Origin of the sequence: Hydrogenophaga sp. (genome assembly GCF_018780075.1) — a bacterium.
Lineage (GTDB): Bacteria > Pseudomonadota > Gammaproteobacteria > Burkholderiales > Burkholderiaceae_C > Hydrogenophaga.
The window spans coordinates 1-41,977 of sequence record NZ_JADMKB010000134.1 but is presented as its reverse complement, the minus strand read 5'-3'; the positions used below and the strand labels follow the sequence as shown (position 1 = coordinate 41,977).

The following is a 41,977-nucleotide window of genomic DNA, read 5'->3' as shown; positions in this document are numbered from 1 at the left end:
CCGGCGCTTCCAGCCCGGCCACGATCTTGAGCAGGGTGCTCTTGCCGCTGCCCGAAGCCCCCAGCAAAGCCACGGTTTCGCCCGCGGCCACGCTCAGGCTCACGCCAGCGAGCAAGAGGCGGTGGTCCCATTGTTTGGCGATGTCGCGCAGTTCAAGCATGGGGGGCATTGTCCTTGTGCGCAGGGCCTTCGATCAGCGTGAAGGCCAGCAGCGCGAGCGCCATCAACAGGCAGGCGAGCACGAGCGCAGCGTCGAGGTTGGCGGCGCCGGGGCGGCCCAGGTGCTGGTAGATCAGGGTGGTGAGCGTGGTCCACTCGGGCCGCGAGAGAAACAGCGTGACGGCGAACTCACCCAGCGCGGTCGCGGCCGCGAAAGCCATGCCCCGGCGCAGCGCGGGCGCCACCATGGGCAAGGTGACCCGCCAGAACACGCGCCACGGATTCGCACCGAGCGAAGCCGCCGCCTGCGCGCAGCTGGCAGGCAGGCCGTCGAGCGCGGCGGTGAGCGACTTCGCGACGAAGGGGTAGGCCAGCAGCGCGTAGGCCGCCAGCAGCAGCGCGAGGCTCGCGGTCAGGTCCGGGTAGAGCAGCAGCAGGCCGAAGGCCACCGTGACCGGCGACACCACGAACGGCAAAAAGGCCGCCGCGCGCCAGGCCAGCGCCATCCAGCCTCGGGCCTCGCTGGCGTGGCGCGCCATGGACGCGGCGTCGAGTGCGCGCACCGCGAGCGCGTGCATGAGGCCCAGCGCGGTGGCGAGCGCCAGCGCCAGAGCGGTGAAGCGCAGTGTGTTCCACAAGGCATCGAGCGTGTCGCCCTGCGCCAGCACGTCAGCGCCCTGCCCCGCCAGCAAGGCCATCGCGGCGCGCCACACGATGGCCAGCAGCGGCGCCGCGCAGACCACGAACAGCACGCCCAGCGCGGCCAGCACGGCCGCCCACTGCCACGGACCCACCGGGCGCTGCCGCGGAATGGGCGACACGCGCCCCGGCGCGGCCAGCCGTTTTTCCAGCCAGGCGTAGGCCAGCGCGACCGTGCCGGTGAGCCCCAGCATCCAGACCGCGAGCACGCCCGCGCGGCCCAGCTCCAGCTCGTGCGCGACCAGGGTGTAGATCTCCACCTCGGCCGTGGCGTAGCGCTGGCCGCCGAGGATCAGCGCGAGGCCGAAACCCGCGAAACAGTAGAGGAACACCAGACACAGCGCCGACGCCAGCCAGGGCAGGATGGCCGGCCATTCGACACGCCAGAACGCGCGCCAGGGCGTGGCACCCAGCGTGCGCGCGGCGGCCACGCGCGGCGCGCTCACCTGCTCCAGCGCGTCCACGCCCGCGCGCACCACGAGGCACAGGTTGAAAAACAGGTTGCCGTAGAGCAACAGCCAGGGCGTGTCCACCAGCTCGATGCCTGCCCCGGCCAGCGGCCCGCCGATCAGCCCACGCGGCCCCCAGAGCGCCAGCACGCCGAGCGCGGCCACCAGCGTGGGCACCACGAAGGGCAGCATCAGCAGGCGCAGCACCAGCGCGCGGCCGGGAAACGCCAGCCTGGCCAGCACCCAGGCCACAGGCAGACCCAGCAACAAGGCCAGCACACAGGTGATGCCCGCCTGCGCAAAAGACCAGACGATGCGCCAGCGCAGGTGATCGTCCTGCCACACATCGAGCCAGCGCACCGGTTCGGCGCCGTCCAGCCCTGCCCCGCCCAGCCCCTCGACCAGCAAGCGCCACACTGGCGCCACCAGCACCAGGGCGAGAAAGCCCAGCGGCAGCGCAGGCAGCAGCCGGCGGGCAGGCAGGCGCGGCATGGTCCTTATTTCAGGACAACCTTGGTCCAGCGCTGCAGCCAGGCCTTGCCTTTGCTGTTTATGTCGGTGGTGCTGGGGTTGTCAAACGTCGCAGGCTCGCTCGCGTGCGCCTTGATCACGTCGACGCGCGCCGCGCCCGCTTCGGCCGGGAACATCCACATCGTGGTCTGCAGCGCCTGCTGGGCGGGCGCCGCACGCAGGAATTCGATGAACTTGCCGGCGGCTTCTTTTGCTGCGGGGTTGCCGCCCTTGACCAGCGCCACGCCCTCGACCTGGCGGAACACGCCGCCCTTGAGGAACAGGTTGGCCGTGGGCGACTCGGAGATCTTTTCCTTGCTGTAGAAGACCTCGGCCGCCGGGCTGCTGGCGTAGCTGACCACGATGGGGCGCGTGCCGCCGTTGCGCGTGAACTCGGTGTAGTAGGCCTCGGTCCAGCCCTTGACCACCTTCACGCCGTTGCCGCGCATCCGGCCCCACCACTTGAAAGCGCCCTCTTCGCCCAGGCCGGCGATGGTGGCGAACACAAAGGCCTGGCCGGGGCTGGAGGTGGCCGGGTTCTGTACCACCAGCAGCTTGGCGTAGGCCGGCTGGGCCAGGTCGTCCAGCGAGGTCGGCAGCGCCAGGCCCTTCTTCGCGAACCAGGCCTTGTCGATGTTGAGCGTGACGAAACCGTAGTCCACCGGCACCACGCCGCCCTCCAGCGCCACCGCGGCAGCGCGCTGGGCAGCCGGGCCGGTGTAGGGCTCGATCACGCCGGCGGCCAGCGCGCGCGGCAGCAGCGTGTTGTCGATGCCGTAGACCACATCGGCGATGGGCCTGGCCTTGGTGAGGATGAGCTTGTTGGTCATCTCGCCGGCGTCGCCGGCCTTGACGACCTGCAGCTTGACGCCGACCTCTTTCTCGAACTGCGCCAGCAGCTCCTTGGGCAGGTCGAACGAGCTGTGCGTGAGCACGCGCAAGGGGGTCGGCGTCTGAGCCATGACCGCGGGCGAGAGCACCGCGAGGGAAACCGACACCAGAGCCGCAGAAAAAAGCCGCCGTTGCATGTGAAACCGCCTTGTCAAAAACGCCTGCGTGAAGCGCTTGACAGGGTCGGCATCACTGCAAGACAGCGGACCGGCTCATCACGCTCCCTACGCTGGCACAACCCAGATCAGGTGAGAGGGGTATTTCTCAGCCGCTGCCCGCATCGCTGCGGGTTGTGGGCACCCCCGGTGAAGTGCCGGATTGTAGTCGTCGCTCATCCCTTTTTGGAGGGAGGGGCCGTGTCCACGACCGGTGACAGGCCAAGAAGCCCCACGGGCTTTACCTATACTTCCAGTAGGCCTATCGGTGTACACAACCGGGCGGCCGTTTGGCATGACCGAAAAACATCAAGGAGGTGTGTGTGCATGAATTCCCTTTTCACCGCTGGGGCCGTGCGGCCTGCATCGTTGCCGTCTGGGGGCCACTGATGGCCTGCCAACCCACAGCCCCTGCTGCGTCACCGAGCGGCGAGCCCGCTGCAAACGCCCAGACCACGGGCGCTCAGAAGAACGACAAGTCGGAGCAGGCACATCTATTCAAGATCAACCCGTCTCCGAAACAGGTGTTCGAGGTGGAGTTCGAGATTCACGACGCGCCGGGTCCGTTGATGGCGGTACGGGGAAGCGCTGGTTACAGCGCTACGCAGGCCCCCAACTGCACCTTCGTCACCAATGCCTGGGCGGGCACCTGGGGCACACCGTTCAAAGGTTTGAGTTTGCCCGTCACATCCCTGGGCCCCAATCGCTTTGTGATGATGGTGGCGCTGGACGGCATGGTGGACGAGGATTACTACGGCAAAGGTCTGTGCCGCTGGGAGATGGGCGGCGCCGGCGCGGGTTTCGCTGCCAGCGAGGCAAAGGAGGACACGGTGTATGGCGTCAGCCTCGATGCCAAGGAGTTCGTGGACGGCGCCACCTACCGGCTGTACTTCTGGAAGGGTGGCTATCCTCGACGCCCGGATGCAGCTGGCACGAGTTCCCCTGGAGATCGAAATCCTGAAGGGTTCGGCCCCACACACCGCAACAACCTGTTCTCCATCACCGCCAAAGTGAAGGCCAAACCATGAGTGTCAGCAGTCAGCAATACGCCGACCTGGCATGGCATGTGTACAAGCCCACGCCAGCCCGGAGTTACGACAGAGATGATGAATCGGCTCCATCTATAGTCTCGGGCGGCGTTCATTTCTATGTGCGTGCCCATGTGGACAACCCCAAGACGGGCTATCAAGGCACGATCTATCAGCGCAGGGACACCGGCGAAATCATCGTCGCCCACCGTGGCACCGAGTTCGATCGGGAGGCCTACAAGGACGGTGCCCTGGCCGATGGCGGCATGGTGCTCAACCGCTCGAACCTGCAGGCCAACGACGCCATTGCCTTGACTCAACGAGCCATCGATCTGGCTGCCACAGAGGCGTCGGAGAAAGGGCAAACGCCATCTTCTGTCACCACCACCGGTCACTCCCTCGGCGGCACGCTCGCCCAGGTCAGCGCGCACCACTTCGACCTCAAGGGCGAGACCTTCAACGCCTATGGCGCCGCCAGCCTGGGGCGGCGCATTCCCGAGGGCGGGCACTCGGTGATCAACCACATGATGGCAGGTGACGCCGTGAGTGCCGCCAGCCCCCACTTCGGCGAAACCCGCATCTACGCCCGGCAGCAGGAGGTCGATACGCTGCTGGCCAAGGGTTACGACAACAAGACCCACTGGAGCGACCCGCTGCGTCCCTATTCCCCCGCGCTCTGGGCCGCGGGCATGACGCCACCGAGCACCCTCAGCGCGGCGGTGGCCATGGGCGGCAGCCACAGCATGCACCACTTCGTGGGCGTCGATGCGGCGGGCCAGGCCGACCGCTCCATCCTGGCCGATCCGCAGGCCCGCAGCCTGGCGCAGCAGCAGTCGGTGCAGATCGGCGAGTACCGCCAGGACGTGCGCCAGATGCGCGGCGTGTTGACCGCCGTGTCTCGCGGCCTGGACGGCAACGTCAAAGACGCCATCGACACGATTCGAGGGCCGCACGACCCGGGTGAGCCCTCGCAGCGCGACCGCAAGGGTGCCTCGCTCGACCCGGCGGCCCTGCCTCAGGGGTCGCGCCAGTTGCTCGACGACAGCCGCGACCATGTGCAGCGACTGGCCCAGCAACACGGACTGCCGTGGGACCAGGGCCTGGAGAACACGGTCCACGCACTGGCGCAAAAGGCCTCGGAAGCGGGTCTGAATCGCATCACCCACCTCAAGGTGGACGGCGGGCAGATCCGCTTCGCCGAGCAAGACGGTTCGACCCTGAAAGAGGCCCGGATCGACGCCCGCCAGGCGGCCAACACGCCTGTGGACGGGTCGGTGCAGCGCCTGGCCACGGCCCCGGCGCCCGATGCCCAGACGGTGGCGCACGCAGACATGTCCTCGCGCGCACCGGCCATGAGCCGGGGCTGAACACCCCCATCCGGTGGCGGCGCCGCCATGCGCTGCATGCCTTGACACCCGTGGTACCGTGGTTCGCGCCCGCCACCGCCGCGGGCCACCCGCGAGATCGCCTCCTCGGCCCCGCATGCCCGTGCCCGTGGTTTCCATGGAAGCGCTGTGCCCGTTCGATCAGAACCGTTTCACAACGCCCACGCACCATGAAGACCACACCCCATGCCCGGCTACCAGGTCAAGCACCAGACCGTCACCATCGGCGGCCTGGACTACGCCATCCGCTCCCTGCTCGACAAGCAGCAATACGCCGATCCCCAGGGGGCCGCTGAAGACGCGGGCATGGGCGCCTCGGGCTGGCCGCTGTTCGGCCAGGTCTGGCCCTCGGCGCGCGTGCTGGCGCTGCTCATGCACGGCCACGCGATCGCCGGCAAACGCATCCTGGAAATCGGGGCCGGCCTGGCGCTGGCCAGCCTGGTGATCCACCGGCGCGCGGGCGATGTGACGGTGACCGACTGGCACCCGCTCACCGGGGCCTTTCTGCAGGAGAACCTGCAGGCCAACGGCCTGGGCCCGCTGCCCTGCCGGGCCGGCAACTGGGCCCTGGACGACGCCGATGGCGCCAGCGGTCTGGGCCGCTTCGACCTGATCATCGGCAGCGACGTGCTCTACGAGCGCCAGCAACCGGCGCAGCTCGCGCGCTTCATTGACCAGCATGCCACCCCGGACGTGCAGGTGGTCATCGTGGACCCGGACCGCAGCAACCGCAGCGCCTTCTGCCACGCCATGGCCGCGCGGGGCTACCGCCTGACCATGACGCCCGCCGACACCCGGCTCGAAAGCGGCGAGGCCTACAAGGGGCGCCTGCTTCGATTCAGGCACTGAACGCCCACGGCCTCACTCAATGGGGCCTGAAAACACAAAAAGGCCCTCGCGGGCCTTTGTCGTCCGACCGCGAAGGTCGGGAAGCGGTGATCAGCCGCCCTTGTTGGGGCGCTTGCCGGGGTTCTTCTTGGAGCGGGTGGCGACACCGCGCTCCAGGCTCACGCGCTGGCCACGGCCGCCGATGGGCTGCGCCATGCCGGGCATGGGGGTGGGACGGGGGGTGGCTTTGCGGTCGGCTTCGGTGACGATTTTGTTGCCCATGACGGTTCCAGAGAGAAAAGTTGAAAACCCCTTATTAGGCCACAGGCGCGGCCCTGGCCTGGCGCCGACGGACGGGCGGAGGCGGCCCGCCCGTCGCTGACCGGCCCCGGGGAGGGTCAGAAGCCGGTGTGCCAGCCGCTGTCGGTGGACAGCGCTTCGGTGCGGTGCACCGGCATCTGCCAGCCGTTCTGCGGGCTCACCTGGGCCGAGATGTCGATGACCGGGGCCTGCGCCTGCACGCCGCCAAAGATGGTCGCGAACGAGGCGTCGGCGGCGTCGCGCCCGGTGCCGATGCGCACGAAGCCCATGGGAATGGCGGTGCCGGAGGGGTCGAACAGGTACCAGCGGTGACCGAGGTAGACCTCGACGTAGGCGTGGAAGTCGGTCGGGCCCAGGGCCGGGTCGGCGCCGAAGTCGATTGCGGTGGTGAAGCGCGCCGGGATGTTGAGCGCTCGACACATCGTGATCATGAGGTGCGCGAAATCGCGGCACACGCCCTTGTGGTCGTTCAGGGTGTCCAGCGCCGAGGTCATGGAGTTGCTGGTGTTGGACTGGAACGTGACCTGGCTCTGCACCCAGTCCTGGATCGCCTTCACGCGGCCATAGCCGTGCGGCATCTGCCCGAACAGCGAGTTGGCGAGCGCGGTCACACAGTCCGACTGGCAGTAGCGGCTGGGATAGATGTAGAGCAGCGCGTCGGTGGGCAACTGGGCCACTGGCGTCTCGAACACCGTGTCGGGCGCGGCCTCGTGGTGGCGGATGTCCAGCGTGGCGCGGTAACGCACCTGCAGCGGGCCCGGGCCGGCGCTCAGGCGCAGGGTGCGGTTGCGCGTGGCGGCGTCGGTGTGCATGACCAGCGGCACGGGCTGGCTGACCTGCAGCTCCTCCCAGACCACGGTCTGCTGCGGCGAGAGCGCCGCCTGGATGTTGAAGATGAAGTCCGCCGAGGGCGGATTGACCATGTAGTTCAGGTCGATGGCGAGGTGGATGCGGACCATGGGATCACCGTAAAAAAAAAGGGGGGCGGCGAGGGCAGCGCGGTGGTGCGCCGGCTGGGCGGTGACGTCCCGTCGAGGGAAAAAGCATCTTAAGCGCGGTGCGCCCGGACGTCGGTGCGCTGTCGAACGCACCGCGCGGCCCGGGCATTCACCGGTCGGGTCGCCAGACGGACGGATGGGCTTAAGCTCAAACCATGCGTGCGCTGCTGACCACTTTCTCCCTGCAAGAACTGCGCCATCACCCCTGGCGCAACGCCTCGGCGGTGGTCGCGGTGATGCTGGGCGTGGCGCTCGCGCTGGCGGTGCAACTGATCAACGCCTCGGCCCTGGCCGAATTCGCGGGCGCGGTGAGCGCCGTCAACGGCCAGCCCGACCTGGAACTGCGCGCCCGCCAGGGTGATCTCGACGACGCGCTGCTGGAGCGGGTAATCGCCGAACCGGGCGTGGCCCTGGCCAGCCCGGTGCTGGAGGCGACCACCTCGCTGCGTGGCGCCGGCGACCAGCGCGTGGTCGTGCGGCTGGTGGGGGTGGACGCGCTGTCGGTGGCGGGGGTGTCGCCCGCGCTGATGCCGGTGCCCACGCCCGGAGGCGATGCCTCGGGCGACCGGCGGTTCGACCTGTTTGCACCCGACGCCGTGTTCCTCAACCCGGCCGCGCGCCAGGCCCTGGCCGCCGGGGGCAGCGCGCCAGCCACCGTGGCCGTGCAAAGTGGGCTGGGGTTTCAGACCCTGCGCATCGCCGGCACGGTCCATGCACCCGGCGGGCCGCTGCTGGTGATGGACGTGGCCGCCGCGCAGCAGCTGATGGGCCGCGTCGGCGCGCTCTCGCGCATCGACCTGCGGCTGCAGCCCGGAACCACCGCCGACGGCCTGCTCCAGGCGCTGGCCCTGCCGCCCCACGTGGTCGCGCAGCGGCCCGAACAGACCGGCCAACGCGCGGACAGCCTCTCACGCGCCTACCGCGTCAACCTCACGGTGCTGGCGCTGGTGGCGCTGTTCACGGGCGGCTTCCTGGTGTTTTCGGTGCTCTCGCTGTCGGTGGCGCGGCGCCAGCAGCAGTTCGCGCTGCTGGGCGTGCTGGGCCTGTCGGCGCCGGAGCGCCTGCGCCTGGTGCTGGCCGAGTCGGCCCTGCTGGGCCTCTTTGGCAGCGTGCTGGGCGTGGCGCTGGGCACGGGGCTGGCCGCGCTGGCGCTGCGCGTGCTGGGCGGCGACCTGGGTGGCGGTTATTTCTCGGGGGTGGCGCCCGCGCTGCAATGGAGCACGGGCGCGGCCCTGCTCTACGGCGCGCTCGGCGTGGTCGCGGCGCTCGTGGGCGGCTGGTGGCCGGCGCGCGCCACCGCGCAGATGGCGCCCGCGCTCGCGCTCAAGGGGCTGGGTGGCGGTGGCGCCTCGCGCCCGGGGCACCACGCGGCGGCGCTCGCCATGGTGCTGCTGGCCGCCGCGCTGGCCTGGGCGCCACCGGTGGCTGGCATCCCGCTGGCGGCCTATGTCTCGGTCGGTCTGCTGCTGGTGGGCGGCATCGCCGCGCTGCCGCTGGCCGTCGGGGCCTTGCTTGACCGGCTGGCGCCGTCGGTCCAGCGCCGCGCGCTGCCGATGCTCGCGGTGGAGCGCTCGCGCCGGCAGCGCGACACGGCCGCCGTGGCCACCAGCGGCGTGGTCGCGAGCCTGGCGCTGTCGGTTGCGCTCACGGTGATGGTGGCGAGCTTTCGCGACTCGGTGACGCTCTGGCTCGACGGCGTGCTGCCGGCGCAGCTCTATGTGCGCAGCGGCGTCGGCGGCGTGAGCGACGGGCAGGCGCTGCCGCCCGATTTCGTGAGCGCCGTGCGCCAGCTGCCCGGCGTGCTGCGCGTCGACCCGCTGCGCACCAGCAGCGTGCTGATGGACACGGCCTTGCCGGCCGTCACCGTGCTGGCGCGGCCGCTCGCGATGTCGCCGGGCGCCGACCCGGGCCAGCGCTTGCCGCTGCTCGACCCGGCGCTGCCGCTGCCCGCCGGCGACGGCCGGGCCGTGGCGGTGTACGTGAGCGAAGCCATGCTCGACCTGCACGGCGCGAAACCCGGCGGCTGGCTCGACGCGCTGGCCCCCGCGTTTCCCAAGGCGCCCCACGGCACGCGCTTTTTCGTGGCCGGCGTCTGGCGCGACTACGCGCGGCAGCACGGCAGCGTGGTGATGGACCTGGCCGACCACGTGCGACTCTCGGGCGACAACCGCGTCAACGACCTCGCCCTGCACCTCGCACCTGGCACCGACGAAGACGCTGTGCGCGAGGGCCTGCGCGCGCTGGCCCGGCAGGCCGGCGCGCAGGACCTGATCGAGCTGGCCTCGGCCGGGCAGATCCGCGCCACCTCGCTGCGCATCTTCGACCGCAGCTTCGCCGTCACCTACTGGCTGCAGGCGGTGGCGATCGGCATCGGCCTGTTTGGCGTGGCGGCGAGCTTCAGCGCGCAGGTGCTGGCGCGGCGTCGCGAGTTCGGCCTGCTGGCCCACCTGGGCCTCACGCGCCGGCAGATCCTGGGCGTGGTCGCGCTCGAAGGCCTGGCCTGGACGGTGCTCGGCGCGCTGGCCGGCCTGGCGCTCGGCCTGGGCGTGAGCGTGGTGCTGGTGTTCGTGGTCAACCCGCAGAGCTTTCACTGGACCATGGACCTCGCCCTGCCCTGGCTGCGCCTGCTCGCGCTGTGCGTTTCGGTGGTGCTGGCCGGCACACTCACCGCCTGGCTGGCCGGGCGCGCCGCCGCCAGCCGCGACGCGGTGCAGGCCGTGAAAGAAGACTGGTGACAGACCCATGAACCACAAGCCCCTGAACCTGCCGCGCCGCGCGCTGCTGATCGGCACCGCCGCGTCCGCCCTGCCCGCCTGGTCGCTCGCCCGCGAGCCGGCGCTGGTCCTGGCGCCCCGGCCGCTGGTGTTCCCGCGCGACCACGGCAGCCACAACGACACCCGCACCGAGTGGTGGTACCTCACCGGTCAGGCGCGCGACGCGGCGGGCCGCGAGTTCGGCTTTCAGGTGACCTTCTTCCGCAGCCGCATCGACGGCACGCAGGCGCTGCAAAGCCGGCTGGCGGCGAAGCAACTGCTGTTCGCCCACGCGGCCATCACCGACGTGCGCGGCGGTCGCCTGTGGCACGAGCAGCGCATGGGCCGCTGGAACGGCGAGGCCCCGGCGCAGCGCGAGCGCGGCGTGTTCGCCAGCACGGCGGACACCGACGTGGCCCTGCGCGACTGGGGGCTGCGGCGCGGGCCCGACGGCGCCTACACCACACAGATCCAGAGCGACACCCTGCGCCTGGCGCTCCGGGCCACACCGGTTCAGCCGCCGCTGCTGCAGGGCGACCAGGGCTTTTCGCGCAAGGGGCCGAACCCCTCGCAGGCCAGCTTCTACGTCAGCCACCCGCAGCTGGCGGTGCGCGGCACGCTGGGCCTGCAAGGCGAGTCCTTCGAGGTGCAGGGCACCGCCTGGCTCGACCACGAGTGGAGCGAGGCCCTGATGCACCCCGACGCGGTCGGCTGGGACTGGATCGGCATGAACCTCGACGGCGGCCACAGCCTCACCGCCTTCCAGCTGCGCCGCCAGGACGGCAGCCAGCTCTGGGCCGGTGGTTCGTTCCGCGCGGGCGGCAGCACCGACGTGTACCGCTTCATCCCCGGCGAACTGGATTTCGTGCCCCAGCGCCACTGGACCAGCCCGCGCACCGGCGCGCGCTACCCGGTGGAGTGGCGCATCCGCACCCCCGCCGATTTCTACACCGTCAAGGCCGTGATCGACCCGCAGGAACTCGATGGCGACGCCAGCACCGGCACCGTGTACTGGGAAGGCCTGTCCGACCTGTTCGACAGCAACGGGGCTCGCGTGGGCCGGGGCTACCTGGAGATGACCGGTTACGCGAAACGCCTGGTGCTGTGACCTGCGGGCGGGGCATCGCCGCGTTGGTTCGACGGCGCACAGACCAGGGCCCCGTCCCATCCCATCATGACCTCTGGTGAGGACTTCCCCCACCGCAACCAAAGGACTCACATGAACTGGGACACCATTCAAGGCAACTGGAAACAACTCACCGGACAGGTCAAGTCGCAATGGGGCAAGCTGACGGACGACGACCTGACCGTGGTCGCGGGCCACCGCGACCAGCTCTCCGGCAAGATCCAGGAGCGCTACGGCATCGCGAAAGACGAGGCCGAACAACAGCTCAAGGACTGGGAAGCCAAGGCCGACGACGCCTGGCTGAAATGAGCGTTCGCGCCTGCGGTTGACCGCCGACCGCGGGCGCTTGCCACCACCGGCCAACACCCGCCATCGACGCTACCGAGGGCCGGTCAACTGGGCGTGGTTCTGTTTGTCGACGGCGTAGCAGCTGCAGGCCTTCGTCTCCAGCGCCGCGCGGTCGAGCACCGTCAGCTCGCCCCGGTGGTACCGGATGATGCCGCTCTGCTGGAACGCCCCTGCGGCCACGGTCACGCCCACGCGGCGCACGCCGAGCATCAGCGCCATGAATTCGTGGGTCACGTGAAAGGTGTCGGTCTTGGCCCGGTCCTGGCTCATCAGCAGCCAGCGCGCCAGGCGCGGACCGATCATGTGGAAGCGCTCGCAGGCCGATGCCCGCGCCTGCTGGTGCAGCCTCACCAGCAGGCTGGTCTGTATCACCTCGCGCAGTGCGGGGCTCCGGTCGATCTGATCGCGCAGCGCCTGTGCGTCGATGCGCAGGCTGGTCCCCTCGCCCTGCACCAGCGCCCGCCACGGCGTGGGCGCCATGCCCAGCAACAGCTCCGAGCCGATCATCGACTCGCGCCCCACCATGCCCACCTCCAGCCCGGGGGAGCTGTCCACCTCGACGACCAGCGACACAAACCCCGTCAGCGGGAAGTGGGCATGGCTCAGCGGCTTGCCTCGCGTGCTGAGCTCCGAAGACAGCGTCAATTCGAACGGTTCGCACAGGGCCAGAAAGCGCGTTCGTTCCGCCAGCGGCAGGCGCTGGATCAACAGGTTGTGGGCATGTGCCATGGGGGAGTGGGTTTCAGGGTTCGTTCAGCGGCACCCAAAGGGGTGGCGTCTGAAAGGCATGCGGCACTTCGTGCCAACGCATTCAAAAACAGTGTGAGGCACACCGCTCGCCCTCACTGTGTGCCAGCGCACAGAGCCGCGCCCTGTTGCGATTCCGCCCATGTACGACAGCGCACGGACGCGTGGTGAGCGGACTTTTACAAACGGGCCACGCACTCCGCGCAACGCGTTCAACACGCAAGAAAGCCCACCATGAAAAACCACCCTCCCTTCCGTCTGCTTGCGCTCGCCGGTCTCGGCGCCCTGCTCGCTGCGCCCGCGTTCGCCCAGGACACCAGCCACTTTTACGGCGGCGTCGGCGCCGGCATCGCGCGCTCGGCCAACGAGACCGCCCGCACCACCGGCGTGCTGCTGCCCGGGGTGGACACCGTCTCCAGCTCCAGCGACCGCAACGACAACGCCTTCAAGGTGTTTGGCGGCTACCAGATCAACCGCAACATCGCCCTTGAAGCCGGCATGTACAGCCTCGGCAAGAGCCGCTTCACCACCCAGACCTCGCCCGCTGGTTCGTTGTCGAGCGCCACCAAGGTGCGTGGCCTGAACTTCGACGTGGTCGGCACCCTGCCCTTCACCCAGCGCTTCGCCGGCCTGGCCCGGGTGGGTGCACACCACGCCTGGTCCAAGGAAGACTACAGCGGCACGGGCGCCAACGCGGGCATCGCCGCGAGCACCAAGCACAACAACACCAACTACAAGGTGGGCGTGGGCCTGCAGTACGAGCTGAGCCCGGCCATGTGGATCCGCGGCGAGGTGGAGCGCTACCGCGTGAAGGACTCCACCGGCCGCCGCAACAACATCGACATGACGTCGGTGAGCCTGGTGTTCCCGTTCGGCCGTGCCGCACCGCGCGTCGTCGCCGCGGCACCGGCTCCGGTCTATGTGGCGCCCGCACCGGCGCCCGTGGTGATCGCCCCGGCACCCGCACCCGCACCGGTGGTGATGGCCCCCGCGCCGCAGCGCGTGAGCTTCTCGGCCGACACCCTGTTCGGCTTTGACAAAGACACCGTGCGCCCCGAAGGCATGACCGCGCTCGACACCTTCAGCAAAGAGCTCCAGGGCGCCACCTACCAGTCGATCACGGTCGAAGGCCACACCGACCGCCTGGGTTCGACGGACTACAACCAGGCCCTGTCGAACGACCGCGCCTCGTCGGTCAAGGACTACCTCGTGACCCGCGGCAAGCTCGACCCGTCCAAGATCAGCGCCGTCGGCAAGGGTGAAGGTTCGCCCGTGACCCAGGCCGCCGACTGCCCGGACAAGCAGTCCCGCACCAGCCTGATCACCTGCCTGCAGCCCGACCGCCGCGTGGAGGTGGAAGTCAGCGGCACCCGCTGAACGTCCTCGCGCCCCTGCCGCGTGAGCGGCAGGGGCTGCGTCGAAGGCCCGCCCCGGTGCACCACCGGTGGCGGGCCTTGTCGCGTGGAGGCCCTGCGCCCGACGCCGCGGCGACGCACACATCCGCTGACACCTGTATCACTGTGTACGCTGACGCACAGACCCCGCTGCGTGGCCTCCACAGAATCGCCACTCCATGGCAAGGGACACACCGTGATACACAACCGCCATTCGCGGCGGGCCGCGAGGCCCCGCACCGCAGCCCGCAGGGCTGAGGGGCATCCATGAGCGCCGCGCCGGGCCGCCCCCAGCCAGCGCACCCCGCAGCCCGCAGGGCGGAAGGGCATTCATGAACACCGCGCCGGGTCTCGTGCTGACCCTGTTCCTGCTCACCTGCGCCGCGCTGCTGCTGCTGCCCTTCTACCCCGCCTGGCGGGTGTGGCCGTGGCCCACCCACCGCAAGGCCCGCGGCGGCGACCCGGCCAGCCCGCTGCGCCTGCTGCGGCAGGTGAGCACCCTGCTGGGCAGCGGCGGGCCGCCCGCCGGCGAATCGCTGGAGCAGGCCCTGGTTCGCGGGCACCGGCCGCTGGCCGCCCTCCAGCGCCGCCTGGTGCCCGTCGCCCGCACCCCGCACGCCGACCCGGGCCTGCACGGCCACAGGCCGGCGCACGCCGCCGACCTGCGGCTGCGCGAAAACAGCGACTTCCACGAGGTGCTGGCCGACGGCCACCTGGTGTTCGGCCCGCGCAGCCGGGTCCGGTCCTGGGCCCATGCCGACAAGACGCTGCTGCTGGGCGAATCCTGCGTGGCCGCGCGCCGCCTCACGTCGGACCACGGCATCGCGCTGGCCCACGACTGCTGCTTCCAGTGGGTGCAGGCGCCGGTCATCATGTTTGGCCGGCCGCGCACCCACGAACACCCCGACCAGGACCTGCGCAAACGCCGGCTCCCGGCGCACGCGCCGCTCACGGACGCACGGCCCTGGGGGAAGGATGGCTGGCAGGTCGACGGCGACTGCCTCATCCAGGGCGGCCAACACTTCACCGGCTCGCTGCTGGTCACCGGCGTGCTGTCGATCGGCGCGGGTGCGCTGCTGGACGGCGATGTGAAAGCGCACAAGGGCATCGTGATCGGTGAACACGCGCACGTCACCGGCAGCGTCGTCTCGGACCACAGCATCCGGGTGTTCAACGAGGCCGTGATCGGCGGCCCCCTGGTGGCCGAATCGATGCTGCGGCTCGGCGTCGGTGTGCGGCTGGGCAGCCTGCGCGCGCCCACGCGCATGAGCGCCCAGGTGATCCTGGCCGAGGACGGCGTGACCGCGCACGGCAGCGTTCGCGCCGCGCGGGCCGGTCTGGTCTGGGGGCTGGCATGAGCCCGGCCAACCTGCTCGTCCCGGGGCCGGCCGAGCGCGACGCCATCCGTGGCGCCAGCGCGCGGCTGGCCGACGCCCGGCGCAGCGGGGGCGAACGGGGCGCCTTCAGCCTGTGCACGACCCCGCGCGGCGCGCTGGAGCTGCTGCTCCTGGCGGTGCTGCCCAGCGCCGCCCTGCTGGCCCTCCAGCCCCAGCTGATGGCCGCCTGGCACGGCACGATGCTGTGGTGGAGCGAACGCCTGGCGCTGCCGCTGGGCCTGGTGCGACAGGGTGCCACCACCTCGCTGGAGTGGCAGGCGGGCCCCGCGGGCGCGCTGGTGCCCGACGCGCTCACCGGCGTGGTCACGGCCGCCGCCATGACCGGCCACCTGGCCACGCTGCTCAACGCGGGCTTCTGCCTGATGCTGGCCCTGCCGCTGCCGCTGCTGCTGGCGCTGGGCCGGGGCGTGCTGCGCGTGCCGCTGCACCAGAAGCTGCTCTGCCCGGTGCTCGTGATGGCGTACTTCGCGGTCATGCTGCCGCACCAGGCCCTGCTGCACGCGGTGGTGGTGCAGCACTTCCCGGCCCTCTTCATGCCCCTGCTCTACCTGTGCTTCTGCGCCGTGCTGGACCTCATGGTCCTGGTGGCGCTGTGCGCGTGGCTCGCCAGCCTGGCCCAGGCGCCGGGCGCCAGCAGCGCCCGCTGAGGCGCCGCTTCAGCGCACACCGGCCCGCGGGGTGAACCGGGGCGCGCACCCCGGCACGCCACCGTCGGCTTCAGCTTTTGATCACGTACCTTGAACGGTCCGGGGCGGGCTCCAGGTGCAGGGTCACGCGGGTGATCGGGTCGGTGGGCGTGGGCCGCGGGTGGATCGGCCCGGGCATCTGGCCCGCGGGCGGCGCGCCCTCGCTGGTCATGGCGTTTTCCTGCTGCTCCAGGGTGAGCGGCGGGGGGGTGGCGCGGTTGGCAACGGTGATCATTCAGGGCTCCGGGTCGTGGTCAGGGTGGGGTCGGGCAGATCGAACCGTGTGGGCAGGCCCTACACCGCGAGCCGCCGGGGCAGCAGCCGGTCGTACTCGGTCTTGACGACGGCGTAACACTCGCACACGCGGGCTTCGAGACCGTCGCGGTCGAGCACGGTGATGTGGCCGCGCGCGTACCGGATGAGGTCGAGCTTCTGCAGCTTGAGGGCCGCCTCGGTCACGCCTTCGCGGCGCACGCCCAGCATGTTGGCGATCAGCTCCTGCGTCATCACCAGTTCGTTGCCGCTCAGGCGGTCCAGGCTCAGCAGCAGCCAGCGGCAGAGCTGCTGGTCCAGCGAGTGGTGGCGGTTGCACACCGCGGTCTGCGCCATCTGGGTGATGAGCGCCTGGGTGTAGCGCAGCAGCAGGTGCAGCACCGGGCCGGAGCGGTTGAATTCTTCCTTGATGTCGGCCGCCCGCAGGCGGTAGCCCTGGCCCGCGCTCTGCACCACAGCGCGGCTGGGCGTGGTTTCGCCGCCCATGAAGAGCGCGATGCCCACCAGGCCTTCGTTGCCCACCACCGCGATTTCGGCCGACGCGCCGTTTTCCATCACGTACAGCAGCGAGACGATGGCGTTGATGGGGAAGTACACGTGGCTCATCTTGGCGCCCGATTCGTACAGCACCTGACCCAGCGGCAGGTCCACCGCCTCCAGCAGGGGGGCGATGCGCTGCCACTCGGCCTCGGGCATCGCGGCCAGCAACTGGTTGCTGGATTGGTCGGGTCTGATTCCCATGGGTGGTCTCGTGGTGTGGGCGTGGCTGCCTCGGGTGCCAACAAATGTGTGACTTATTCGAGTATGCGGAGCACAGTGTGCGCCGTATGTACGTCACCGCACATACCCGGATCGATTCGCTGTGTGCGTCAGTGAACAGACGCACCCCCTCCCGGGCGGCACCATGGTTCCACTGATCCCCGGTGCCGGGGCGCAGCCAAGGACCCTGCATGCCGTTTTCTCCGCTCGAACACCGCCACACCGACAGCCACGCCGACTTCGCGTGGGGCGCCGCCGCCGTGCTCGCGCTGGGGGCGTGGCTCGCCTGGCGAACGCCGGCGGGCATGGGCCTGGAGATGGGCGCGGGCGTCGCAGCGGGCCTCGTGGCCTGGAGCCCCCTCGAATACGCGCTGCACCGCTTCGTGCTGCACCGCCTGCCGCTGTTCAGGGGCTGGCACCTCGAACACCACCGCCAGCCGACCGCCCTGGTCTGTGCGCCCACCGTGGTGGGCGCCGCGCTGATCGGCCTGGTGGTGTGCCTGCCCGCGATCGCGCTGCTGGGCCCCTGGCTCGGCGGCGCCGTCACGCTGGGGGTGTTGCTCGGCTACCTGGCCTACGCCCTCACCCACCACGCCCTGCACCACGGGACGCCCGGCAGCGAATGGCTGCAGCGCCGCAAATACTGGCACGCCAAACACCACCACCTGGCCCATGGCTGTTGTTTTGGCATCACCAGCGGTTTCTGGGACCGGGTGTTTCGCACCGCCAGCCACAAGGACAGCCCCAAGGTCCCGGCCACGACGGAAAACATCCCGGTGGTGCGCCGCGGCGGCTGACCGGCGCCCCGCCGGCCCGCTCAACGGGCGGTCGGCAGGGGAACGACGAAGCAGCAGTGCTGCGGCAGCTCGGTCCAGCGCAGGCGCTCGGCCACCTGCAGCAGCTGGGCATGGGGCTCGGCGCAGGCCGCCAGCGCGGACACCGGCTCGCCACGCACCAGCACGAAACGCATGGCGCGGCCCTCGCGCTGCAACGTGAGCTCGGCGCGCGGCCAGTGCGCCGGCAGGCAGGGCGTGAACCACAGCTCGTCGGCCTTCAGGTGCAGGCCCAGCAGGGACTCCAGCGCCGCGCGGTGCAGCCAGCCCGCCGCCCCGGTGTACCAGCTCCAGCCCCCGCGCCCGGTGTAGGGCGGCGCGCTGTAGACGTCGGCCGCCATCGCATAGGGCTCCACGCCGTAGGCCGCGCCCCAGCGCGGGTGGGCCGCGCGGTGCGCCGGGCTCAGGCAGGTGAAGTAGCGGTAGGGCGTGTTGCGGGCGTGGATGTCGCCCGGTTCACCGAGCGCCACCTGGGCCGCGGCCATCAGCGCCCAGACGCCGGCGTGGGCGTACTGCCCGCCGTTCTCGCGCACGCCCGGCGGGTAGGCCTGGATGTAGCCCGCGCTGGGGCTGGCGTGTTGCAGCGGCGGCTCCAGCAGGCGGATCAGGCCCTGTTCGGCGTCCACCAGGTGCGCCTCCACCGCGTCCATCGCCAGGCGCTGGCGCTCGGGCGGGGTCTGCCCGCTCAGCACGGCCCAGGCCTGGGCGATCAGGTCGATGCGGGCCTCGGGCTGGCCGTCCGAGCCGAGCGGGCTGCCGTCGTCGAAGAAGGCGCGTTTGAACCAGGCGCCGTCCCAGGCCGCGGTGTTCAGGGCCAGGCGCCAGCCCATGAGCGCGGCGTCCCAGCGCTGCACCCGTTCGAGCTCGCCGCGCGCTTGCGCCAGCGGCAGCCAGTCGGTGACGATGCTGCACAGGAACCAGGCCAGCCAGACCGACTCGCCCCGCCCTTCGCTGCCGACGCGGTTCATGCCGTCGTTCCAGTCGCCACCGCCCATGAGCGGCAGGCCGTGGGCGCCCACGCGCAGGCTGTGGTCGATGGCGCGCGCGCCGTGTTCGTACACGCTGGCCTGCAGCGGGCTGACGGCGGGCGTGTCGTAGCGGTCTTCCGCGCCTTCGGGCACCGGCGGGCCTTCGAGGAAGGCCACCGGCTGGTTCAGCAGCGCCGTGTCGCCGGTGGCCTGCAGGTAGTGGCTGGTGGCGTAGGGCAGCCAAAGCAGGTCGTCTGAGAAGTGCGTGCGCACGCCCGCGCCGCCCGGCGCGTGCCACCAGTGCTGCACGTCGCCTTCTTCAAACTGGCGCGAGGCGCACAGCACGATCTGGTCGCGCAGCAGCGCGGGCCGCGCCCACACCAGCGCCATCGCGTCCTGCAGCTGGTCGCGGTAGCCGGTGGCGCCGCCGGCCTGGTAGAAGCCGGCCTTGGCCCACAGGCGCGAGGACACGGTCTGGTAGAGCAGCCAGCGGTTGACCATGGCGTCCAGCAGCGGGTCGGGCGTGCTCACCTGCGTGGCGCCGAGCAGGCCGTCCCAGCGCGCCTGGGTGGCGCGCTCGCGCTCGGGGGCCGTGGTCTGGCGCGCCTGGCGCATCAGGCTGCGCGCCGCGTCGGCGTCGGGCGCATAACCCAGCAGGAACACCTGTTCCAGCGTGGCGCCGGCGCGCAGCGTGACCGGCCGCGACAGCGCGGCACACGGGTCCAGCCCCTGCCCGCCGCGCTGCCCCAGGCGCTGCGGCAGCACGAGCTGACCCTGCGCGCCGAAGAAGGCCCGGCGGTCGCAGGTCCAGTCCAGGCCCTCGGGGTCGTCCACCCCTTCGCGTGACTCGCAGAAAAACGCGGTGCCGCCCCCGAAACCGCCCGCGGCCTCCGTCTGCGTGCACAGCAGGCCGATCAGGCCCGCGCCCGGCGGGCTCACGTAATACGGCTTGCAGCGCAGCGTGGCGCGGTCGCTGCGCTTCTCGCCCATCATCCACTCCATCAGCCCGATGACGCGCAGGTGTGCCTTGCCCGCGCCGAGGTTCTCCAGCCGGATGCGCACCTGCTTGACCGCGCTGTCCGCGTCGACACACCAGCTCACCGACACGGCGAGATCGCCGCGCTGGTGGCGGATGGTGGTGAGGCCCTGGGCGTGCACCACCTGGTAGCGCGTGGCGTCGGTGCCCCAGGCCGAGGGGGTGAGGCTCCAGACCTCGCGGGTGCGGCGGTCCTGCAGCAGGAACCACTCGGACGGCGGGTCCGCCACCGGGTCGTTGGCCCAGGCGGTGAGCTGGTTCAGGCGGCTGTTGAGCGCCCAGGTGTTGCCCCCGCCGCTCTCGGACACCAGGGCGCCGAAACCGGGGTTGGCCAACACGTTGGTCCAGGGCCGCGACGGGGCCAGGCCGGCCCCGACCTCGAAGGCGAAGTCGCTGCGCGGCCCGGTGAACCGGCCCTGCGACGGTGAGGCCTCGGCCTCGGCCAGCCGCAGCGGCACCGGTTCGGGCGCCACGCTCAGGCCGCTCCACAGGCGCGGCACCGGCGCCTCGTGGCGGTCGCACCAGGCGCGCACCTGGTGCGACAGGGCCTGGCCGTCGGCCTGCAGCTGCACGCGCGCCAGGGCCTGCAGCGTGTCGAGCTGCTCGGGCGACAGTTCGTCGAACCGCAGGAGGTGCAGGCCGGTCACGGCCAGCCCGGGGCGGGCCTGCAGGTCGGCGGCGTGCTGCTCGCGCAGCAGCGCCAGCTCGCGCTGCAGCGGCATCTGGTACGAGTGCGCCTCGCGGCTGATCACCACCACGTCGCAGGCCACGCCCGCGCGCGACCACTCGCGCAGCACCAGCGCCAGCACGCGCAGCAGGCCCAGGCCCTGCGGCGCCGCGGCGTGCACCAGCAGCAGCGGGCGGTCGCCCGAGATGCCGAGCCGCCACAGCATGCGCCGGTCGCTGCGGTGTGGCACGGCGGGGGCCGCGGTCGCGCTGGCGGCGGGGGCGTCGGCCCTGGGCAGGGTGAGCACCATCGCGGTGGTCAGCGCGTGCAGCGCGGGCAGGTGGTCGGTGCGCGGGCGGTGCGCGTGGGCCGGGATGCCGGCGAGCGTGGCCGAGACCACCGAGGAACGCTCCACGTAGCTGGGCTGGCGGTACTTGTCGACCACCGCGAGCAGCGTGGCCGCGTCGTCGCTGGCGGCGGTGCCGAAGGTCACGGTGGCCTGCGCGCCGGGCGCGATCCGCAGCCGCACGCCGAGCGCGGCCACCGGGTCCAGGCCGGTGTGCAGCGCGGTGGGCAGCAGCGGCACCGCGTCCATGCGGGCCAGCGGCTGGCCCGGCGTGTGCAGCCGGCCAAGCCACCGGGCGCGGTCGGTCTGGCAGCGCAGGCCCAGCACCTCGCCCTCGGCGCTGGCCACAAAATGCGCCGCCTGCAGCGTGCGCTCGGTCTGCAGCCGGGGCCGGCGCACACAGCGCAGCGCCTGCTGCGCGGGCAGCCAGTCGGTTTGCACGAACAGGTTGGAAAACGCGGGGTGGGCCTCGTCGGCCGCGTGGCTGGCCAGGGTGATGTCCAGCGCCGAGATCAGCTCCAGCTCGATGGGCTCGCTGCTGCGGTTGACCAGCACCACCTTGCGCAGCTCGATGTCGTCCTCCGGGCTGACCCAGACCGTGGTGCACACGCGCAGCTCGGGCCAGCTGGCGTCGAAACACACGCGGTCGGTCTGGAAGCGGCACTGGTAGGTGGCGTCGGGGTCGGGCGCGGGGTGCCGCGTGACCGACACCGGCGCGCCGCTGCCACCCAGGCGCAGGTAGACGAAGGCGCCACAGGCGTCGCGCAGCGCGTCGTCGCGCCAGCGGGTGATGCCGGTCTGGTCCCAGCAGCTCCAGCCCGCGCCGTTGGCGCGCAGCGTGACGCTGTAGCGGCCGTTGGACAACAGGTGCGTGGGTTCCAGCGCCTGCGCGCCGGGGTGCAGGGTGCGCACGTGGTCGGGCGTGCGGCGGGCCTGGCCCTGCTGAAGCTGGCGCTCCGGCGGTGGCAGACCGGGCAGCTCTCGCGGCGCGCGCTCGTGCAGCAGCGACCACACGGCCTCGATGCGCGGGTGCGCCATGCCCCAGCGCTGCGCCACACCGCCGCAGAGCACGTTGGCCAGCGCGACGATGCTCATGCCCTGGTGGTGCGCCATGAAGGTGTGGACCGGGGTGAAGCGTTCACCGTGGGCCTGCCGCGCCACCGTGAAATCGAGCGCCTCGATGAAGCCGTAGCGCCCGCGCGCCGCCAGCGCGCTCAGGGCGCGCAGGTTGCGGCAGGCCAGGCCGGCGTCCACCTGGGTGGCCAGCGCCGTGGCGTAGGGCGCGATCACGCGCTCGGCCACCGGGGTGCGGCGCAGCGCCAGCCGGGGCACGCCCTGGGGCGCGTACTGGTAGGCCAGGGTGTGGTCCTGCCCGGCGTAGGCGCTCTCGGAAATGCCCCAGGGCATGACGGTGCCGCGCACGAACGCCATCTGCTCCTGCAGCGCCGAGACACCGGCCTCGTGCAGCGCGCTGTCGCGCGGCTGCGCCATCACCAGCGCGGGCATCAGGTACTCGAACATCGAGCCCGACCACGAGCGCAACACCGCGCGCCGCCCGCTCGCGAAGAAGGGCCGGCCGAGCGCCGCCCAGTGGCGCACCGGGACATCGCCCTTGGCGATGGCCAGCAGGCTGGTGGTGCGCGATTCGGAGGCCAGCAGGTCGTAGAAGCTGGTGTCGAGCTGCTGCTCGTCGAGCCGGAAGCCGATGTGCAGCAGGTGGCGTTTGGGGTGGTAGAGGAAGCGGAAGTCGGCCTCCCAGGCCATGGTCTCCAGCTGCCCGGCCAGCGCCCGCAGGCGCCCGCTGGCGCGTTCGCAGCAGCCCGCGCCGTGGGCCGCCACATCGCGCTCGGCCGAACCCAGCATGGCCAGGTGGTCGGCCAGCAGCCAGCGCAGCTGGTCCTGGGGCGTGACGGCGTGGTTGACGATGGCGGGGTTGCGCGTCTGCATCAGGCCGCCCAGCTCCGCCTGGGCTTCGACCAGCAGCGTGTGGTACGCGGCGCAGGCCACCGCCTCGTGCGACGGGGGCTGCGCGGTGTCGAGCAGGCGGCCGATGGCGGTGTGCGGCAGCGGCTGGTGCAGCAGGGTCTGCAGCAGCGGCCCATGGGGCAACAGCCGCTGGCGCGAGCGCTCGATGGCCTGCTGGCCCCGGGCCACCTCGTGCGGGTCGCGCGCGAGTTCGGTGCAGGCCTGTGCCACCGCGAGCAGGTGGGCGCTGAGGTTGCCGCTGTCCACGGTGGACACGTAACGTGGCAGCAGCGGCTGCAGGGTTTCGGTGTCGTACCAGTTCAGGAAGTGGCCGCGGTGGCGCTCCATCTGCTGCAGCGTGGCGAAGGTCGCCTCCAGCCGGGTCAGCAGCTCCTGCGTGCCGATCCAGCCGAACCGGCGCGCACAGGCGGTGCTCAGCAGGTAGAGGCCGATGTTGGTGGGCGAGGTGCGGTGCGCCACGATCTCGTAGGGCGCGACCTGCAGGTTGTCGGGCGGCAGGTGGTGGTTCTGCGCGTCCACGCAGCGCTCGAACAGGCGCCAGGTGTCGCGCGCCACACCGTCGAGCAGCTCGCGGTCGGCGGCCTTCAGCGCCCGGCGCCGGCGCGGCCAGGGCGTGTTGGCGCGCCACACCAGCAGCGGGGCCAGCGCCCACAGCGCGAGCACCAGCACCGCCAGGGCGCTGGGCGGCGGTCCCATCAGCCACAGCGCGCTCAGCCACAGGCCCCCGAGCCACAGCAGCACGGCCAGCGGCTCGGCGCGGTGGCGCCGCAAGGTGGCCGGCAGACGCGTGCTCAGGCCCGCCTGGGCCGCTTCGGCGGTGGTCCATTCGAGCAGGTGCAGCCGGCTGCGGGTGAGCCGGTGCAGGGTGCGCAGCACGGCGTCGAGCGACATCAGGGCCTGCTGCTGCAGCAAGGCCAGGTGCCAGAGCCCGCCGCCGACCGCGCGCAGCAGGTCCAGCGCGGCCGTCGCCACGAAACGCTCGCCCACCCGCTGCCACTGACCGGGCACCCAGCCCGCGAGCGCGCCCATCAGCGGGCCGGCGCTGTAGGCGGCCACCGTGAGCGCCAGCGCCACGGGCAGGGACAGGCCCACGCCCAGCATCGCCAGACCGATCAGCAGCAGCAGGGCCGGCGCCACCAGCGAGCGGCGCAGGTTGTCCAGCAGCTTCCAGCGGTTGATGGCACTCAGCGGCCAGTGGCGGTGGCGCAGCAGGAAGGGCAGCAGCTGCCAGTCGCCCCGGGCCCAGCGGTGGCCGCGCGCGGCGGCGGCGTCGGCGTGGCCGGGGTCGGGCTCGATCAGGGTCACGTCGGTCACGACGGCGCAGCGCACCAGGGCGCCTTCGAGCAGGTCGTGGCTCAGCACCTGGTCGGTCGGCAGGCGGTCGGCCAGCACGGCGTGCAGCGTGGCCACGTGCAGCAGGCCCTTGCCGGTGAAGCTGCCTTCACCGAACAGGTCCTGGTAGACGTCGGAGCTCATGGCGCTGTAGGGGTCGATGCCGGCCTGGCCGTCGAACAGCCACTGCCAGGCGGTGCGCACGCCCTCCCCCGCCAGCGGGGGCACCACGCGCGGCTGCAGAATGCCGTAGCCCTGCAGCACGCGCCGACCGGTCTCGTCCAGCCGGGGCTGGTTGTGCGGGTGCTCGGCCACGCCGACCAGCGTGCGCAGGCGGCCCGGCGGCAGCTGCGTGTCGCTGTCGAGCGTGAGGATGTAGCGCGTGTGCGGCGCCATGCGCGAGAGCTCGCCCAGGTCGAAGAACGGCCCGGGGGTGCCGGTGGCGAGCGCGGCCACCAGCTGCTCCAGCTTGCCGCGCTTGCGCTCCCAGCCCAGCCACTGGCGCTGGGTGGCGCTTTGCACGCGGCCCCGGTGCAGCAGCAGGAAGCGCGGCGGCTGGCCTGGCGCCTCGGGGTAACGCGCGTTGAGCGCGGCGAGCTCGGTGATCGCGTGCTGCACCAGCTCGTCGTCACCCGGGTGGTGCTCGGTGTCGGCATCGGCCCAGTCGCTGAGCAGGGCGAACTGCGCGTGGGCCTCGGCGTTGGCCAGGTGGTGCAGCTGCAGGCGGTGCACCAGCTGCGAGATGCCCTTGCGGTGGGTCAGCATCGCCGGCACCACCACCATCACGCGGGCCGCGGGCGGGATGCCCCCGGCCAGCAGCAGGCGCGGCAGGTGCGAGGGCTTGACCGACTCGCTGATCAGGCGGTTGACCACCGCCACCACGGCCTCCGACGCGGGCAGCAGCATCAGCAGCGCCACGAACACGGTGCCGAGCTGCGTGGGCCAGCCGGCCGCAAGCCAGCCCGGCTGGTGCAGCAGCGCCGCCACGAGCAGCAGCGTGCCCACCAGCAGCGCGCCGAGGTAGGCGGGCGTGCGCGAGAGCTTGAGGGTCGAGCGCCACAGGCTGGCCGCGCCGGGCTTCAGGCCCAGCGCCTGCTCCAGCGCCGCGCGCCCTTCGCCCTGCAGCCAGTGCGAGGCGAGCGCGGTGTGGTCGGCGTGCTGGCCCATCAGGCGCAGCAGCACCTGCGCCACCGCGGCCTCGCCCTGCCCGCTCTGCGCGGCCAGCCGCTCGATGCCGTGCAGCGTGGTGTTGCGGGTGGCGTCGTCCTCGGCCTCGAACACGGGCGAGGCCAGCATCACGCGGACCACCCGGCTGGTGCGCGTGACCACGCCGGCCCAGTCGGCCGCGCCGATCAGGCGCAGCGCGGTGACGGCGTTGCCCACGCTCAGGTGGTCGGCGGCCTGGGCCGCGTGCTGCTGGGTCTGCAGCGCGGCGAGGTCGGGCACGGCCTCCTGCAGCCAGAGCCGCACCTGCGCCAGCGGTGAATCGCCCGCGGCCGGCACCACCCCGACCAGGCTCTGGGCGAGGTGCGAGAGAAACACCTGGCCCACGCCGCGATGGTCCATCAGCTCGCGCATGTCCATCACGGTGGACAGGCTCAGGGTGTGGATGCGGCTGGCGCACAGGCTGGCGAGTTCGCGCGCGGCCTTGTGGCTGGCGATGCGGTCGGCCAGGCGGCGCAGGTTCTCCACCAGCACCACGCGCAAGGTGGTGGGCAGCGCCCAGAGTTCCCCCTGGTTGAGTTCGCGGGCGTCCTGGTAGGCGTCGAGAAAATGAACCAGCAGGGTTTCGTCGAAGGCGCTGTCGGTGTGCGCGACAAAGGCCCAGGCCACGCCGTAGATGCGCGGCAGCCCCACCAGCGGAGCGTCCTGCAGCACCGGCAGGGAGCGGTAGTAACGCGGCGGCAGCCCCTCGCGGATTTCACGCAGCTGCGCTTCGATCAGGTGGAAGTTGTCGAGCAGCCACTCGGCCGCCGGGCTGATGTCGTTGCCGTCGATCGCTTCGAGCGCGATGAACTGGTGCGCCGCGCGCAGGGTGCGCACATTGCTCTGCAGGCGCGGGTAGAACGTGGCCTGGCCAAAGCGCGCGGGGCCGGCGCGGTGCGTGGCGCCCAGGCTGCGGCCGTGCTGCTCGAACCGCTCCACCCCGAACAGCTCGGCGCGGATCGGGTCCAGCGCCATGCCGCGCGCGGCGTCGAGGGTGCGTTCCAGCCGCTTCGGCACCCAGCTCCATTGCGCCGACCAGCGTGCGTCTGCCACTTACAGCATCAGCCAGGAGCCGCCGACCAGCACCGCCAACACCAGCGCCGAGGTGACCACCCGGCCGGCGAGCATGCCGCTGACTTCGTTCGCCCCGGCCTGCAGGCTCTGCATCGGGCCGCGCAGGGCACCGCACAGGCTCAGGTGATCGCTGAGCGCCGAACGCTCGGTCGAAGAGATGTCCGCCGGGAGGCCCATGGAAGCGGTGTCCCAGCGGGGTGCGAGAGGGGAGGTGTTGGACATGGTGGGCGCCTTTGGTGAAAGAGAAACGGGGAGAGGTCGGGGCTGAAAGACGGTTGTACGGCGGCCGGGTTCGCGGGTCTGTGCGCCGTCGAACAGACCCGGTCCGCCAGAGCGCCTACCGTGAGTCACCCACACACAGGAGACCCTCATGAACCACCCCCGCCAACCAGCGCTTCGCAGCCCCGCCGCCCTCGGTGTCATGGCCCTGGCCGTGCTCACCCTGGCCGGTTGCGCCGCGCCCTACCCGGTGTACGAGCAGCCGGTGTCGCAGAACCCCGTCTACAACACGCCCAGCCAGCCCCAGCAACGGCCCGACTACCGCCGCCGCGACCGGGAGCGGCTGTATGAAGCCGACGTGACCTCGGTGCGCGCGGTCATGGGCCAGCAGCGCGAACAGCGTTGCTGGATCGAGCGCGAAGCCGTGGCACCGCAGCGCCAGCAGCCCAACGTGGGCGGCGCGATCATCGGCGGCGTCATCGGCGGCGTGCTGGGCCACCAGGTCGGCGGCGGGCGGGGCAAGGACATTGCCACCGCCGGCGGCGCGGTCGCGGGCGCGATCATCGGTTCCAACGTGGCCAACGACCGCTACGGCAACCCGGTGGCCACGCGCGACGTGCAGCGCTGCGACAACAACAACGTGAGCAGCGAGCCCGCGTACTGGGACGTGAGCTACCAGTTCCGCGGCGTCACGCACCACGTGCAGATGAGCTCGCCCCCCGGCCGCACCGTCACGGTCAACGGCGACGGCGAACCCCGGGAGTAAAGGCTCCCCCCGCAGCGCTTCGCGCTACCCCCCAGGGGGCGGCACTGGCCGTCCGGCGAAGCCGGCCCGGCGGTGCCCTGGGGTGGAGGCATCTCGCTCGGTGCGGGTGGATTTACTTGTTTGAACCGACGATCTCCACGCCAAAGCCGCGGTATCCGATGAGCGTGCAGCCGGCGTCGAACATGGGGGTGCCGCTCACGCGGTATTGCCGGCTCGTGCCGTCCTTCATGGCCCGGCTGAGCACCATGTCCAGGAACGGGCTGCGCGACGCGATGCGGGCCTGCAGCGTCTGGCGCTCGGCCTCGTTCCAGCCATCGCTGGCGGGAGCCCCTTCGTCGCCTTCGCCGTTCAAGGCATCCACCCCCAGACCCAGCATCTCCAGCACCGGCCCCGACACCTTGGTGAAGCGGCCCTGGCCGTCCTGCTCCCAGTACCAGTCGGTGGACAGCTCGGTCAGGGCGCGGTAGCGCGCCTCGCTCTCGCGCAGCTCGGTGGTGCGTTCCTGCACCACCTGCTCCAGGTACTGGTTGTGCCGCGCCAGTTGCCGGTGCAGCAGGCGCACCTCGATCAGGTTGTGGATGCGCGTCTGCACCTCGATCAGGTCGAAGGGTTTGCTCACAAAGTCCTTGGCCCCGGCCTGCAGGGCGCGCAGCTTGTGGTCGGGCTGCGCGGTGACCACCAGCACCGAGAGGTAGTCGCCCTCGGTGGCGCCGGCCTTCAGCACCTCCATCACCTGAAAACCGTCCATGCCGGGCATCTGCAGGTCGAGAAGGATCAGGTCGAACGGGGTTTTTCGGTGCATCGACGCCACGGCCCTCGGGTCCTGGGTGCTGGTCACCTGGGTGTAGCCGACGCGGTGCAGCAGGTCCTCCAGCAGGGCCACGTTGGCGGACTGGTCGTCCACGATCAGGATGCGCGCGTTGAGCATGTCTTGCGAGGTGAGGGTCATGCCGGTTCCTGCTGGATGGCGGGACCGCTGGTGTGCTGCGCGAACGCCAGGGCCGCGTCGAGTGCGTCCATGAGCTGGCTGACCTTGATGGGTTTGGTGAGGTAGTTGAAGAAGCCCGCGTCCAGACCCTTCTGGATGTCGCGCGGCACGGCGTTGGCGCTCAGCGCAATGACGGGGATGTGGGCGGTGGCCGGATCGGCGCGCAGGATCTTCATGGCCTCGATGCCGCTGATGCCGGGCAGGTTGATGTCCATCAGGATCACCTCGGGCTGGTACACGCGGGCGAACTCGATGCCCAGGCTGGCGTCGGCCGCGCCCAGCAGGCGCAGGTCGGTGCGCCGGCCGATGATCAGCTCGACCAGCTCCAGGTTCGCCGGGTTGTCTTCCACGTACAGCAGGGTGTGCAGCGGCGCGCCCGCTGGCGCGTCGGGGCGCGGTGCGTCGGTGGGCCCGGGCTCATGGCCGGCGAAGGCCGGCGTGGCGGTGAGCGTCATGTGAACCCAGAACACGCTGCCCACGCCGGGCGTGCTGTCCACGCCAATCTGGCCACCCATCAGGTGCACCAGGCGCTGCGTCACCACCAGGCCGATGCCCGTGCCCTCTTCGCCCCCGCTTTCCTGCCCCAGCCGGTTGAACGGCTGGAACAGCTGGGCCAGTTGCTCGGGGGTGAGCCCGGGGCCGGTGTCGCGCACGCTGATGCGGATCGCGTCGGGCGGGCTGAGCGAGCACTCCACCGTGACGTGCCCGCCCGGCTGGTTGTATTTGATGGCGTTGAACAGCAGGTTGATCAGCACCTGCTTGAGCCGCGTGCGGTCGGCCTTCACCCAGCGTGGCTGCTCCAGCCGCGTGAACACCATCGCGATGCCGCGCTGCTGCGCCTGCGGCTCCACCATGGCGCGGCACTCGGCCAGCACCTCGATGAGCGAGACCGGCTCGCCCGAGAGCGTGAGCTTGCCGCTCTCGATGAGCGTGAGGTCGAGGATTTCGTTGATCAGCTCCAGCAGGTACCAGCCGGCCTTGAGGATCTGGTCGATGCTGCGCTTCTGTGTGGGCGTGGGCACGGGTGTGCCCGATTCGACCAGCTGCGCAAAACCCAGGATGGCGTTGAGCGGCGTGCGCAGCTCGTGGCTCATGCTGGAGATGAAATCGGTCTTGGCGCGGTTGGCTTTGTCGGCGGCCGCCATGGCGTCGTTGAGCTGCAGCTCGCCGCGCTTGCGAACCGAGTTGTCGGTGCCGATCAGCAGGTAGCCGATGAGGTCACCGTAGTCGTCGCGCAGCGCGGTGATCGAGATCACGGCCGGGAAGCTGCTGCCGTCCTTGCAGATGTAGGTGAGCTCGTAGATGTCTTCGATGCCGCGCGAGGCCTTGAAGGCCAGGGCCTCGAAGCCCGGTGCGATCGGCGTGTCGAGTTCCACGCTCAGCGCCATGGCGCGCGCACGCACCTCCATCGGGTCGTGCATGTCGCTGGGGCGCACGCGGTTGATCACCTCGTCGGCGCGGTAGCCCAACATGCGCTCGGCCCCGACGTTGAAGAGCTGGATGATGCCCTTCTCGTCCGTCGCGATGATCGAAAAATTGGGGCTGTTGAGGATCGCGCTCTGCAACGCACCCGCCTTGAGCAGGGCGTTGCTGCGGCCGGTTTCGGCGGCATCGCTGCGGGGAGGGGTCTCTGACATCGGTACTTCCGTGAACGCCGCCCGATGGGGAGGCTGGTCTCCACCGTGCCAGCCCCCGTCCGCCCGGTCTGTGCGCTGCCGCACACAGAAGCCCTGACGACCTAGACCGGGTTGCGCCCGGTGATCACCCGCAGCACCACCATGGCGATGGCGATGACCAGCAGGACGTGGATGTACCCGCCCACGGTGGTCGCGGTGACCAGGCCCAGCAACCAGAGCACGAGCAGCACGGCGGCGATGGTGTAGATCATGGGAGGCCTGCTTTCAGCGTTGTTCAGCGTGGGGGCGAACGGGGGGTGGAACGGCGCCAGAGCCAGACCGCGCCCGCCGCCGCGGCCAGGGCGAGCACCGTCCCGGGGTGGCGGCGGACCAGGGCCAGGCCCTGGCGCAGCATCAGCGGGGACGGGGAGGCCACTGCGGGCGCGGGCACCACCACCGTCGCCGGGGCGGGTTCGGGGCGCAGCAGGCGCTGGACAAGCGCACCGGCCGCGAGCGACGCCGACGGGTGCTCGCGCAGGCCCTTGATCAAGGGCCACGCGGCGCTGGCGGCCCAGCCCATCAGCGACGGCCGGGCCCGTTCGGCGCGGTCTGCGGCCAGCCAGGCGGCCATGCGCTCGCGGTTGTGGGTCAGGCGAACGCTGGCCGGTCGCTCGACCGGGGGCACGGCCGCCGGGTCGGGTGGGGGGAGGCGGTGCAACGGGTTCATGGCGCGCCCGGCGTGCGCAGCAACGCCAGGTCCTGGCCCATCTGCCCGCGCAGGCGCTCCATCGAACCGCTCGGGGCCTGCGCATGGGCCAGCAGCCAGGCCCACACCCCGAGGCCGGCGGGCACCACGGGGGTCAACCAGAACAGCCAGGGCGAACGGATGCCGGCCTCGGGCAACGACGCCCACAGCAGCAACGCCACGCCGGCCAGCGTGAAGGCCACCAGCAGGCAGGCGGCCCCCGCCAGCTGCAGGGCCAGACGCCGTTGCAGGCACCGACCGCTCAGCTGCAGCTCCTCGGACACGAGGCTGGCGTAGGCCGCCGCGTGCTCCGCCAGCCACAGGGGCTGCGCCGCGGCGAGGCGAAACACGGGGTGGATCACGGCCGCGCCTCGGCGGTCAGCGGCCGGTGCCGCTGTGGCGACTGAACAGGGCCACCAGGCCCATGAGCGTGGCGCCCACGGCGGCGGCGATGAGCACCGATTTCACCGGCTCGTGCTGGATGTAGGTCGTGGTCGCGTCTTTGACGTGCATCGACTTTTCACGCAGCAGGTGCGCGCGTTCGCGGACCGCTTCCATGCCGTCGTGCGCGAGCGCCTCGGTGTGCTGGGCGAACTGCTTGATCGCGGCCCCCGACTGGTTCCGGGCGACGGTCAGGCCTTCCTGGGCGGAGCGCACGGCGTGTTCGGTCCCTTGGGCGACCGCACTGGCCAGCGTGGAGGCGTCATCGCCCAGGTGTTTGAAGTTGTCGTTGGTGGTGTTCATGGGAATGCCTTTGAAAGGGGGGTGGGGTGGCGATGAGCGGGCGGGTGCCCGATCACTTCAGGCGCATGTCGTTCTTGACCGTGCGCACGCCGCTCACGGCACGCGTGACCTGGATCGCGCGATCGATGTCGGCCTGGCTGCCCACAAAGCCGCTGAGCTGGACCGCGCCCTTGAAGGTTTCCACGTTGATCTCGGCGGACTTCAGCGTGTCTTCCTTGAAGATCGCGGCCTTCACCTTGGCGGTGATCGCCGTGTCGTCCACGTACTGGCCGGTGCTTTCCTTGGTGGTCGAGGAAGCGCAGCCACCGATGAAGGTGAAAGCGGCGGCGGCGAGCAGCAGGAAGGAGAAGCGTTGTGTGAGTTTCATGGTGGGCTTTCTGTGAAGAAGGGAACGGGCAGCGCGGCCAGGGGCCACGCCTCAGGAGGGTTCAGCGATCTGTCCATCGCCGATGCCTTCACAGTAGGGCCCGCGCCACAAAACGTCTGTGCGCTGCCGCACCTTGAGAAGAGCGCAGGAGGTGAGCGCGCCGGCCACCGTCCCGGAGCGCGATCCACCACGAATGAAATGTCCCAGCCCAGGGCACCGCCGGGCCGGCTTTGCCGGACGGCCAGTGCCGCCCCCTGGGGGGTAGCGCGAAGCGCTGCGGGGGGTTACTTCTTCACCGGCTGCCCGTCGCTCATGACACTGCCCGGGTACAGCACCACGATCTCGCCCGCCGTCAGGCCCTCTTTCACCCAGGCCGCCTCCGCGTTGCGGTCGCGGACCTGCACGGGGCGCGCGCGCGCTTTGCCGGCCTCCACCACGAACACGCGCCAGCGCTCGCCGTCGCGCACCAGCGCGGCGCTCGGCACCAGCAGGGCGTCGGCCTGCGACGACACGGTGATGTGCGCATCGACGCGAAACCCGTCGCCCAGCCGCGCGGCCTCCCCCACCGGGGACGGCAGCGCCACCACCACGTTCACCCGCTGCTCTTCGATGCCCAGCGCCGAGACCTTGGTGAACGCCATCGGCTCCACGCGCACCACCTGCCCCGACAGCGCCGGGGCACCGCTGCCGGTGGACAGCCGCACGGGCGCGCCGGGCCGCACCTGCCGCACCTCGCCCGAGAGCACGTCGATCACCGCCTCCATCTCGGCCGTGTCGCCGACCACCAGCAGCGGCGCGCCGGCCGTGACCGGGCCTTCGCTGTCCAGGTGCAGCTTGAGCACCTGGCCGTTCACCGGGCTCTTGATCTGCCACAAGCCGGCGGGCTGAGCGGCCGCGGGCGCGGCCAGGCTGAGCCCGGCGCGCGCTTCGGCCAGCGCGAAGTCGGCCATGGCCTGCTCGGCCCGCGCGGCGTTCAGCGCCTGCTGCGCGGCCTGGCGGGCGAGCTCGGCCTGGTCGCGCGCCGAGGGCGCGATGAACTGCTCTTTCGCGAGCTGGGCGGCGCGGCTGGCTTCGAGCGTGGCGAGCGACAGCGCGGTCTGCGCGCGCTGCACCTGCGCGGCGGCGGCGCGGCGCGCGGCCTCGGCGCTGCCCACGCGCTGCTGCATCACGCTGCGTGTGCGCGCGTCGATCATCTGCGGCGCCACCGGCTGCAGCGTGGCCACCACCTCGCCCGCCTTCACCGTGTCGCCCACCTGGAGCGTGGGGCGCAGCAGCTGCGCCGACGTGGGCGCGGTGACCACGTAGCGGTGCTTCAGCCGCAGCTGCCCGTCTTCTTCGATGGCCTGCTCGAAGGTGCCGGTGGCGACCGTGGCCACCTCGACCCGCAGCGGGCGCGGCCGGTACACCGCGACCACCAGACCCACGGCGGCCACCCCCAGCAGCCCCCACCACAGCCAGCGACGGGACTTCGAAGCGTTGGAAGCCTTGTTCTTGTCGTTCATTCGCGCACCTTCAATACGGACACCAGGTCCAGTTGGTCGATCTTTCGCCGCACCAGCAAGGCGCTGGCCACACCGGCGGCGAGCACGATGAGGGCCGCCGAGGCGTAGGTGGACGGTTCGATCACGACGGGGAAATCGATGCTGTCCGACGACATCAGCCGCATCATCAGCGAGGCCAGCCCCCAGCCCGCGAGCCCGCCCACGGGCAGCGCCAGCAGCAGCTCGGCGCCCAGCTCGGCCAGCAGCAGCACCGAGACCTCGGCCCGCGTCATGCCCAGCACGCGCAGGCTCGCCAGCTCCCAGGCGCGCTCGGAGAGCGAGATGCGCGCCGCGTTGTAGATGATGCCCACCGCCATCGCGACCGCAAACAGCGTGAGGATGCCGCTGAAGATGCCCATGTTGCGCGAGGTGGTCTTGTCGAACGCGGCCATGGAGCCGGCCTTGTCGAACACCGAGTTGATCATGGGCGCGGCCTTCACCGCGCCCCAGAAGGCGTCCATCGCCAGCGGGTCGACCTGCAGCGCCGCGTCGGCCACGCCGTCGCCGTCGCGCGCGATCCGGTTCATGGCGTCGAGGTTCATGTAGAGCTGCTGCCCGAACATGGTGTGCACCACGTCCACCACCACCACCGGCACCCGGGTCTGGCTCCAGAGCCGGAACTGCAGTTCGACGCGGTCGCCCACGCGCGCGCCCAGCTCCCTGGCGAGCAGCGCGCTCAGCACCACGCCATGCGCCGGCAGCGCCACCGCGCCGCGCTGTTCGTCGACCACGCGCATGAGCCGGGCGTCGCCGCGAAACCCCAGCAGGGCCGTGTCCACGGTGCGCCCGCCCAGGCCCACGCGCACGGGCTCGGTGCGGTAGGGCTCGGCGTCGATCACGCCGGGCAGGCGCTGCAGGTCCTGCACCACGCCCACCGGCACCGGGCGGCGGAAGTTCACCAGCACGTCGCCCTGCTGCACCTGGCGGAACTGCACGTCCACGATGTGCGCGATGGCGTCGAGCCAGAACGCGCCCGAGATCTGCAGCGCCACCGCCAGCGCGATGCCGGTCACGGTGAAGGCCGCGCGCAGCGGGCGGCGCTCGACGTTGCGGATCACCATCATCGCGCCGGTGCTGACCCAGCGCCCCAGGCCCAGGCGCTCGGCCAGCGTGCGCTGGTAGCTCGGTGGCGACGGCGGCTGCATGGCCTGCGCCGGGCTCAGGCGCACCACCGCGCGGATCGCGGTCCAGGTGCCGGCCGCGGCCGCGGCGCAGGCGATGAACACCGAAGCCACCACGAGCCAGACCGTGGTCACGTAACGCAGCCCGTTGAAGCGGAACACCTCGTCGTAGAGCAGCAGCATGCCGCGCCCGATGGCCTCGCTCAGGGCCAGCCCCACCAGCAGGCCCAGCCCGGCGATGGCCAGCGCGAGCTGGATGTAGTGCCACGCGATCGCGCCGTCCCGGTAGCCCAGCGCCTTGAGCGCCGCGATCTGGCTGCGCTGCGTGGCGACCTGCCGGCTCAGCACCACGTTGAGGATGAACATGGCCACGGCGAGAAAGATGGCCGGCAGCACCGTGCCCATGACCTTGAGTTGCGCGAGTTCGTCACTGACGATCTTGGCCGAGAGCTGCTTGTCGCGCCCCACCGAACCGATGGCGCCATAGGGTTCGAGCAGGCGGTCCACCCGCAGCAGCACCGGCGCCACCGGGGCCCCGGCATCGAGCCGCAGCGAGGCCAGGTTGAACGCGCCCTGCATGTCGAAGGCCTGCGTCATGCGCGCGCCGTCGATCCACCAGATGCCGAACGAGGTGTCGTCGGGCGCGCCGCCCTGCGAGGCGAACACGTACTCGGGCGAGGCCGCCGTGCCCACCAGGTGCACGGCCTCGCGCTTGCCGTTGAGGATGGCGTGCACCGTGTCGCCGGGGTTCAGGCCGCGCGCCGCCGCAAAACGGTCGCTCACCAGGGCTTCAAGCGCGCCATCGCGCTCAGGCCAGCGCCCGCGCTTCAAGGTGAGCGCGTTCAGGCCCTGGCGCCCGGCGTGCACGCGCGAGAGGTCGAGCCCGATGAACCGCCCCGTCACGGGCGGCAGCACACCGGGCAGGTCGATCTGCGCGTCGAACACCACGTCGAGCTTCACCTCGGCCACGCCGGGCAAGGCGGCCAGGCGCTCGCGCAGGTGCACCGGCGCGCGCTTGACGTTCGCGAACACGTCGGCCAGCCGGTTGTCGCGGTAGAAGGCGTCGCGCGAACCCTGGAGCGACTCGTGCACCGAGAACATGCCCACGAAACCGGCCACGCCGATGGCCACGACCATGGCGATGGTGGCCACCTGCGCGCGCAGCCGCGTGAGGTCGCGCCAGAGCTTGATGTGCAGGGCTTTCACAGCGGGCTCACCAGCGCAGCGTGGCCGCCGCGACCTTCTGCGGGTTGATGCGGGTCTCGACGATGCGCCCGTCGGCCAGGCGCAGCACGCGGTCGGCCAGCTCGGCGATGGGCGCGTTGTGGGTGATGACGATGGTGGTGGTGCCCAGCTCGCGGTTCACCTGCTCGATGGCCTGCAAGACCATCACGCCGGTGGCGCAGTCGAGCGCGCCGGTGGGTTCGTCGCACAGCAGCACCGCGGGGCGTTTGGCGATGGCCCGGGCGATCGCCACGCGCTGCTGCTCGCCGCCCGAGAGCTGCGACACGAAGTGGTCCAGGCGCTCGGCCAGCCCCACCAGCGCCAGCGCGTCTTCGGGCCGCATCGGGTCGTCGGCGAGGTCGGTCACCAGCGCCACGTTTTCGCGCGCGGTGAGGCTGGGGATCAGGTTGTAGAACTGGAACACGAAGCCCACGTGCTCGCGCCGGTAGCGCGTGAGTTCGGCGTCGCCGGCGCCGGTGAGCTCGTGCGCCTGGCCCTGGTGGGTCCAGCGCGCCGTGCCGCTGCTGGCGCTGTCCAGGCCACCCAGGATGTTGAGCAGGGTCGACTTGCCGCTGCCCGAGGCCCCGAGCAGCACCACAAATTCACCGCGCACCACGTCCAAGTCCACGCCGCGCAGGGCGTGCACGGCGGTCGCGCCTTCGCCATAGACCTTGGTGAGGCCTCGGGCCACGAAGACCGGTTCAACATCGGGGGCGGGTTGGGGCATGGGAACGGGCAGGGCAAAGGATCGAACGGTCAGGCACCGCGCACGGCGCTGCATGCGGCCAGTGTTTCAAAGCACGGTGCCGCCTGCACTGACCTGTGTCAAGCCCGGATCGGACTCCTGTCCTTGTAGCACCAGGCCGACAGCGGGTCTGTGCGCTGGACCGGCCGCACACCCGCGAGGCGGTTCGTCCACACCCGTGTGCGGTGTTGCACGCCCGCTCTGGACTGCGCTCCCTGCCTTTCAGCGCCCGGTGGCCCAACAATGCGGGCTTGCCCCCACGCCCGCGGCCCACCACAAGCCAGGCCGCGAGCCCCACCCCACCGATGCGACCCATCGAAGGAAACCCATGTTCACCGACCTGCAACGGCTGCTCGACGCCCTCCGGAACCGGCCACCCACCGCCGACACCCGCGCTTCAGCGACCGGCCTGCACCTGGCGCGCAGCGCCCTGCTGCGCAGCGTGCACGACTGCAGCGGCGTGCACGCCCAGCACCTGCACCACCGCATCCGCCTGGCCGGCAGCCAACGGGAACTCTGGGCCCTGCGCGCGGACGCCTACAACGTCATCGCCCGGGACCATTGCCAGTCGATCGCGGCCGATCGCATCCACGACATGGGCCACCTCTTTGACGACGGGGTCGTCCGGAACGGGTCGCGGTCTCGGTGGCACCGCAGCGGCGCGGGGCGCTGACGCGCCCGCGCCGGGTTCACTTCCAGAGTTCTTTCACGCGCGCATCGCGTCCGCACGACAGCCGGTAGAAGTTGTAGCGCAGCTCGTTCTTCTTGTAATAGTCCTGGTGGTAGGCCTCGGCCAGGTGGAAGGCGCTGGCGGGCGCGAGCTCGGTGTGGATGGTCTTGAAACGGCCACTCTTCAACAGCGCGTCGCGGCTGGCCTCGGCCACCTGGCGCTCCGCCTCGCTGCCCCAGTAGATGCCGCTGCGGTACTGCGTGCCGACGTCGCAGAACTGCCGGTCCTTGACCGTGGGGTCGATGTGGCGCCAGAAGTACTCGACCAGTTGCGCGTAACTCACCTTGGCGGGGTCGTAGATCACGCGCACGGCTTCGGTGTGCCCGGTGCGGCCCTTGCTGACCTGTTCGTAGGTCGGATCAGGGGTTTTGCCGGCGGTGTAGCCCGACTCGACCTCCACCACGCCAGGCAGTTTTTCAAAGTCCTTCTCGATGCACCAGAAACAGCCGCCAGCGAACACGGCGGTGGCCGTGGCGGCATGGCTGAGCGAGGTGGTAGACAGCAGCAGCGCCGCCATCAGGGACAGGAGGGTGCGTGTGGGGTTCATGGTGTCTTTCAAAGGGCGTTCTCATGCGGGATGGCAACCCGGACGCCTGCAACGGTGCGGCCCAAGGCACCGCCGGGCCGGCTTTGCCGGACGGCCAGTGCCGTCCCCCTCCCGCCGAAGGCGAGAGAGGGGGGTGACGCGAAGCGGCGCGGGGGGGCTTCACTTCACTTGCGCACGGGTGGCAGGGCCTGACCCTGGGGCACGAAGGCCAGCGCCACGCCGTTGTTGCAATAGCGTTTGCCGGTGGGTTGGGGTCCGTCGCTGAACACATGGCCCTGGTGCCCGCCGCAGCGCGCGCAGTGGTACTCGGTGCGTGGGAAGAAGGCCTTGTAGTCGGTGGAGGTGCCCAGCGCCCCGGCCAGCGGCTGCCAGAAGCTGGGCCAGCCGGTGCCGCTCTCGTATTTGTGCGCGGCGTCGAACAGCGGCAGCTGGCACGCGGCGCACACAAAGGTGCCCGGGCGCTTTTCGCCGTTGAGCGGGCTGGTGCCGGCGCGCTCGGTGCCGTGCTCGAACAGCACGCCGTAAGCCGCGGGCGACACCAGGGCCTTCCACTCCGCCGCCGTCTTGTTCAAGGGAAACGGCGGTGCGGCCAGGGTGGTGGCGGGCAGCGACAGGCCGGCCAGCCAGCCGGTGAAATGCTTCAACATGGTGCGTCTGTCCATCACAGTGTCCTTGCGAGGTGTCCGGGGGGCGGTGCGCCAGACGGCGCCGCTCATCGGCCCGGAGACAGGTGGGTCGTCCGGGCAGCCACATCCTTACAGCAAACGGCCAACAACGCCCTGCCGCCCGGTACAACGCCTGGCGCACACGCGGTCTTGGCCCGGGTCAATGGCCCCGCCGGGCGGAGGGCCGTTGCCATCGGTGACGAAGCCACCCATAATGCTGCACTGCACCATGGCCAATTCCACCGCACCATTGCAACTCGGCCTTGAGGACCTCCTCGGGGACATGGTCCATGCGCGCCGCAACGGCGACATGGGACGGCTGGCCCTGCTGGCCTACTGCGAAGTGCGCCGCTGGGCGCGCCAGGCGGGTGAAAACGGCCTGGCCGACCGCTCCACCGCCCTGATCACCCGCCACCCCCACGCCAGCCGCGACCAGTTCATGGAACAGATCGACGGGCTGATCAACGAACTCGAAGAAGCCCACACCCGGGTGGTGAGCCAGCAACTGCCGATGTGACGCGGCTCACAGGGTGGGCGTTGCGCCAAGCCTGGGCCGCTATGAGCCAGCAACGGACTTCCACTCCCGGAAAAACCGGATGCGTTCGGCGTGGTCCGGGTGGCTGGCGATCGAGATCGGCAGGACATCGCCGCCCTCCTCCGCCGCGTCGTGGTCGGCATCGGCATCGGCATCGGCATCGCATTGCCGCTCCTCGGCCTGGATGCGCTCGAAAAACACCACCATCTCTGCCGGAGCGATGCCCCCGGCGTGCAGCATCTCGGCCGCATGGGCATCGGCCTCGCGCTCGGCGTCGCGGCTGTAGGACTGGGTCACCAGGGTGGCCGGCACCGTGGCGAGGAAGCTGCTCGCGTCGCCCAGCACGACGCCGATCAGCGCGCTGACCAGGCTGGAGCGCACCAGCATGTCGAGCCCGTGGCGGTGCTGCACGTGGCCGAGTTCGTGCGCCAGCACGCCCACGAGGGCGTCGGGCCGGTCTTCCAGCATCTTCACCAGGTCGTCGGTCATGACGATGGCGCCGCCCGGCAGGGCAAAGGCGTTGGCCCCCAGGATCTCGCTTTTGTGGAAGGCGAGGTTCCAGGGCGGCGCATCGCCCTCGGGGTGGCTGGCCTTCACCACGGCCGCGAAGCGCTGGCGCAGCGCGTCCTGCTGTCTCTGGGGCAGCTCGCTCGGCGTCAGAAAGATCGACTGGAGCTGCGACATGCTGGCCTCGCCGATGCGCTCTTCCAGCGACGGTGGCACCAAGTGGGCCAGGGTGCTGCTGAGCCAGGGCACGCCCCAGACCCAGGCCGCCGCCAGAAACGCCACGGTGCCGGCCATCGCCACCAGCGTCGCGCGCCAGCTCTGCATCCAGCCCACGACCACGCCCTCCCGGTGCCCCTGGGCCCGCCACCAGGCGTCCCACTCGGCGGCGTCGGCGTGCTGGATCAGGCTGCCGTCGGGCAGCTCGGTCTGGCGCTGCCCATGGGTGCGGCGCTCGGGCCAGCGCACCCGGGCCAGCGGGTAGCGGTGCTCGACGGCGCCATCCTGCGTGCGCAGGAGCAGTTCACCGCCGTCGATGCGCAGGGTCACGGCCTGAGGCCGGGGGCTGCGTCCGTCGAACCAACGGGTGATCAGGGTTGCGGCCATGCCGTCCATCACAGGCCCATGTCGATGCCGAAGAAGTCACCCGCCGCGTCGCCGATCACCCCCACAGGTTGCTGCAGCGAGTCGCTCACCCACCGGTCCACGTCGCCGTCCACCTGGACGCTCATGGCTTCGAGGCGGATGCGCGCGGAGCGCACTTTGGCGAAAGGCCAGTACAGCCCGAGCGTGAGGGCGATCAGCACCCAGTTGACGATGTTCACGCGCATGAGCGGCGCGAGTCTGAGCTGGCTGGTGAAGCGGATGTGGGTGCTGTGCGTGTTCGACCAGAGCAGGTTCTGGAAGCGCGAGGTCATGTAGGAGCCCACGATCAGCGGCAAGAGCACGTAGACCATGGCGAGCACCGCGCCCGCGCCCACCATGAGCAGCACTCCGGCACCCTCGTCCAGGTTGCTGAGGTCGCCCAGGCTGGCCATGCCCAGCGCCGCCATCGCCCCCACCAGCACCCCCATCACCGTGCCCAGCCCCATCATCACCAGCAGGGAGACGCCGGTGATCTTGATGGACAGGCCGTAGAAGCGTTTGGCGCCGGCGGTGAAGGTGGTGCGTTCCTGGGCAAAGGCATAGCCGCCGTGCTGGTAGGCCTTGATGCGCGCCCACAACCAGGGCACCAGCAGCGTGAAACCCAGCACTACCAGCCCCACGGTGATCGCGGCCTGCTGGGCCGCCTCTTCGGAGACCGCCTCGGGGTCGCTCATGTCGGGCATCAGCAGTGCCAACGCCAGCGCGGGAATGAAGAAGGGCAGCATGGCGACGTAAGCCGACTTCAGGTCGCCCACGAAGGCCAGCCGCACGCCGCGCCAGCTGGTGTTGCGCAGGCGGAACTGCAGCGACGCGCGCCACAGCGCCGGCCACAGCGCCGCAAACACGAGCAGGGCCACCCACGACAGGGTGGGCATGAAGTTGGACACCGCCGAGTAGCCCACGCCCAGCACCAGCACCAGCAGGTAGCCGCGAAACATCTTCCAGGAATCGGCGTGAAAGCCCAGCGGGTCGCCGCCAACCAGCGTGTTGTTCTGGAAATAGGCCATGCGACGCGCGCGGGCGAACGGCAGGTACAGGGTCAACGTCACCAGGGTGAGCAAGAGGTTGACGATCCAGATGCGGAAGTACTCGCTGCCCGAGCCGGTGAAGCGGATGTCCAGCGTCTGCGGACCGGGTGGCGACACCGGGTCCAGCGTCAAGCGCTCGGTTTCTGCGAATTCGTCTGACGGTTCCATGCCCTGCCCTTTTTTGTGTGCGGATGTAAGCGGGAAATGCTACCACCGGCACCGGGCGCCTTGAGGCATGGAACAGGCGAAAACCGGCACACTCGACCCATGAGCACCGCATCCGCCACCGAACGCCCCAAGTCGTCCACGCCCACCTCGCTGGGCGGGCTGCGCCCCTTCATGCGGCCCTACCGGCTGCAGATCGGGCTGGCCATCCTGTTCCTGATGCTCGCCGCCGCCGCCACCCTGCTGTTTCCCTGGGCGCTGCGTCACCTGATCGACGGCGGGCTGGTGGAACCGGGCCGCGGCGATCAGACCATGGCGCTGCGAGGGCACTTTGTGCAGCTGTTCGGCGTGGCGGTGCTGCTCGGCATCTCGTCGGCCGTGCGCTTCTATTTCGTGAGCTGGATCGGCGAGCGCGTCACGGCCGACCTGCGCAATGCGGTGTACAGCCACGTGCTGCGCCAGAGCCCGCAATTCTTCGAAACCACGCAGACCGGCGAGGTGCTCTCGCGCCTGACCACCGACACCACGCTGGTGCAGACCGTGGTGGGCTCGTCGCTCTCCATGGGCTTGCGCAACGCGGTGACCGGCATCGGCGCGCTGATCATGCTGGTGTGGACCAACCCCTACGTGATGCTGCAGGTGTCGCTGATCATCGGGCTGGTGGTGCTGCCGAGCATGTGGTTTGGCCGGCGCGTGCGCAAGCTCTCGCGCGCCAGCCAGGACCGCGT

Annotated in this window: 38 protein-coding genes and 1 riboswitch; of the genes, 14 read left to right on the top strand and 24 right to left on the bottom strand. The window is 70.9% G+C overall.

The genetic code is table 11. The annotated features are described in order from the left end of the window. The 3 genes from IV088_RS21645 to IV088_RS21635 all read right to left on the bottom strand — a co-directional run. On the bottom strand, positions 1–160 hold a 160-nt coding region (locus IV088_RS21645; protein ID WP_291106071.1), incomplete at its 3' end, for an ATP-binding cassette domain-containing protein. Continuing rightward, a complete protein-coding gene (locus tag IV088_RS21640; protein ID WP_291106068.1) occupies positions 153–1,799 on the bottom strand; it encodes an iron ABC transporter permease in 1,647 nt (548 codons plus the stop codon). The genes IV088_RS21645 and IV088_RS21640, both read right to left, overlap by 8 nt. Before the next feature lie 5 nt (positions 1,800–1,804). Further along, positions 1,805–2,845: a thiamine ABC transporter substrate-binding protein gene (locus tag IV088_RS21635; protein WP_291106067.1), complete on the bottom strand. Its 1,041-nt coding sequence runs from the start codon at positions 2,843–2,845 to the stop codon at positions 1,805–1,807. A 66-nt stretch (positions 2,846–2,911) separates the two neighbouring features. After that, a riboswitch (TPP riboswitch) is annotated at positions 2,912–3,022 on the bottom strand. 164 nt (positions 3,023–3,186) lie between these two features. Here IV088_RS21635 and IV088_RS21630 point away from each other — a divergent pair. The 3 genes from IV088_RS21630 to IV088_RS21620 all read left to right on the top strand — a co-directional run bounded on the left by IV088_RS21630 (position 3,187) and on the right by IV088_RS21620 (position 6,125). Continuing rightward, entirely contained in the window at positions 3,187–3,891 is a 705-nt protein-coding gene (locus IV088_RS21630; RefSeq protein WP_291106066.1) for a hypothetical protein, read from the top strand. Then, positions 3,888–5,258 carry an XVIPCD domain-containing protein gene (locus tag IV088_RS21625; RefSeq protein ID WP_291106065.1) on the top strand — a complete coding sequence of 457 codons (1,371 nt, stop codon included), beginning with the start codon at positions 3,888–3,890 and terminating at the stop codon, positions 5,256–5,258. Before IV088_RS21630 ends, IV088_RS21625 begins: the two co-directional genes overlap by 4 nt. 204 nt (positions 5,259–5,462) lie before the next feature. Beyond that, a complete protein-coding gene (locus tag IV088_RS21620) occupies positions 5,463–6,125 on the top strand; it encodes an SAM-dependent methyltransferase (RefSeq protein ID WP_291106063.1) in 663 nt (220 codons plus the stop codon). Between the two features lie 90 nt (positions 6,126–6,215). On the opposite strand, the gene IV088_RS21615 is transcribed toward IV088_RS21620, so the two are convergent. Both IV088_RS21615 and IV088_RS21610 read right to left on the bottom strand, forming a co-directional pair. Further along, positions 6,216–6,386, bottom strand: a complete 171-nt coding sequence (locus IV088_RS21615; protein ID WP_291106061.1) for a hypothetical protein — start codon at positions 6,384–6,386, stop codon at positions 6,216–6,218. A 116-nt stretch (positions 6,387–6,502) separates the two neighbouring features. Continuing rightward, a complete protein-coding gene (locus IV088_RS21610; RefSeq protein WP_291106060.1) occupies positions 6,503–7,384 on the bottom strand; it encodes a transglutaminase family protein in 882 nt (293 codons plus the stop codon). Between the two features lie 194 nt (positions 7,385–7,578). On the opposite strand from IV088_RS21610, the gene IV088_RS21605 reads away from it, so the two are divergent. From IV088_RS21605 to IV088_RS21595, 3 genes are all read left to right on the top strand, one after another. Beyond that, on the top strand, positions 7,579–10,158 hold the full coding sequence (locus IV088_RS21605) for an ABC transporter permease (RefSeq protein WP_291106059.1): 2,580 nt from the start codon (positions 7,579–7,581) through the stop codon (positions 10,156–10,158). Between the two features lie 7 nt (positions 10,159–10,165). After that, the gene (locus IV088_RS21600; protein ID WP_291106057.1) at positions 10,166–11,284 is read left to right on the top strand and encodes a carotenoid 1,2-hydratase; all 1,119 of its coding nucleotides are present in this window, start codon (positions 10,166–10,168) and stop codon (positions 11,282–11,284) included. A gap of 111 nt (positions 11,285–11,395) precedes the next feature. Continuing rightward, a complete protein-coding gene (locus tag IV088_RS21595; protein ID WP_291106055.1) occupies positions 11,396–11,611 on the top strand; it encodes a CsbD family protein in 216 nt (71 codons plus the stop codon). A 69-nt stretch (positions 11,612–11,680) separates the two neighbouring features. Here IV088_RS21595 and IV088_RS21590 read toward each other — a convergent pair whose 3' ends face one another. Continuing rightward, positions 11,681–12,379, bottom strand: coding sequence for a Crp/Fnr family transcriptional regulator (locus IV088_RS21590; protein ID WP_291106054.1), 699 nt, complete (start codon positions 12,377–12,379; stop codon positions 11,681–11,683). 252 nt (positions 12,380–12,631) lie between these two features. Here IV088_RS21590 and IV088_RS21585 point away from each other — a divergent pair, with 252 nt between their 5' ends. The 3 genes from IV088_RS21585 to IV088_RS21575 all read left to right on the top strand — a co-directional run bounded on the left by IV088_RS21585 (position 12,632) and on the right by IV088_RS21575 (position 15,835). Beyond that, entirely contained in the window at positions 12,632–13,774 is a 1,143-nt protein-coding gene (locus IV088_RS21585) for an OmpA family protein (protein WP_291106052.1), read from the top strand. 349 nt (positions 13,775–14,123) lie between these two features. After that, entirely contained in the window at positions 14,124–15,149 is a 1,026-nt protein-coding gene (locus IV088_RS21580; RefSeq protein ID WP_291106051.1) for a hypothetical protein, read from the top strand. Next, positions 15,146–15,835 (top strand): hypothetical protein, encoded by a 690-nt coding sequence (locus IV088_RS21575; RefSeq protein ID WP_291106050.1) that lies wholly within the window; start codon positions 15,146–15,148, stop codon positions 15,833–15,835. The genes IV088_RS21580 and IV088_RS21575 overlap by 4 nt, the downstream gene beginning before the upstream one ends. Positions 15,836–15,905: 70 nt before the next feature. On the opposite strand, the gene IV088_RS21570 is transcribed toward IV088_RS21575, so the two are convergent. Together IV088_RS21570 and IV088_RS21565 are read right to left on the bottom strand one after the other, a co-directional pair. Continuing rightward, positions 15,906–16,109: a hypothetical protein gene (locus IV088_RS21570; protein ID WP_291106048.1), complete on the bottom strand. Its 204-nt coding sequence runs from the start codon at positions 16,107–16,109 to the stop codon at positions 15,906–15,908. A gap of 59 nt (positions 16,110–16,168) precedes the next feature. Further along, positions 16,169–16,888, bottom strand: a complete 720-nt coding sequence (locus tag IV088_RS21565; RefSeq protein ID WP_291106047.1) for a Crp/Fnr family transcriptional regulator — start codon at positions 16,886–16,888, stop codon at positions 16,169–16,171. Positions 16,889–17,097: 209 nt separating this feature from the next. On the opposite strand from IV088_RS21565, the gene IV088_RS21560 reads away from it, so the two are divergent. Beyond that, positions 17,098–17,703 carry a sterol desaturase family protein gene (locus tag IV088_RS21560; protein ID WP_291106046.1) on the top strand — a complete coding sequence of 202 codons (606 nt, stop codon included), beginning with the start codon at positions 17,098–17,100 and terminating at the stop codon, positions 17,701–17,703. A gap of 20 nt (positions 17,704–17,723) precedes the next feature. On the opposite strand, the gene IV088_RS21555 is transcribed toward IV088_RS21560, so the two are convergent. Both IV088_RS21555 and IV088_RS21550 read right to left on the bottom strand, forming a co-directional pair. After that, entirely contained in the window at positions 17,724–26,255 is an 8,532-nt protein-coding gene (locus IV088_RS21555; protein ID WP_291106069.1) for a glucoamylase family protein, read from the bottom strand. Between the two features lie 78 nt (positions 26,256–26,333). Then, positions 26,334–26,576 carry a hypothetical protein gene (locus tag IV088_RS21550; protein WP_291106044.1) on the bottom strand — a complete coding sequence of 81 codons (243 nt, stop codon included), beginning with the start codon at positions 26,574–26,576 and terminating at the stop codon, positions 26,334–26,336. Positions 26,577–26,724: 148 nt separating this feature from the next. Here IV088_RS21550 and IV088_RS21545 point away from each other — a divergent pair, with 148 nt between their 5' ends. Then, complete coding sequence (locus IV088_RS21545) at positions 26,725–27,339, top strand: glycine zipper 2TM domain-containing protein (protein ID WP_291106042.1); 615 nt, start codon at positions 26,725–26,727, stop codon at positions 27,337–27,339. A 112-nt stretch (positions 27,340–27,451) separates the two neighbouring features. Here IV088_RS21545 and IV088_RS21540 read toward each other — a convergent pair whose 3' ends face one another. The 10 genes from IV088_RS21540 to IV088_RS21495 all read right to left on the bottom strand — a co-directional run bounded on the left by IV088_RS21540 (position 27,452) and on the right by IV088_RS21495 (position 36,412). After that, positions 27,452–28,288 carry a response regulator gene (locus IV088_RS21540; protein WP_291106040.1) on the bottom strand — a complete coding sequence of 279 codons (837 nt, stop codon included), beginning with the start codon at positions 28,286–28,288 and terminating at the stop codon, positions 27,452–27,454. Continuing rightward, a complete protein-coding gene (locus IV088_RS21535; protein WP_291106038.1) occupies positions 28,285–29,964 on the bottom strand; it encodes an ATP-binding protein in 1,680 nt (559 codons plus the stop codon). Before IV088_RS21535 ends, IV088_RS21540 begins: the two co-directional genes overlap by 4 nt. Positions 29,965–30,065: 101 nt before the next feature. After that, a complete protein-coding gene (locus IV088_RS21530; protein ID WP_291106037.1) occupies positions 30,066–30,215 on the bottom strand; it encodes a lmo0937 family membrane protein in 150 nt (49 codons plus the stop codon). Positions 30,216–30,238: 23 nt separating this feature from the next. Then, positions 30,239–30,670, bottom strand: a complete 432-nt coding sequence (locus IV088_RS21525) for a hypothetical protein (RefSeq protein WP_291106036.1) — start codon at positions 30,668–30,670, stop codon at positions 30,239–30,241. After that, positions 30,667–31,050, bottom strand: coding sequence for a hypothetical protein (locus tag IV088_RS21520; RefSeq protein ID WP_291106034.1), 384 nt, complete (start codon positions 31,048–31,050; stop codon positions 30,667–30,669). The genes IV088_RS21525 and IV088_RS21520 overlap by 4 nt, the downstream gene beginning before the upstream one ends. Positions 31,051–31,066: 16 nt before the next feature. Next, the gene (locus IV088_RS21515; RefSeq protein WP_291106032.1) at positions 31,067–31,432 is read right to left on the bottom strand and encodes a hypothetical protein; all 366 of its coding nucleotides are present in this window, start codon (positions 31,430–31,432) and stop codon (positions 31,067–31,069) included. Between the two features lie 52 nt (positions 31,433–31,484). Beyond that, a complete protein-coding gene (locus IV088_RS21510) occupies positions 31,485–31,799 on the bottom strand; it encodes a BON domain-containing protein (RefSeq protein WP_291106030.1) in 315 nt (104 codons plus the stop codon). 284 nt (positions 31,800–32,083) lie between these two features. Further along, positions 32,084–33,301 carry an HlyD family efflux transporter periplasmic adaptor subunit gene (locus IV088_RS21505; protein WP_291106028.1) on the bottom strand — a complete coding sequence of 406 codons (1,218 nt, stop codon included), beginning with the start codon at positions 33,299–33,301 and terminating at the stop codon, positions 32,084–32,086. Next, positions 33,298–35,667 (bottom strand): ABC transporter permease, encoded by a 2,370-nt coding sequence (locus IV088_RS21500; protein ID WP_291106027.1) that lies wholly within the window; start codon positions 35,665–35,667, stop codon positions 33,298–33,300. The genes IV088_RS21505 and IV088_RS21500 overlap by 4 nt, the downstream gene beginning before the upstream one ends. A 7-nt stretch (positions 35,668–35,674) precedes the next feature. Then, entirely contained in the window at positions 35,675–36,412 is a 738-nt protein-coding gene (locus IV088_RS21495) for an ABC transporter ATP-binding protein (RefSeq protein ID WP_291106025.1), read from the bottom strand. Positions 36,413–36,758: 346 nt separating this feature from the next. Between IV088_RS21495 and IV088_RS21490 the strand changes: the two genes are divergently transcribed. Beyond that, complete coding sequence (locus tag IV088_RS21490; RefSeq protein ID WP_291106023.1) at positions 36,759–37,103, top strand: hypothetical protein; 345 nt, start codon at positions 36,759–36,761, stop codon at positions 37,101–37,103. Positions 37,104–37,119: 16 nt separating this feature from the next. Here the strand turns inward: IV088_RS21490 and msrA are convergent, their stop codons facing one another. Both msrA and msrB read right to left on the bottom strand, forming a co-directional pair. Further along, on the bottom strand, positions 37,120–37,707 hold the full coding sequence (gene msrA, locus IV088_RS21485; protein ID WP_291106022.1) for a peptide-methionine (S)-S-oxide reductase MsrA: 588 nt from the start codon (positions 37,705–37,707) through the stop codon (positions 37,120–37,122). A gap of 164 nt (positions 37,708–37,871) precedes the next feature. Then, positions 37,872–38,369, bottom strand: coding sequence for a peptide-methionine (R)-S-oxide reductase MsrB (msrB, locus tag IV088_RS21480; protein WP_291106020.1), 498 nt, complete (start codon positions 38,367–38,369; stop codon positions 37,872–37,874). A 232-nt stretch (positions 38,370–38,601) separates the two neighbouring features. Between msrB and IV088_RS21475 the strand changes: the two genes are divergently transcribed. Next, positions 38,602–38,889 (top strand): hypothetical protein, encoded by a 288-nt coding sequence (locus IV088_RS21475; protein WP_291106019.1) that lies wholly within the window; start codon positions 38,602–38,604, stop codon positions 38,887–38,889. A 39-nt stretch (positions 38,890–38,928) separates the two neighbouring features. Here the strand turns inward: IV088_RS21475 and IV088_RS21470 are convergent, their stop codons facing one another. Both IV088_RS21470 and IV088_RS21465 read right to left on the bottom strand, forming a co-directional pair. After that, positions 38,929–40,017, bottom strand: coding sequence for a M48 family metallopeptidase (locus IV088_RS21470; RefSeq protein ID WP_291106018.1), 1,089 nt, complete (start codon positions 40,015–40,017; stop codon positions 38,929–38,931). A gap of 8 nt (positions 40,018–40,025) precedes the next feature. After that, complete coding sequence (locus tag IV088_RS21465) at positions 40,026–41,252, bottom strand: YjgN family protein (protein WP_291106016.1); 1,227 nt, start codon at positions 41,250–41,252, stop codon at positions 40,026–40,028. A 99-nt stretch (positions 41,253–41,351) separates the two neighbouring features. On the opposite strand from IV088_RS21465, the gene IV088_RS21460 reads away from it, so the two are divergent. Beyond that, on the top strand, positions 41,352–41,977 hold a 626-nt coding region (locus IV088_RS21460), incomplete at its 3' end, for an ABC transporter transmembrane domain-containing protein (RefSeq protein WP_291106014.1).

Coding starts and splice junctions, on each gene's coding strand:
- IV088_RS21640 (WP_291106068.1), bottom strand. CDS start 1,799: ATGCCGCGCCTGCCTGCCCGCCGGCTGCTGCCTGCGCTGCCGCTGGGC.
- IV088_RS21635 (WP_291106067.1), bottom strand. CDS start 2,845: ATGCAACGGCGGCTTTTTTCTGCGGCTCTGGTGTCGGTTTCCCTCGCG.
- IV088_RS21625 (WP_291106065.1), top strand. CDS start 3,888: ATGAGTGTCAGCAGTCAGCAATACGCCGACCTGGCATGGCATGTGTAC.
- IV088_RS21620 (WP_291106063.1), top strand. CDS start 5,463: ATGCCCGGCTACCAGGTCAAGCACCAGACCGTCACCATCGGCGGCCTG.
- IV088_RS21615 (WP_291106061.1), bottom strand. CDS start 6,386: ATGGGCAACAAAATCGTCACCGAAGCCGACCGCAAAGCCACCCCCCGT.
- IV088_RS21610 (WP_291106060.1), bottom strand. CDS start 7,384: ATGGTCCGCATCCACCTCGCCATCGACCTGAACTACATGGTCAATCCG.
- IV088_RS21605 (WP_291106059.1), top strand. CDS start 7,579: ATGCGTGCGCTGCTGACCACTTTCTCCCTGCAAGAACTGCGCCATCAC.
- IV088_RS21600 (WP_291106057.1), top strand. CDS start 10,166: ATGAACCACAAGCCCCTGAACCTGCCGCGCCGCGCGCTGCTGATCGGC.
- IV088_RS21595 (WP_291106055.1), top strand. CDS start 11,396: ATGAACTGGGACACCATTCAAGGCAACTGGAAACAACTCACCGGACAG.
- IV088_RS21590 (WP_291106054.1), bottom strand. CDS start 12,379: ATGGCACATGCCCACAACCTGTTGATCCAGCGCCTGCCGCTGGCGGAA.
- IV088_RS21585 (WP_291106052.1), top strand. CDS start 12,632: ATGAAAAACCACCCTCCCTTCCGTCTGCTTGCGCTCGCCGGTCTCGGC.
- IV088_RS21580 (WP_291106051.1), top strand. CDS start 14,124: ATGAACACCGCGCCGGGTCTCGTGCTGACCCTGTTCCTGCTCACCTGC.
- IV088_RS21575 (WP_291106050.1), top strand. CDS start 15,146: ATGAGCCCGGCCAACCTGCTCGTCCCGGGGCCGGCCGAGCGCGACGCC.
- IV088_RS21570 (WP_291106048.1), bottom strand. CDS start 16,109: ATGATCACCGTTGCCAACCGCGCCACCCCCCCGCCGCTCACCCTGGAG.
- IV088_RS21565 (WP_291106047.1), bottom strand. CDS start 16,888: ATGGGAATCAGACCCGACCAATCCAGCAACCAGTTGCTGGCCGCGATG.
- IV088_RS21560 (WP_291106046.1), top strand. CDS start 17,098: ATGCCGTTTTCTCCGCTCGAACACCGCCACACCGACAGCCACGCCGAC.
- IV088_RS21555 (WP_291106069.1), bottom strand. CDS start 26,255: ATGGCGCTGGACCCGATCCGCGCCGAGCTGTTCGGGGTGGAGCGGTTC.
- IV088_RS21550 (WP_291106044.1), bottom strand. CDS start 26,576: ATGTCCAACACCTCCCCTCTCGCACCCCGCTGGGACACCGCTTCCATG.
- IV088_RS21545 (WP_291106042.1), top strand. CDS start 26,725: ATGAACCACCCCCGCCAACCAGCGCTTCGCAGCCCCGCCGCCCTCGGT.
- IV088_RS21540 (WP_291106040.1), bottom strand. CDS start 28,288: ATGACCCTCACCTCGCAAGACATGCTCAACGCGCGCATCCTGATCGTG.
- IV088_RS21535 (WP_291106038.1), bottom strand. CDS start 29,964: ATGTCAGAGACCCCTCCCCGCAGCGATGCCGCCGAAACCGGCCGCAGC.
- IV088_RS21530 (WP_291106037.1), bottom strand. CDS start 30,215: ATGATCTACACCATCGCCGCCGTGCTGCTCGTGCTCTGGTTGCTGGGC.
- IV088_RS21525 (WP_291106036.1), bottom strand. CDS start 30,670: ATGAACCCGTTGCACCGCCTCCCCCCACCCGACCCGGCGGCCGTGCCC.
- IV088_RS21515 (WP_291106032.1), bottom strand. CDS start 31,432: ATGAACACCACCAACGACAACTTCAAACACCTGGGCGATGACGCCTCC.
- IV088_RS21510 (WP_291106030.1), bottom strand. CDS start 31,799: ATGAAACTCACACAACGCTTCTCCTTCCTGCTGCTCGCCGCCGCCGCT.
- IV088_RS21505 (WP_291106028.1), bottom strand. CDS start 33,301: ATGAACGACAAGAACAAGGCTTCCAACGCTTCGAAGTCCCGTCGCTGG.
- IV088_RS21495 (WP_291106025.1), bottom strand. CDS start 36,412: ATGCCCCAACCCGCCCCCGATGTTGAACCGGTCTTCGTGGCCCGAGGC.
- IV088_RS21490 (WP_291106023.1), top strand. CDS start 36,759: ATGTTCACCGACCTGCAACGGCTGCTCGACGCCCTCCGGAACCGGCCA.
- msrA (WP_291106022.1), bottom strand. CDS start 37,707: ATGAACCCCACACGCACCCTCCTGTCCCTGATGGCGGCGCTGCTGCTG.
- msrB (WP_291106020.1), bottom strand. CDS start 38,369: ATGGACAGACGCACCATGTTGAAGCATTTCACCGGCTGGCTGGCCGGC.
- IV088_RS21475 (WP_291106019.1), top strand. CDS start 38,602: ATGGCCAATTCCACCGCACCATTGCAACTCGGCCTTGAGGACCTCCTC.
- IV088_RS21470 (WP_291106018.1), bottom strand. CDS start 40,017: ATGGCCGCAACCCTGATCACCCGTTGGTTCGACGGACGCAGCCCCCGG.
- IV088_RS21465 (WP_291106016.1), bottom strand. CDS start 41,252: ATGGAACCGTCAGACGAATTCGCAGAAACCGAGCGCTTGACGCTGGAC.